The sequence below is a fragment of the Micromonospora sp. GCM10011542 genome (assembly GCF_042650685.1).
Taxonomy (GTDB): domain Bacteria; phylum Actinomycetota; class Actinomycetes; order Mycobacteriales; family Micromonosporaceae; genus Micromonospora.
On record NZ_JBHSBO010000020.1, the window covers coordinates 57,672 to 113,741 of the forward strand.

Annotated in this window: 53 protein-coding genes and 2 pseudogenes (2 of these 55 running past the window's edge); 21 read left to right on the forward strand and 34 right to left on the reverse strand. The window is 71.5% G+C overall.

Annotated elements, in window-relative coordinates:
• Positions 1-531 carry the final stretch of an anthranilate synthase family protein gene (locus tag ACFOW4_RS06320; RefSeq protein ID WP_377525346.1) on the forward strand. Its footprint begins 1,389 nt before the window's first position, so only the last 531 of its 1,920 coding nucleotides appear in the window; the start codon falls outside the window, past its left edge; it ends in the stop codon at positions 529-531.
• A gap of 81 nt (positions 532-612) precedes the next feature.
• Here the strand turns inward: ACFOW4_RS06320 and wrbA are convergent, their stop codons facing one another.
• From wrbA to ACFOW4_RS06340, 4 genes are all read right to left on the reverse strand, one after another.
• Positions 613-1,233, reverse strand: a complete 621-nt coding sequence (gene wrbA / locus ACFOW4_RS06325) for an NAD(P)H:quinone oxidoreductase (protein ID WP_377525348.1) — start codon at positions 1,231-1,233, stop codon at positions 613-615.
• A 365-nt stretch (positions 1,234-1,598) separates the two neighbouring features.
• Positions 1,599-1,967, reverse strand: coding sequence for a DUF3037 domain-containing protein (locus ACFOW4_RS06330; RefSeq protein WP_377525350.1), 369 nt, complete (start codon positions 1,965-1,967; stop codon positions 1,599-1,601).
• Positions 1,964-2,722, reverse strand: coding sequence for a HipA family kinase (locus ACFOW4_RS06335; protein WP_377525353.1), 759 nt, complete (start codon positions 2,720-2,722; stop codon positions 1,964-1,966). The genes ACFOW4_RS06330 and ACFOW4_RS06335 overlap by 4 nt, the downstream gene beginning before the upstream one ends.
• Before the next feature lie 389 nt (positions 2,723-3,111).
• Positions 3,112-3,507: a hypothetical protein gene (locus ACFOW4_RS06340; RefSeq protein ID WP_377525355.1), complete on the reverse strand. Its 396-nt coding sequence runs from the start codon at positions 3,505-3,507 to the stop codon at positions 3,112-3,114.
• Between the two features lie 381 nt (positions 3,508-3,888).
• On the opposite strand from ACFOW4_RS06340, the gene ACFOW4_RS06345 reads away from it, so the two are divergent.
• A complete protein-coding gene (locus ACFOW4_RS06345; RefSeq protein WP_377525358.1) occupies positions 3,889-4,998 on the forward strand; it encodes a winged helix DNA-binding domain-containing protein in 1,110 nt (369 codons plus the stop codon).
• On the opposite strand, the gene tnpB is transcribed toward ACFOW4_RS06345, so the two are convergent.
• The 8 genes and pseudogenes from tnpB to ACFOW4_RS06385 all read right to left on the reverse strand — a co-directional run bounded on the left by tnpB (position 4,975) and on the right by ACFOW4_RS06385 (position 14,521).
• Positions 4,975-6,402: an IS607 family element RNA-guided endonuclease TnpB gene (gene tnpB / locus ACFOW4_RS06350; protein WP_377525360.1), complete on the reverse strand. Its 1,428-nt coding sequence runs from the start codon at positions 6,400-6,402 to the stop codon at positions 4,975-4,977. The two genes, ACFOW4_RS06345 and tnpB, sit on opposite strands and share 24 nt — an antisense overlap.
• Positions 6,399-6,975 (reverse strand): annotated as a pseudogene (locus ACFOW4_RS06355) (IS607 family transposase). Before ACFOW4_RS06355 ends, tnpB begins: the two are co-directional and overlap by 4 nt.
• A gap of 98 nt (positions 6,976-7,073) precedes the next feature.
• A complete protein-coding gene (locus tag ACFOW4_RS06360; RefSeq protein WP_377525362.1) occupies positions 7,074-8,006 on the reverse strand; it encodes a phytanoyl-CoA dioxygenase family protein in 933 nt (310 codons plus the stop codon).
• 90 nt (positions 8,007-8,096) lie between these two features.
• A complete protein-coding gene (gene malQ / locus ACFOW4_RS06365; protein ID WP_377525363.1) occupies positions 8,097-10,076 on the reverse strand; it encodes a 4-alpha-glucanotransferase in 1,980 nt (659 codons plus the stop codon).
• Between the two features lie 113 nt (positions 10,077-10,189).
• Positions 10,190-11,398 (reverse strand): ABC transporter ATP-binding protein, encoded by a 1,209-nt coding sequence (locus ACFOW4_RS06370; RefSeq protein ID WP_377525364.1) that lies wholly within the window; start codon positions 11,396-11,398, stop codon positions 10,190-10,192.
• Positions 11,399-11,407: 9 nt separating this feature from the next.
• The gene (locus ACFOW4_RS06375) at positions 11,408-12,244 is read right to left on the reverse strand and encodes a carbohydrate ABC transporter permease (protein ID WP_377525366.1); all 837 of its coding nucleotides are present in this window, start codon (positions 12,242-12,244) and stop codon (positions 11,408-11,410) included.
• 1 nt (position 12,245) lies between these two features.
• Positions 12,246-13,241, reverse strand: coding sequence for a carbohydrate ABC transporter permease (locus tag ACFOW4_RS06380; RefSeq protein WP_377525368.1), 996 nt, complete (start codon positions 13,239-13,241; stop codon positions 12,246-12,248).
• Positions 13,238-14,521 carry an ABC transporter substrate-binding protein gene (locus ACFOW4_RS06385; protein ID WP_377525371.1) on the reverse strand — a complete coding sequence of 428 codons (1,284 nt, stop codon included), beginning with the start codon at positions 14,519-14,521 and terminating at the stop codon, positions 13,238-13,240. The genes ACFOW4_RS06380 and ACFOW4_RS06385 overlap by 4 nt, the downstream gene beginning before the upstream one ends.
• Positions 14,522-14,943: 422 nt before the next feature.
• On the opposite strand from ACFOW4_RS06385, the gene ACFOW4_RS06390 reads away from it, so the two are divergent.
• Positions 14,944-15,375, forward strand: coding sequence for a hypothetical protein (locus ACFOW4_RS06390; RefSeq protein WP_377525373.1), 432 nt, complete (start codon positions 14,944-14,946; stop codon positions 15,373-15,375).
• 47 nt (positions 15,376-15,422) lie between these two features.
• Positions 15,423-15,698 (forward strand): hypothetical protein, encoded by a 276-nt coding sequence (locus ACFOW4_RS06395; RefSeq protein WP_377525376.1) that lies wholly within the window; start codon positions 15,423-15,425, stop codon positions 15,696-15,698.
• A gap of 70 nt (positions 15,699-15,768) precedes the next feature.
• Here the strand turns inward: ACFOW4_RS06395 and ACFOW4_RS06400 are convergent, their stop codons facing one another.
• Both ACFOW4_RS06400 and ACFOW4_RS06405 read right to left on the reverse strand, forming a co-directional pair.
• Positions 15,769-16,545 (reverse strand): L,D-transpeptidase, encoded by a 777-nt coding sequence (locus ACFOW4_RS06400; protein WP_377525377.1) that lies wholly within the window; start codon positions 16,543-16,545, stop codon positions 15,769-15,771.
• A gap of 453 nt (positions 16,546-16,998) precedes the next feature.
• On the reverse strand, positions 16,999-17,709 hold the full coding sequence (locus tag ACFOW4_RS06405; RefSeq protein ID WP_377525379.1) for an HAD family hydrolase: 711 nt from the start codon (positions 17,707-17,709) through the stop codon (positions 16,999-17,001).
• Positions 17,710-17,925: 216 nt separating this feature from the next.
• Between ACFOW4_RS06405 and ACFOW4_RS06410 the strand changes: the two genes are divergently transcribed.
• Complete coding sequence (locus ACFOW4_RS06410) at positions 17,926-18,099, forward strand: hypothetical protein (protein ID WP_377525380.1); 174 nt, start codon at positions 17,926-17,928, stop codon at positions 18,097-18,099.
• 120 nt (positions 18,100-18,219) lie between these two features.
• Here the strand turns inward: ACFOW4_RS06410 and ACFOW4_RS06415 are convergent, their stop codons facing one another.
• On the reverse strand, positions 18,220-20,928 hold the full coding sequence (locus tag ACFOW4_RS06415) for a glucosidase (RefSeq protein WP_377525382.1): 2,709 nt from the start codon (positions 20,926-20,928) through the stop codon (positions 18,220-18,222).
• A 42-nt stretch (positions 20,929-20,970) separates the two neighbouring features.
• On the opposite strand from ACFOW4_RS06415, the gene ACFOW4_RS06420 reads away from it, so the two are divergent.
• The 11 genes from ACFOW4_RS06420 to ACFOW4_RS06470 all read left to right on the forward strand — a co-directional run bounded on the left by ACFOW4_RS06420 (position 20,971) and on the right by ACFOW4_RS06470 (position 36,335).
• Positions 20,971-22,914, forward strand: coding sequence for an amylo-alpha-1,6-glucosidase (locus ACFOW4_RS06420; protein WP_377525383.1), 1,944 nt, complete (start codon positions 20,971-20,973; stop codon positions 22,912-22,914).
• A 139-nt stretch (positions 22,915-23,053) separates the two neighbouring features.
• On the forward strand, positions 23,054-24,391 hold the full coding sequence (locus tag ACFOW4_RS06425) for a glycosyltransferase family 4 protein (RefSeq protein WP_377525384.1): 1,338 nt from the start codon (positions 23,054-23,056) through the stop codon (positions 24,389-24,391).
• Positions 24,392-24,533: 142 nt separating this feature from the next.
• The gene (locus ACFOW4_RS06430; protein ID WP_377525386.1) at positions 24,534-26,195 is read left to right on the forward strand and encodes a serine/threonine-protein kinase; all 1,662 of its coding nucleotides are present in this window, start codon (positions 24,534-24,536) and stop codon (positions 26,193-26,195) included.
• A gap of 101 nt (positions 26,196-26,296) precedes the next feature.
• Positions 26,297-27,106 carry a metal-dependent hydrolase gene (locus ACFOW4_RS06435; protein WP_377525387.1) on the forward strand — a complete coding sequence of 270 codons (810 nt, stop codon included), beginning with the start codon at positions 26,297-26,299 and terminating at the stop codon, positions 27,104-27,106.
• Positions 27,103-28,002: an amidohydrolase family protein gene (locus ACFOW4_RS06440; RefSeq protein WP_377525389.1), complete on the forward strand. Its 900-nt coding sequence runs from the start codon at positions 27,103-27,105 to the stop codon at positions 28,000-28,002. Before ACFOW4_RS06435 ends, ACFOW4_RS06440 begins: the two co-directional genes overlap by 4 nt.
• A 334-nt stretch (positions 28,003-28,336) precedes the next feature.
• Positions 28,337-29,386, forward strand: coding sequence for a LacI family DNA-binding transcriptional regulator (locus ACFOW4_RS06445; RefSeq protein WP_377525502.1), 1,050 nt, complete (start codon positions 28,337-28,339; stop codon positions 29,384-29,386).
• An 85-nt stretch (positions 29,387-29,471) separates the two neighbouring features.
• Complete coding sequence (locus ACFOW4_RS06450) at positions 29,472-30,776, forward strand: ABC transporter substrate-binding protein (protein ID WP_377525390.1); 1,305 nt, start codon at positions 29,472-29,474, stop codon at positions 30,774-30,776.
• Positions 30,777-30,846: 70 nt separating this feature from the next.
• On the forward strand, positions 30,847-31,818 hold the full coding sequence (locus ACFOW4_RS06455; protein ID WP_377525392.1) for a carbohydrate ABC transporter permease: 972 nt from the start codon (positions 30,847-30,849) through the stop codon (positions 31,816-31,818).
• 1 nt (position 31,819) lies between these two features.
• Positions 31,820-32,701, forward strand: a complete 882-nt coding sequence (locus ACFOW4_RS06460) for a carbohydrate ABC transporter permease (RefSeq protein WP_377525393.1) — start codon at positions 31,820-31,822, stop codon at positions 32,699-32,701.
• Positions 32,698-34,929 carry an alpha-xylosidase gene (yicI, locus tag ACFOW4_RS06465; RefSeq protein WP_377525395.1) on the forward strand — a complete coding sequence of 744 codons (2,232 nt, stop codon included), beginning with the start codon at positions 32,698-32,700 and terminating at the stop codon, positions 34,927-34,929. Before ACFOW4_RS06460 ends, yicI begins: the two co-directional genes overlap by 4 nt.
• Positions 34,926-36,335, forward strand: coding sequence for a GH1 family beta-glucosidase (locus ACFOW4_RS06470; RefSeq protein ID WP_377525396.1), 1,410 nt, complete (start codon positions 34,926-34,928; stop codon positions 36,333-36,335). Before yicI ends, ACFOW4_RS06470 begins: the two co-directional genes overlap by 4 nt.
• A 72-nt stretch (positions 36,336-36,407) precedes the next feature.
• Here the strand turns inward: ACFOW4_RS06470 and ACFOW4_RS06475 are convergent, their stop codons facing one another.
• Complete coding sequence (locus ACFOW4_RS06475) at positions 36,408-37,424, reverse strand: ornithine cyclodeaminase family protein (RefSeq protein ID WP_377525398.1); 1,017 nt, start codon at positions 37,422-37,424, stop codon at positions 36,408-36,410.
• 180 nt (positions 37,425-37,604) lie between these two features.
• Here ACFOW4_RS06475 and ACFOW4_RS06480 point away from each other — a divergent pair, with 180 nt between their 5' ends.
• Positions 37,605-38,591: a hypothetical protein gene (locus tag ACFOW4_RS06480; protein WP_377525399.1), complete on the forward strand. Its 987-nt coding sequence runs from the start codon at positions 37,605-37,607 to the stop codon at positions 38,589-38,591.
• 26 nt (positions 38,592-38,617) lie between these two features.
• On the opposite strand, the gene ACFOW4_RS06485 is transcribed toward ACFOW4_RS06480, so the two are convergent.
• Positions 38,618-39,358: a hypothetical protein gene (locus tag ACFOW4_RS06485; RefSeq protein WP_377525401.1), complete on the reverse strand. Its 741-nt coding sequence runs from the start codon at positions 39,356-39,358 to the stop codon at positions 38,618-38,620.
• 96 nt (positions 39,359-39,454) lie between these two features.
• On the opposite strand from ACFOW4_RS06485, the gene ACFOW4_RS06490 reads away from it, so the two are divergent.
• Together ACFOW4_RS06490 and ACFOW4_RS06495 are read left to right on the forward strand one after the other, a co-directional pair.
• Positions 39,455-40,141 carry a DUF4291 domain-containing protein gene (locus ACFOW4_RS06490; RefSeq protein WP_377525403.1) on the forward strand — a complete coding sequence of 229 codons (687 nt, stop codon included), beginning with the start codon at positions 39,455-39,457 and terminating at the stop codon, positions 40,139-40,141.
• A 260-nt stretch (positions 40,142-40,401) separates the two neighbouring features.
• Positions 40,402-40,923 (forward strand): hypothetical protein, encoded by a 522-nt coding sequence (locus ACFOW4_RS06495; RefSeq protein ID WP_377525405.1) that lies wholly within the window; start codon positions 40,402-40,404, stop codon positions 40,921-40,923.
• Positions 40,924-40,930: 7 nt separating this feature from the next.
• Here the strand turns inward: ACFOW4_RS06495 and ACFOW4_RS06500 are convergent, their stop codons facing one another.
• The 5 genes from ACFOW4_RS06500 to ACFOW4_RS06520 form a co-directional block, all read right to left on the reverse strand.
• Complete coding sequence (locus ACFOW4_RS06500; RefSeq protein WP_377525406.1) at positions 40,931-41,263, reverse strand: TfoX/Sxy family protein; 333 nt, start codon at positions 41,261-41,263, stop codon at positions 40,931-40,933.
• Positions 41,264-41,353: 90 nt separating this feature from the next.
• Entirely contained in the window at positions 41,354-42,115 is a 762-nt protein-coding gene (locus ACFOW4_RS06505) for a hypothetical protein (RefSeq protein ID WP_377525407.1), read from the reverse strand.
• A 57-nt stretch (positions 42,116-42,172) separates the two neighbouring features.
• Complete coding sequence (locus tag ACFOW4_RS06510; RefSeq protein WP_377525409.1) at positions 42,173-42,766, reverse strand: NTP transferase domain-containing protein; 594 nt, start codon at positions 42,764-42,766, stop codon at positions 42,173-42,175.
• 142 nt (positions 42,767-42,908) lie between these two features.
• Complete coding sequence (locus tag ACFOW4_RS06515) at positions 42,909-43,100, reverse strand: hypothetical protein (RefSeq protein WP_377525515.1); 192 nt, start codon at positions 43,098-43,100, stop codon at positions 42,909-42,911.
• 122 nt (positions 43,101-43,222) lie between these two features.
• Positions 43,223-43,861 carry an HD domain-containing protein gene (locus ACFOW4_RS06520; RefSeq protein ID WP_377525410.1) on the reverse strand — a complete coding sequence of 213 codons (639 nt, stop codon included), beginning with the start codon at positions 43,859-43,861 and terminating at the stop codon, positions 43,223-43,225.
• Between the two features lie 364 nt (positions 43,862-44,225).
• Here ACFOW4_RS06520 and trpC point away from each other — a divergent pair, with 364 nt between their 5' ends.
• Positions 44,226-45,011 (forward strand): indole-3-glycerol phosphate synthase TrpC, encoded by a 786-nt coding sequence (gene trpC / locus ACFOW4_RS06525; RefSeq protein ID WP_377525412.1) that lies wholly within the window; start codon positions 44,226-44,228, stop codon positions 45,009-45,011.
• Positions 45,012-45,025: 14 nt separating this feature from the next.
• On the opposite strand, the pseudogene ACFOW4_RS06530 reads toward trpC, so the two are convergent.
• From ACFOW4_RS06530 to ACFOW4_RS06565, 8 genes and pseudogenes are all read right to left on the reverse strand, one after another.
• Positions 45,026-45,297, reverse strand: a pseudogene (locus ACFOW4_RS06530) (NTP transferase domain-containing protein); the annotation flags it as partial.
• A gap of 70 nt (positions 45,298-45,367) precedes the next feature.
• Entirely contained in the window at positions 45,368-46,219 is an 852-nt protein-coding gene (locus ACFOW4_RS06535; protein ID WP_377525413.1) for a GNAT family N-acetyltransferase, read from the reverse strand.
• A gap of 82 nt (positions 46,220-46,301) precedes the next feature.
• Positions 46,302-47,978 carry a bifunctional 3'-5' exonuclease/DNA polymerase gene (locus tag ACFOW4_RS06540; protein WP_377525416.1) on the reverse strand — a complete coding sequence of 559 codons (1,677 nt, stop codon included), beginning with the start codon at positions 47,976-47,978 and terminating at the stop codon, positions 46,302-46,304.
• A gap of 181 nt (positions 47,979-48,159) precedes the next feature.
• The gene (locus ACFOW4_RS06545) at positions 48,160-49,086 is read right to left on the reverse strand and encodes a carbohydrate ABC transporter permease (RefSeq protein ID WP_377525417.1); all 927 of its coding nucleotides are present in this window, start codon (positions 49,084-49,086) and stop codon (positions 48,160-48,162) included.
• Entirely contained in the window at positions 49,086-49,994 is a 909-nt protein-coding gene (locus ACFOW4_RS06550; RefSeq protein WP_377525419.1) for a carbohydrate ABC transporter permease, read from the reverse strand. Before ACFOW4_RS06550 ends, ACFOW4_RS06545 begins: the two co-directional genes overlap by 1 nt.
• Positions 49,995-50,014: 20 nt before the next feature.
• The gene (ngcE, locus tag ACFOW4_RS06555) at positions 50,015-51,448 is read right to left on the reverse strand and encodes an N-acetylglucosamine/diacetylchitobiose ABC transporter substrate-binding protein (protein WP_377525420.1); all 1,434 of its coding nucleotides are present in this window, start codon (positions 51,446-51,448) and stop codon (positions 50,015-50,017) included.
• A gap of 24 nt (positions 51,449-51,472) precedes the next feature.
• Entirely contained in the window at positions 51,473-52,222 is a 750-nt protein-coding gene (locus ACFOW4_RS06560; RefSeq protein WP_377525422.1) for a sugar isomerase domain-containing protein, read from the reverse strand.
• On the reverse strand, positions 52,219-53,181 hold the full coding sequence (locus ACFOW4_RS06565) for a MurR/RpiR family transcriptional regulator (protein ID WP_377525423.1): 963 nt from the start codon (positions 53,179-53,181) through the stop codon (positions 52,219-52,221). The genes ACFOW4_RS06560 and ACFOW4_RS06565 overlap by 4 nt, the downstream gene beginning before the upstream one ends.
• Before the next feature lie 206 nt (positions 53,182-53,387).
• Between ACFOW4_RS06565 and ACFOW4_RS06570 the strand changes: the two genes are divergently transcribed.
• On the forward strand, positions 53,388-54,374 hold the full coding sequence (locus tag ACFOW4_RS06570) for an N-acetylglucosamine kinase (RefSeq protein ID WP_377525425.1): 987 nt from the start codon (positions 53,388-53,390) through the stop codon (positions 54,372-54,374).
• A gap of 127 nt (positions 54,375-54,501) precedes the next feature.
• Here ACFOW4_RS06570 and ACFOW4_RS06575 read toward each other — a convergent pair whose 3' ends face one another.
• The 4 genes from ACFOW4_RS06575 to ACFOW4_RS06590 all read right to left on the reverse strand — a co-directional run.
• On the reverse strand, positions 54,502-54,936 hold the full coding sequence (locus ACFOW4_RS06575; RefSeq protein WP_377525426.1) for an SRPBCC domain-containing protein: 435 nt from the start codon (positions 54,934-54,936) through the stop codon (positions 54,502-54,504).
• A complete protein-coding gene (locus tag ACFOW4_RS06580) occupies positions 54,929-55,249 on the reverse strand; it encodes an ArsR/SmtB family transcription factor (protein ID WP_377525428.1) in 321 nt (106 codons plus the stop codon). Before ACFOW4_RS06580 ends, ACFOW4_RS06575 begins: the two co-directional genes overlap by 8 nt.
• On the reverse strand, positions 55,242-55,619 hold the full coding sequence (locus ACFOW4_RS06585; protein WP_377525429.1) for a glyoxalase superfamily protein: 378 nt from the start codon (positions 55,617-55,619) through the stop codon (positions 55,242-55,244). Before ACFOW4_RS06585 ends, ACFOW4_RS06580 begins: the two co-directional genes overlap by 8 nt.
• Positions 55,620-55,716: 97 nt before the next feature.
• Positions 55,717-56,070 carry the final stretch of a carbohydrate ABC transporter permease gene (locus ACFOW4_RS06590; protein ID WP_377525431.1) on the reverse strand. 564 nt of this gene lie beyond the right edge of the window, so the window shows 354 of its 918 coding nt (coding positions 565-918); the start codon falls outside the window, past its right edge; its stop codon occupies positions 55,717-55,719.

The following is a 56,070-nucleotide window of genomic DNA, read 5'->3' on the forward strand; positions in this document are numbered from 1 at the left end:
GCCGTCACCCTGCGGCCGTGGCACGCGGTGGGACCGGTCGAGGCGTACGACCTGGTGGTGGTCGGCCCCGGGCCGGGCGACCCGGGCGGGACCGCGCCGAAGATGGTGGCCCTGCGGGAGCTGCTGGCCGGGCTGTTGACGACCGGCCGACCGACCCTCGCGGTCTGCCTCGGCCACCAGGTGCTCGCCGGGCTGCTCGGGTTGCCGCTGCACCGCCGGGAGGCGCCCTACCAGGGGTTGCAGCGGCAGGTGCGGCTCTTCGGCCAGCCACGCCGCGTCGGCTTCTACTCCACGTTCACCGCCCGCGCACCACAGGACCGGCTGGACAGCGGGTACGGGCCGGTGGCGCTGGCCCGGGACACCGTGGACGGCGCGGTGCACGCGCTGCGCGGCCCACGTTTCGCCGGGGTGCAGTTCCACCCGGAGTCGGTGCTCAGCCCGGACGGGCTCGCCGTGCTGGCCGAACTGCTGGACGACCTGCTGCCGGCGCCCCGATCCGGGCAGCTCTCGGCCACGGCCGAACGCGCATAGCCACCCGTCACCCGGGTAGGGGTGAAGCTGGACCGGTGGCCGGACGGGTCGAGAGCCCCCGCCCGGCCGCCGGTCGCCGGCTCAACCGGCTCCCAGGCCCATCTTGAGCGCGGCGCCGATGTGCACCGCGCGGCGCGCGGTCAGGGCGGCGGCGCCCAGCGCCACGCTGTCCGGGGCGGTCTCGCCGTTGTTGCTGGTGTGCGAGGCGCCGTACGGGTTACCGGCGACGAACTGGCTGTTCTCGGTGTATCCGGGCGCGACCACGATCGCACCCCAGTGGTAGAAGACATTGAACAGCGAGGTGAGGGTGGTCTCCTGCCCGCCGTGGACGGTCGCCGACGACGTGAAGGCGGCGCAGACCTTGTTCACCAGTGCGCCCTGCGCCCAGAGCGGCCCGGTGGTGTCGATGAACTGCTTCAGCTGGGCGGCGATCATGCCGTACCGGGTCGGCGCCCCCAAGATCGCCACGTCGGCCCAGGCCAGGTCGTCGATCATGGCCTCGGGCACGTCCTGGGTCTCCAGGTGGTGCGCCTGCCATCCGGAGTTGGAGCGGATCGCCTCGTCCGGCGCCAGCTCACGCACCTTGCGAAGGCGCACGTCGGCGCCGGCATCACCGGCGGCCTCGCACACGGCCTGCGCCAACTGATACGTGATGCCGGTGGCGCTGTAGTAGATCACCGCTACCTTGGTCTGGGCAGCCATCAGATGTCCCCTTCTCGTCTGGGTCAGCGCGGGCGACTACCCGTTGCTTGCACCGTCAAACGGCAGCCCAGGTCGGGTTGCGGGCCCCGCGCTCGCCGGGCGGCTCAAGATTTCCGCAAGTTCCGCCCGGTTCCGGTCACCGGACCGTCGCGGACCGGAATCCTGGTCGCACCGGCGCCGGCGGAGAACTGCCGCCGCCCCGCGTCGGGCGTCTGAACGGGGGATCGCGCTCCGCCCGCAGCGTCGCTGGCGTAGCGCGATCAGGGGAGCCCGGTCGCCGCCGTGGCGCGATCAGGGCAGCCCGGTCGCCGCCGTGGCGCGATCAGGGCAGTCCGGTCGCTCGCCGAGCGACGATCACGGGTCGGTCAGCGGACCAGGGCGTCCATCAGCCGGTCCAGCTCCGCCGCCGGGTCGGCGGTGAGCCCGGTGTGCACGGGCCCGGTCTGGATCATCGTGCTGCGCGGTGCGGCCAGCCAGTGGAACCGCTCGCCGAGCCGCATCCTGGTCGCCGGGCCGTCGCCGGCGCAGGTCCGGTCCCAGGCGTCGAGCACCGCGGCCACCGCCGGCAGGTCGATCTCGGGTGCCAGCGCGCGGACCCGGTCGGCGTCCAGGTGGGTCCGCGCGGCCAGGAAGTCGCGCTGCTGGCAGTAGAGCAGCACGCCGACGTTGATCTGCTCGCCGCGCTCGATGCGGGGCACCAGCCGGATGAGCGCGTACTCGAAGGGCTGCCTCACGACGCGCTCCCCTGCGGCAGCCAGTCGGCGGTCCGGGCGACCCGCCGGGACAGGTGCGCCACGTACGCCGCCCGGGCGGCGCCGGCCGAGTCGAAGTCCGCCCCAGCCAGCCATTCCTCCGGCACCAGCGCCAGCACCTCGGTGAGCAGCTCCGGGGTGACCCGCGGCGCCAGCTCGGCGTCGGCCTCGGCCAGCCGGTTGGCGTACGGCGCGAGCACGTGGTCCTCGCCGCGGTAGGCCCGATACACGTTGGCCTCGGCCCGCGGCCAGTTGTGGTGGAAGTACAGCGACGCCCCGTGGTCGATGAGCCACAGCTCGCGGTGCCAGACCAGCAGGTTCGGGTTGCGCCAGCTGCGGTCGACGTTCTCCACGTACGCGTCGAACCACAGCACCCGGGAGGCCAACGCCGGGTCGACGGGGTGCGCCATCGGGTCGAAGCCCAGCGCCCCGGGCAGGAAGTCCATCCCCAGGTTCGCACCGCCGCTGTTGCGCAGCAGCTCCTGCACCTCCTGGTCCGGCTCGGCCCGCCCGATGACCGGGTCGATGTCGAGCACCACCAGCGGCGGCACCCGCAGGTCGAGCCGGCGGGCCAGCTCGCCGCAGATCACCTCGGCGACCAGTGCCTTGGGGCCCTGGCCGGCGCCGCGGAACTTCGCCACGTACGTGCCGAGGTCGTCGGCCTCGACCACGCCGGGCAGCGAGCCGCCCTCGCGCAGCGGGGTGACGTAGCGAATGGCGGTGACCTGGCGGAGCACGCCGATCACCCTACTGGGCGACCCGGCCGGTACGCCGGCTGCATCTCCCCGGTCCCACGACGGTGCGGCCGCCACAAGCCATGGGCGCGTGCCATCGGTGCCGCCCGCCCCGCCGCGACACCGCGGTCATGACACCGCCGTCGTGACACCGCGTCATGTGCCGGCGGCCCGCCCGACCCCGTGCCGCCCCTCTGCTCTGCTTCACCCCACGCAACACCACCGTTGAGCAGCGGCCGTCTCGTACCGCTGGTCCGGAGCGCCAGGCGCGCTAGTGACGCTGGGCAGCTGTTGCCTGCGGTGAAGCAGAGCAAAGGGCGCGGACCACGGGGTCGCGACCGTACTCCTCTTCACAAAGCGTGAGCCGCCGAGAGAGGGCGGCGAAGCAGGATCTAGTCGTTGAGCTTGTCGCGCAGGTTGTCGACCTGGTTCTGGAGGCGGTCCACCGCGCCCTCGTTGTTGATGAAGGTGCTGATGCCCGCGGCCAGGCCCAACCCGATCAGCACCGCCAGGATGCTGAGCACCAGACCGCCGATCGCGACCCCCCGGCCGGTGACGCCAGGGCGGCGCGCCATCTTGAGCCCGACGATGCCCAGGATGATCCCGATGATGCCGAGGATCAGCCCGAGCCAGGCGAGGATCGCGGTCAGGACGCTGATCAGGCCAGACACCCCGAACACCAGGGCGAAGGTGGCGGCCGCGCTGGTCTTGGCGCCGGTGCCGGACCGGTCGGCCCGGGACCGCGCCGGTTCGCCGGCACCCCGGACCGGTTCGCTTGCGGCAGTCATGACTCTCCCTTCCGCACGCGCGGCGCGCGCACTTCCGGTCGGCCGCTTCCCCATCGCGCCGGCGGTTATGCCCCCACCGTCCGGGATCCTTTCCCGCCAGCCGCCCGGTCGGGCTGCACGCCACCACCGGCGGAATCGGTCAGGGCCCGTCGTCGGCAGCACGCTCGGAGGCATACCCGGCGAAACGCTGGGCAGCCGGAGCGCCGTGGCGATCGGAGCAGCCGGGATGGTGGCGTCGATGATCCCGATGCTGGGGCGCCGATCCGCCACCTCCGTACGCCCAGCGACGCCAAGGAGGGCCCCTGCCTGCCGAACAGCGGTGGTCGCAATGTGGTCGGGGGTGCTCCTAGTCTGGTGTTCCTCCTCCGGAAGGGCCGCCGAATGCCTGTCGACCTCACCGCGACCGACGCGCTCGCGCTGCGGATGACCAGTTTGCTGCTGCGTCCACACCCGAGCCTCCGACCCGGCACCGTCGCCGACGTGGTCGAGTGGTTCGGCGCGATGCAGGCGCAGGACCTGGCCAGCGGGTTATGGTCACTGGGCAGCCGACTGCCCGGGCACCGTCTGACCGACGTGCAGGCCGCGCTGGAGCGGCGGGAGGCGCTGCGTACCTGGCCGATGCGCGGCACCGTGCACCTCGTCCCACCGGCCGACGCGCGCTGGATGCTGGAGCTGACCGGCGTCCGCGCGCTGTCCGCCGCGGCGACCCGCCGCACGCAGCTCGGGCTGACCGAGGCCGACGTCGACCGGGCTGCCGACGTGCTCGGCGCCGCGCTCGCCGGTGGGGGCCGGCTCACCCGGGCGCAGTGCCTGGCCACCCTGCGCGCGGCCGGCTTCGACACCGACGGCCAGCGCGGCTACCACCTGCTGTGGTACGCCAGCGTGCGCGGGGTGACGTGCCTGGCGCCGAACGTCGGCACCGAGCAGACGTTCGCCCGGCTCGACGAGTGGGCACCAGCGCCGCGCCGGCTCGACCGGGAGGAGGCGCTGGCCGTGCTGGCCCAGCGCTACGTGCGCGGGCACGGGCCGGTCACCGCGCGGGAGTTCGCCGGCTGGACCGGCCTGACGCTGACCGACGCACGGCGCGGCCTGGCCGCCGCCGGCGACGCGCTGGCGATCGTGCGGGTGGACGGCGAGGACATGCACGTCGACGCGGCGCTGCCGGACGCGGCGCGCGCACCGGTCGACGACGTGCTCGCGCTGGCCGGGTTCGACGAGTACCTGCTCGGCTATCGGGACCGGTCGCTGATGCTCGACCCCGCCCACCGCGACGCCGTGGTCCCCGGCAACAACGGGATCTTCCAGGCCACGGTGGTGCGCGCCGGCCGGGTGGTCGGCGTGTGGAAGCGCAGCGTCGCCCGGACCGCCGTCACCGTGACGGTGCGCCCGCTGGTGCCAATGACCGCCCGCGAACGGGCCCGGGTGGAGCAGACCCTCAGCGGGTACGCGGACTTCCTCGGGCTACCGTTACCTTTCAGTGAGCAAACGTGACTCCTGATTGGCAGTCGTCCGTTGCCGGGCGACGTTGACCGGATGAACCGGTCTAGACGCTTCACGGCCCGCAGCCCCGCCTGCGTATGCAGGTCTTACGGGTCTTACGTAGGCTCCACGTCCTGTTTTTGCGTCGCCCGGCAACTCCAGGTCGACGTGCCGCACGAGCGCGGCAAGATTACGTGCGGCGTTGACGTCGCGGTCCAGGGACAGGCTGCACGCGGTGCAGTGGAACGTACGCTCGGCCAGCGACAGCTTGGGTTTCACCGTGCTGCAGGCGGAGCACGTCTTGGAGCTGGGGTACCACCGGTCGGCGACGTGCAGCGTGCTGCCGTACCAGTCGGTCTTGTAGCCGAGGTGCCGGCGCAGCGTCGCCGGGGCGGCGTCGGTCAGGGACCGGGCCAGCTTGCGGTTACGCACCATCCCAGCCACGTGGAGGTCCTCCACGACGACCGTGGTGAACTGCTGCGCCAGGCGGGTGGTGAGCTGGTGCCACGAGTCGGCGCGGACGGCCGCGACCGTGGCGTGCAGTCGAGCCACCGCGTCCTGTGCCCGTTGCCACCGGTTCGACGCGGTCCGCTTGCGCCTGGCCTGCGGGTCGTAGGGGCCGATCCGCCGGGCAGCACGGCGCTGCGCCTTGCCGAGTTTCTTCAACGCGGCCTTGAACGGCGCCGGGTTCGGCACCATCTCGCCGGTAGAGAACACGGCCAGGTGCTTGATCCCGGCGTCCACCCCGACCACCCGGCCGGCCTTCGGCGCGTGCGCCGGCCGTGCGACCGTGCGCCGCACGGCGACCTGGAACGAGCAGAACCACCGTCCGGCGGTCTCAGTGACCGTGGCGGACAGGATCGTCGCGGTGCCGGCCTTCACCCGGCGGGCCAGCTTACGGGTGGACTCGTGGGTGCGGATGCGGCCCAGCCGGGGCAGCACCACGTGCCGGTAGCCGGGGTCGACCCGGATCGCGCCGGTGGTGAACCGGGCCGACCTGCGACCGTGCTTCCTTCTGGTCCGGGGCCAGCCCATCCGGCGGCCCTTGCGGGCACCGGAACGCGAGACGTGCCAGTTACCCAGCGCCGCGGACAGGTTCGCCAGCCCGGTGTTGAACGCCTCCTTGGAGCACTGCGCCCACCACGGCGCCACCCACTGCTTGATCTCGTTCCAGGTCCGCCGCAGCTCCGGCAGGGACCAGCCCTGCCACGGCGTCAGGTCGACCTCGGCCACCCCGTAGCTGGCCTCGGCAGCCCGTTGCGTCTTCACCGCGCTGACCCGGCGCAGCATGTGGTTGTAGGCGAACCGGGCCGCACCGGTGTTACGGCGCAGACCGAGAACCTGGGCGTCACTCGGGTGCAGGACGAACCGGTACGCCTGCACGGTCCAGCCGGCCGGCGGCTCGTACCGCTTCACGACTCGTCCTCGGCGGTGGCCGCGGCCACCGCGCGGCTGGCGCGCTTCGCCGCGGCCCGGCGGCCGTACAGCCGGGCGCACAGGCTGGTCAGGATCTCCGTCACGTCCCGCACCAGGTCGTCGTCCACCTCGACCGGGTCGGCGACCAACAGCCGGCGGCCCTGGGCGGCCAACGCCGCCTCAACGTACTCGGCGCCGAACCGAGCGAACCGGTCCCGATGCTTGACCACGATCGTCCTCACGGACGGGTCGCGCAGCAGCCCGAGGAACTTCTTACCTCGGCCGTTCAAGGCGGAGCCGACCTCGGTCACCACGCCGGAGACGACCATGTTCTGCCCGGTGACCCAACCGGCCACCCGGGCGACCTGCCGGTCAAGGTCGGCTCGCTGATCGACCGACGACACCCGGGCGTAGACAACCACCTGGCCCCGGGGTGTCGTCACTGACAACATCCACCATGATCGTTCCCGACGGAAGACGCCGAGCGGGTACCGGCATGGTTCCCTCGCGGAACCATCGGTACGCGGTCTGCGGGTGCACCCCGTTACGGCGCGCCCACTCGGCAAGCTTCATGAGACCGACACTAATACTCACGTATTCGTATGTCTGCTCACAGAAGCGAGAACTGCTGACAACCCTGCGCGTCGCCTGGCCCAGCTGACCGGCCGGCTCTACGTGTCGCCCTCGCCGGCATCGGCCGCCCGCCAGGGTACGAGGTCGAGCGTCGGGTAGCGCAGCGCCATGCCGGCGAGCGTCTCCGGCGTCCAGTACCGGTGACCGGGCGGCGGGAAGCCGAGCGCCCGAAGCTGACGAGGGCTGGCCCGGCCGACCAGGTCGACCCACTCGGGCGTCCAACTGCGCACCGCCCAGCCGACGCGCTGCCCCCACTGCACCGCCGCCGGTCGGAAGCACACCTGCATGCTGTACCGGGCGCCACGCGGTGCGGTGAGGCCGGTCCCGCGGTGGAAGGTTCCGGGGTCGAAGGCGATGACCGTTCCGGCGGGGCCGGCGCCGGACACCTCCGCCTCGTACAGGTCCGCACGACCGTCGCAGTCGACGAAGCGGCCCGCGCCCGCCCGATCGACGCGCGGCAGCCAGTTGGGCACCGCGGGCAGGTCGGCGGTGCGCGTACGGGAGACCAGGTGCGGCGGCCCGAGTTCCTCCGGGACGTCATTGAGGAAGACGAACATTTCCACCTGCTGGCAGCCGGGGGTGGTGCTGGGCACCAGGATGGTGTGGTTGAGGTAGTCGCGGTGCAACTCCTGGTCGTAGTCGCAGGCGCCGGTGTACTTGGCCCAGGACTCCGCTCCGTAGAGGTGGATGTCGTCGTCGCCCAGTAGCGCCCGCGCGAGCGCCAGGATGCGGTCGTGCACCGCCAGGAGGCTGATCTCCGTGCTGGCGAACGGGAAGGTGTCGATGCCGGCGAACTCGTCGCCGAGGAAGCGCTCACGGCGTGGGTCGGTGCCGTCGTGGAACCCCTCGGCCGAGGGGAACAGCAGCTCCAGCTCCCGCACCGCCGACGCCAACTCGTCCGTGGACAGGAATCCGGGAAGAATGACGAAGCCGTCGGTCTGCCAGGCCCGCACCGTGTCGGCGAAATCCATCGGCACAGCATCGAGGCTTCCTGATCTTCGAGCAACCGCTTTTCGCGCCGGCCGGGCCTCGCGGCGCGAAGTGACCGGCCGCGGGCGGAACTACCCGGTGGACGGGCCGGCAGGTGACGGGCGGGCCGGTCGTGCGCGGGCCGCCGTGAGCAGCTCGGCGATCCGGGCCACCCGCGGGTCCGCACGGATCTGCGCCACGGTGGCTGGCAACGGCAGCCGCCAGTTCGGATACTCGTCCACTGTGCCCGGCATGTTGGGCTGGCGCAGCTCGCCCAGCACGTCGTAGAGGGAGACGCCGAGCAGGCGGGTCGGGCTCGCGGCGAGCGCGGCGTGCATGGCCACCACCACCTCGTCGTCGTCCGGCTCGTCGGTGTGGGGCAGCAACCCCTCGGCACGCAGCATGGCCAGCAGCTCGTTCCGGTCGGCCTGGGCCCGGTCCCGTTCCACGGCCACGTCGGTGCTGAGCAGTTTCAGCTCGGCGCGTACCCGCACGTGCTCACCGGAGAGGAAGCCCGGCGCGGTCGGCAGGTCGTGGGTGGAGACGGTGGCCAGCGCGTTGCGCGGCCACCGGGCCGGCGGCACGAACCCGCCCGCCTCGTCCCGGGCGAACCAGAGCACCGTCGAGCCGAGCATGTTGCGCCGGCGCAGCCCCCTGGTCACCGCCGGCTGCACGGTGCCCAGGTCCTCACCGACCACCACCGCGCCGGCTCGCTGCGCCTCCAGGGCCAGGATGCCGAGCATCGCCTCGGCGTCGTAGCGGACGTAGGTGCCCTCGGCGGCTCCCGCGCCGGGCGGCACCCACCACAGCCGCCACAGCCCGGCCACGTGGTCGACCCGCAGGCCGCCGGCGTGGCGCAGGGTCCGTCGCAGCATGTCGCGGTAGGCCGCGTAGCCGGCGGCGGCGAGCCGGTCCGGCCGCCACGCGGCCAGCCCCCAGTCCTGGCCGAGCTGGTTGAAGTCGTCCGGTGGAGCGCCGACCCGTACCCCCTGGGCCAGCACGTCGGCGAGCTGCCACCCGTCCGCACCGCCGGGGTCGATGCCGACGGCCAGGTCGTGCACCACGCCGACCGGCATCCCGGCCGCCCGGGCCGCCGCGGTGACGGCGTCGAGCTGCTCGTCGCAGAGCTGTTGCAGCCAGGCGTGGAAGGCCACCCGGTCGGCCAGCCCGCGGCGCTGCTCGGCGACCGCCGGGCTGTCCGGGTCGTGCAGCTCCGCGGGCCAGGCCCGCCAGTCGTTGCCGTGCCGCTCGGCGAGCGCGCACCAGGTGGCGAAGGCGGTCAGGGCCGGGTCCGCCGCCAGGTCGACCGGCCCGGCGTACGGGTGCAGCAGCTCCAGGGCGTGCCGTTTGGCGGTCCACACCGCGTCGTAGTCGATCAGGTCACCGCGGTCCGGGCGCAGCGCGTCCACCACCGCCCGGGTCGCCGGATCCGCCGCCCGGTACGCGGCGGTGTCGGTGACCCGCAGGTAGAGGGGGTTGACGAAACGGCGGCTGGCCGGCGAGTACGGCGAGGCGGCCACCGGGTGCGCCGGCCCGACCGCGTGCAGCGGGTTGAGCAGCACCAGCCCCGCGCCGGTGGCACCGGCCCAGTCGGTGAACTCGGCCAGGTCGCCCAGGTCGCCCATGCCCCAGGACCGCTCGGAGGTGAGCGCGTAGAGCTGGAGCATCCAGCCCCAGGTGCGCGGCGGCACCGGCAGTCGGCGCGGCACCACGACCAGCGTCACCTCCCGGTTGGCGCAGGCCAGCCGGTGCCAGCCCAGCGGCAGGTCCGCCGGCAGCTCGCCGTCGACCGGCCGACGGCCACCGTCCTCCAGCGTCACGACGCCGGGGCCGGGCAGGACCCGGGTGGCGCCCTCGGTCAGCACCACCGTGTCGGGCAGGGCCTCGGGGTCGACGGGCCGGGCGGCGGCGAGCGCGTCCGCCACGGCCGCCGGGGTGGTGGCGTCCACCCCGAGCAGGCCGAGCACGCCGACGACGGTCTCCGGGGCGATCTCGACGCGGCGGTGCCGCCAGTCCTCGTACCAGGTGGACACGCCGTGCGCCTTGGCCAGCGCGGCCAGTCGTCGGTTCATCCGCACCCCGCTTCACGACGCGACCTGCGACCACCTTGCCACGGCCGGCCGCCCGCCGCAGGACACGACGGGGCCGGCGGGTGATCCCGCCGGCCCCGTCACGGTGGACGCCGTCAGTCGGCGAGCGCGCCGGCCGCCCGACCCTCGTGCAGGGTGAGGTTGCGCCCGTTGGCCGGGTCGAACAGGTGGATCTTCTCCAGGTTGAACCAGACCCGGCGGGACTGCCCCTCGGCCACCGGCGACTCGGCGGACAGCCGGGTGACCAGGTTGTCGCCCGCCCCGGTGAAGTCCGCCGCGCCCGCGTCGGCGGCCAGTTCCTCCAACTCGGCGGCGCTGGCCCGCTCCCCCTCGACGGAGAAGTAGACGTACTTGTCCGAGCCCATCGACTCGACAATCTCCACCGGCGCCTCGAACTCCATGCCGCGGCGGCGGGTGTCCTCGTCGACCAGCTCGGCGTCCTCGAAGTGTTCGGGTCGGATGCCGAGGATCAGCTCGCGGGGTGCGTCGCCCGCCTCCAGCTGCCGACGGATCCGGTCGCCGATCGGCACGTCGCCGAGCGCGGTACGCAGCCGGCCGTCCTGCACCGCGGCGTGCAGGAAGTTCATCGACGGCGAGCCGATGAAGCCGGCCACGAAGAGGTTGCGCGGGTGGTCGTACAGCTCTTGCGGCGGGCCGACCTGCTGCACCGCTCCCCCGCGCATGATCACCACCCGGTCGCCCAGGGTCATCGCCTCGGTCTGGTCGTGGGTGACGTAGACGGTCGTGGTGCCGAGCTGCTTCTGCAGCCGGGACACCACCGTGCGCATCTGCACCCGCAGCTTGGCGTCCAGGTTCGACAGCGGCTCGTCCATCAGGAACGCCTTGGGCTGCCGGACGATCGCGCGGCCCATCGCCACCCGCTGGCGCTGCCCGCCGGAGAGGTTGGCCGGCTTGCGGTCCAGCAGCGCGGTCAGCTCCAGCACCTTGGCCGCGTCGTCGACCTTCTGGTTGATGGTCTCCTTGTCCAGCTTCGCCAGCCGCAGCGGGAAGGCCATGTTCTCCCGCACGGTCATGTTCGGGTACAGCGCGTACGACTGGAACACCATCGCGATGTCCCGGTCCCGGGGGGCCTTGTCGTTGACCCGCTGACCGCCGATGCGCAGCTCACCGGAGCTGATGTCCTCCAGGCCCGCGATCATGTTGAGGGTGGTGGACTTCCCGCATCCGGACGGGCCGACCAGGATCACGAACTCGCCGTCGGCGATCTCCAGGTCCACGTCCTGCACCGCGACGGTCCCGTCCGGGAAGCTCTTGCTCACCTTGTCGAGCACGATGTCAGCCACGACTATCACCTATCCCTTGACTGCGCCGGAGGTCAGGCCGGACACGATGCGGCGCTGGAAGAAGAGGACGAACAGGATGATCGGAATGGTGATCACCACGGCGGCGGCGCAGATCGCCCCGGTGGGGTCCTCGAACTGCGACTCGCCGGTGAAGAACGACAGCGCGACCGGCACCGTGCGGGCTCGCTCGGTGGAGGTCAGCGTGATGGCGAAGAGGAAGTCGTTCCAGCAGAAGATGAAGACCAGGATCGCGGTGGTGAACAACCCCGGCGCCGCGAGCGGCGCGATCACCCGCCGGAACGCCTGGCCCTGGGTGGCGCCGTCCATCTTCGCGGCCTTCTCCAGGTCCCACGGGATCTGCTTGAAGAACGCGGACAACGTGTAGATCGCCAGCGGCAGCGCGAAGGTGATGTACGGCAGGATCAGCCCGGGCCACGTGTCGAAGAGGCCGAGCTGCCGCTCGATCTCGAACAGCGGCGACACCAGCGACACCTGCGGGAACATCGCGATCAGCAGTGACACCCCGACCAGCAGGCCCTTGCCGGGGAAGTCCAGCCGGCTGATCGCGTACGCCGCCATCGCGCCGAGCACCACCGCGATGAGCGTGGCGATCAGTGCGATGCCGATCGAGTTGACCAGCGCCCGGACGAATTGGTCGGTGTCGAAGATCGTGCGGTAGTTGTCCAGCGTCCACTCGCGGGGGATGAACTTCCCGTCGGTGAGGGTGGCCGGCGTCTTGAACGACAGCGATGCGATCCACAGCACCGGGATCAGCGCGAAGACGACCACGATGACGTCCAGCAGGCCCCAGCGCACTCGGGCTCGGGTGGTGGTCTCGGTGGCCATCTCAGCGCCTCTCCCCGTCGTCGCTGCCGGGAGCAGCGGTACCGAACAGCTTCACGAAGACGAAGGCGATGATCGCCACGGTGATGAAGATCAGCACCGACATCGTCGACCCGATGCCGAGGTTGAGGCCCCGGATCAGGTTGTTGTAGGCGAGCATCGACACCGACGAGGTCTCGTTGCCGCCCGCGGTCAGCACGAAGATGTTGTCGAACACCCGGAACGCGTCCAGCGTGCGGAACAGCAGCGCCACCAGGATCGCCGGTTTCATCACCGGCAGCATCACCTTGGTGAAGCGCTGCCAGGCGGTGGCGCCGTCGGTGGAGGCGGCCTTGAGCAGGTCCTCCGGCACCAGGGCCAGCCCGGCCATCAGCAGCAGTGCCATGAACGGGGTGGTCTTCCAGATCTCCGCCAGCATGATGATCGCCAGGGAGCTGGCGCGCTCGGTGAGCGGGGCGCCGTCGCTGAACACGTTCGCCAGGTAGCCGGTGCCCGGCGTCCAGGCGTACCGCCAGGAGAAGGCGGCGACCACGGTGACGATCCCGTAGGGAATCAGCGCGGAGGTCCGGACCAGACCCCGCCCGATCAGGGTCCGGTGCATGATCAGCGCCAGCCCCATGCCGAGCACCAGCTCGACGGCCACCGTCACGACCGTGATCAGCATGGTGACGCCGAACGCGGTCCACCAGAAGTCGTTGCTCAGCACGGTGGCGTAGTTCTCCAGGCCGATGAACTCACGCTGGTCCGGGAAGCGCAGGTCGAAGCGCTGCAGCGACAGCCACACCGAGTAGATGATCGGGTACGCGGTGACCGCGACCATGACCAGCGCGGCGGGCGCGCAGAGCAGCCAACCGAGCTTGCGTTCGGCCTTCTTGTTCTCGCTCAGCCGCGCCTTGCCGCGGCCGGCCCGCTGGGTCGGCACGGCGGCGTGCCGGCCGCTGGTGCGGGTGGTCTCCTCGGCGGTCAGGTCCGCCCCGGTCGGCGTGGCCGGCAGACTCATGGGAGTACCCCCTTGGATTGCAGGGCGTCGGCGATGGCGCCGCGCAGCTCGTCGGCGGTCTCCTGTGGGCGGATCGCCGACGGCGGCGACAGGATCGCCGACATCACGGTGGAGATGCTCTGGTAGGCCGGGGTGAGCGGCCGGGTCGCCGGCTCCTTGAGCTCCTCCAGGATGGTGTCCTTCATCGGGTACGCCTCGGCCATCTCCGGTTCGTCGTAGACCCGCTCGATGGTCGGCGGCACCCCGTCGTTGATCGCGGAGAACTTCTGGTGCTCGGCGTCGCGGATGCACCGGGCCGCCTCGAAGGACAACTCCGGGTGCTTCGAGTACGCGCTGACCGCCATGTTCACCCCGCCGATGGTCACCTTGCTCGGGGTGTTCTCGTCGATGCCGGGCATCCGCGCCCAGGTGACCTGCTTGGCCAGCTCCGGGTTCGCCTCCTGCAGCGCCGGGTAGACGAACGGCCAGTTCACCTGGAACGCCCCGCCGCCGGACTGGAACTCCAGCCGGACCGGGTCCTCGGTGGCGTTGCTGAACGACGGCGAGGTCACCCCGGAGGTGGCGAAGCGTTGCAACTGCTCCAGCGCCCGCACGGTGCCGGCGTCCATGACGGCCTGCTTGCCGTCGTCGCTGAGGATCTTCCCGCCGGCGCTCTCGGCGAGGGTGTTGTAGAGGACGACGAGGCCCTCGTACTGGGCGCCCATGGTGAGCACCTGGTACGGCTTGCCCTGCTCCTTGAGCTGCTGGGCCGCCGCGATCATCTGGTCCCAGGTCTTCGGCGGCTGCGACACCAGGTCCTTGCGATACCAGAGCAGCTGGACGTTGGTGTTCTTCGGCGCGGCGTAGAGCTTGTCCTGGTAGCGGGCCGTCTCGAGCGGACCGGCCAGGGTGCCCTGTTCGACTTCGGCCTTGTCCTGCCCGGTCCACTCGCGGATCCAGTCGGCGCTGGCGAACTCCTGGGTCCAGGTGACGTCCAGACCGAGCACGTCCATCCCGGTGTCCTCGGCGGCCAGCCGGCGCACCATCTGCACCCGCTGGTCGTCGGCCTGTCGGGGCAGCACCCGGTAGGCGATCTCGTACCGCCCCTGGGCCTTGGCGTTGCAGTCGTCGACCACCTTCTGCAGGTTCTGCTCCGGTGGGTAGTACAGGTTGATCGTCGGTGTGCCACCGTCGTCACCGGAACCGCAGGCGGCCATGGGCGCCACCAGCGTCAACGCGGCGGCGGCAGCCAGCGCGCGTACCCGTGGTCGGCGTCGACGTCGGGCCTCGTCAGGGCTCATTCGCCCTCCCCTCTTGTCGGCCAGCAGCCGGGGGAAGGCACCGTGCCCCGGCGCACGGCGAGACAACCGGGGCATCGCGGTTGCGGCGCGGCGGCCCCGGACGTTTCGTGGCCTCCACACTGCCCGAGCTGCGAAGTCGCGAAACCTGACGCTGGCGGGAAGTCGTCGACCCGGCCCGGTGTGGTCAAGATCACTGATGGCGAGTTCTGCGCCTTCCCGCCCCGTCCCACCGGGTGAACGACCGACTACCCGACGCGCTCGTCGTGGTCTAGCGTTTGCCTAGCTCCGCAGCCACGCGTACGCCGTCGACGTCGATACGCCTCCGGCCGACCCCAGCCCGTCCGATCGGTTGGTAATCGCGGGAACATCCCACTGCCGGTCCAGCGGTTGGGCAGGATCGTCCCCAACGAGGAGGTGCCGCCGTGCAGGACACCCGCGCTCTCGCCCTGACGTTCGAGGTGAGCGGCCTGCCACCGGTCAAGACCGAGGCGCTGTCCATCTTCGCCGCCGGGCACCGGCAGGCGACGAGGGTCCGCGCACTGCTCCAGGCCGCCTGCACGGCGGCCCAGCGCACCGGCTGGACGCCGTTGCCCGGGCCGATCGAGGTGGACCTGGTGCTGCGCTGCCCGCCCGGGCACCGCACGTCCGACGCCAGCACCCTGCTCGGCGGCGTGTGCGCGGTGCTACAGGACAAGAAGCGCGTGGCCTCCATCGGACTGGCACACCTCGGCGTGCTGGTGGACGTCGCCCTCTACGACGACGACCGGCAGATCCGCCGGCTGTCGTACCACGAGGAGCCGGCCGAGGACTTCTCGTACCAGGTGCGGGTCGCCGCCGTACCGACCGGGGTTTGACCGACGTCCGCGGTGGGGTACCGCGGTCGCCGACGAAGGGAGCACCGATGCCGGAGCCACATGTCACGCTCGACCCGCGGGGGCTCGATCCCGTGCAGGAAAAGCTGCGCATCCCGCTGGAGGAACAGCTGACGTCGGCGCTCCAGGCAGCCACCGACCGGGTCCGCGCCAGCTACGCCGGCGAGCCGGTCGAGCAGGTCTGCCAGCGGCTGCTGGACGAGACCCGCTCGGGCCTGCACCCCGACATCGCCGCCGGCTTCAACCCGGACATGGACGAGTTCTGCCGGGTGGCCGTGGCGGTCGTCCGGGGCGAGGGCACCTGACGGCTGGTCGTCCCGCGCGTGATCCGAGAGGTACGACGCGCTGGGTGACCGCGCCCCGACGGGCCCGCCCTCAGTACCGGCTCAGGTTCTGGGTCGGGCAGATCACGATGCGCGGGTTGGCGGCCGGGTTCAGCCAGGCCAGCACGCCGACCAGGTGGGCGTGGGAGAGGCTGACGCAGCCCGCGGTGGGGTTGCCGGCCGTGGTGCTGAACTCGTGCAGGAAGATCCCGCTGCCGGCGTTCGGCACGGGCTTCGCCACGTTCGGCGCCATGTTGTAGGTGATCACCGCGAAGTGCGTGTACGCGGGGGTCTCCTGCCAGAGCGCCTCGCTGTATCCACCCGGGTTCGTCGTGCTGTGCTGGAAGCTGTTGTACGCCGCCGAGTTCGGGTTCTCGTTCCACCAGTCGTTGGTCACCACCCGGTGGTACGGGTAGCGCACGCCCGGGTCCGCGGCGATGCCGTAGATCGTCGGGCCGAACGAGTAGACGCCCGTGGGAGTCGTGGCCACGCCCTCGACGTGGTTGTCGCTGAAGCCCTTCGAACCGATCCGGGCCGGCAGCGGCGCCGACACCGGGACCCACCTGCCACCGGCCTGCCGGAAGGTCTCCAGGGTGGCGTACGTGGTGGCGTAGCCGTTGCCGGTGACGAGGACGACCTGCCTGGTGTCCCGGGGCAGGGTGGTCAGCAGGTCGGCACGGTTCTTGACGTGCTTGGGGGGACGGGCCGCGCCGGGCGTGGCGCCGGTGTCAGGGTCGGTGACCACGGCCGCGGCCGGAGTGGCGCCGGTTGCCACGACGGGTGCGACCGCGCCCACCGCCGCCCCGAGGACGAGTGTTCTGCGCTTCATTCCCAAGATCCTGACACCTGACGCTTCCCCGCGCTGCCCCGAAAACGGGGTTCTTTTCCGATATGTCAGGCCGGGCGGCGGCCGGACCGCCCGCGCCGAATCAAGCCCCGGGGTACGGGTCAGGACCGGGTCCGCAACTCCCCGGTCCTGACCCCCAGCCGTCCGGCGTGGTAGCGGGCATCGCCCTGTTGAGCAGTGCGCGGGCGTGGCACGCCGCCCACGCCGGGCTCAGCACGGCGAGCCGGCCCGCATGCACTCAGCTCCACGGTGCCCAACTACCGGACTTCGGTACGCCCCCGGACACACCCCGAAGTGCCGCGAGCGCCGGCTCAGGTTAGGCGGGTCCGCGCAGGCCGGACAAGCATCCGGAGCCTCGTGGGAACGTGACTCATCTCAAGGGCGAAAACCGGCATGTCCGCGTAACGCGACCATGATCACGGACGCTGTTCGGGGTCAGAAGTGGGACAGCAAATCGGGGAAGGCGGCCAGCCGCAGCACGCCCCGGTCGGTCGGGTCCAGCTCGTCGTGCTCCAGCACCCAGGTGTTCTCGTTCGGGATGAACACGGCGTTCATGCCGGCCGCCCGGGCCGGCAGGATGTCGGACTTCGGGGAGTTGCCGATCATCCACGCGCCGGCGGGGTCGAAGCCGTGTTCCCGGGCCAGCCACCGGTACGTGTCGACGTCCTTCTCCCTGACGATGTGGGCGGCCTGGAAGTGGTGCAGCAGGCCGCACGCGTCCAGCTTGCGCTGCTGCTCCTCCTGCTCCCCCTTGGTCAGCAGCAGCAACGTGTGGCGGCCGGCCAGTTCGTCGAGCGCCTCGGCCACCCCCGGCATCAGCTCGACCCGGTGCTCGACCAACGCCACCGCCAACCGGTCGATCTGCAGGCGCTCCGCCTCGGTGGCCGGCCGTTCGCGCAGCCGCTCCAGGCAGTCCCCCAGGCTGCGCAGGAACACCTTGCTGCCGTAGCCGTGTGCCACCGCGTTGGCCCGCTCGATGTCGTCGAGGATCGCCCGGATCTCGACCCGGTCCAGGGTGGGGTGGTCCAGCCAGGCCAGGAAGTCGTCGATCACCCGCTCGAAGACGACGTTGTTCTCCCAGAGTGTGTCGTCCGCGTCGAAGACCAGCACCTGCCCGTGCCGCCGCGCCAACCCGTCCACCGTCATGCCGCCCCCTCGCGCTCGTCACCCGGAACGGTCCGGAACTCTAGGACACCCGGCGCTTCCTCGCCGCTCTGCTCGTGCTGACCGGGCTCGGGCTGCGGGTCGAGGCGGCAATCGTCGAGCGCGGGACATAGCGCCGACCCGCCGGCGTACGCGCCCGCCGGCGCCTCACCCACCCGGGGCGCCGGCGCTCCGGAGGACGAGAACGGAGCCGACACCATGATCACTCTGGCCACGACTCTCCGGTTCCTGGCCGTGTTCGCCCTGACCCTGCCGGTCCTGCTGGGCGTCCTGCGCGACGAGGGCACCAGCGCCTGGCCCCTGGCGCTCACGATCGCCGTCGTCCTCGGCGTGGCCTTCGCATCGATCGGCGGCCGGAAGGCGGACCGTTGATGGCTGGACCTCCACGCCTCCTGGCCGCGTGCTCGACCGACTCGGGTTCATGGACGTCCTGGCATCGGACCGAGGCGGACACCCCGACTTTCAGGAACACGAGTCGATCATTCCCACGGGTCAGCGGCGCAGGGTGAGGATGAGGTCGGCGATCAGTGCCGTCCAGCCGGTCTGGTGCCACGCGCCCAGCCCGGCGCCGTTGTCGCCGTGGAAGTACTCGGGGAAGGCGATCAGGTCCCGCCAGTCCGGGTGGGTCTGGAACAGTCGCGCCGCCCCGTAGATCGGGCGCCGACCCCAGTCGTCCTGGGTGAACAGCGCGATCAGCCGGGCCGACAGGTCGTCGGCGATCTCGTCGAGAGTCTTCTTCACCCCGGAACGGGTCGGGTACTCGACCTGGAGGTCGTCGCCGAAGAACGCCGCGTAGTCGCGCAGCGCGCTGATCAGCAGGAAGTTCGTCGGCATCCAGATCGGACCCCGCCAGTTGGAGTTGCCGCCGAACAGGCCGCTGGTCGACTCGGCCGGTTCGTAGCCGACGCAGAACTCCTGCCCGCCGAGGGTCACCGAGAACGGCTTGTCCAGGTGCGCGCGCGACAGTGTGCGCAGGCCGAAGTCGGACAGGAACTCGTCGGGGTCCAGCATCCGGGCCAGCAGCCGGACCACCTGCTCCGGGCCGACCATGGACAGCAGCCGCTGCTGGCGACCGTCCGGGCCGAGCCGGCGGGCACCGATCACGTCGGCGTACTCCGGGCGGTTGGTGAGGAACCAGCGCAGCCGGGCGCCCAGTTCCGGCAGGTGGTGCAGGGTGCGGGCGGTCAGCCGGGTGGTGGCGGCCAGCGGCAGCAGCCCGACCACCGAGCGCACCTTCAGCGGCACCTTCGTGCCGTCGGCGAGGCGGAGCACGTCGTAGAAGAAGGCGTCCTCCTCGTCCCAGAGCCCCTGCTCGTACGCGGCCGCGGCGATGTACGCGAAGTGCTCGAAGAACTTGGTGGCGGTGTCCACCCAGGTGCGGTCGTGCTCGGCCAGCACGATCGCCATGTCCAGCATGTTGAGCGCGTACATGGCCATCCAGCCGGTGCCGTCGGACTGCTCCAGCACCCCGGCCACCGGCAGCGCCGCGGACCGGTCGAACGGCCCGACGTTGTCCAGCCCGAGGAAGCCGCCCTCGAAGACGTTGTTGCCGCCGGTGTCCTTGCGGTTGACCCACCAGGTGAAGTTGAGCAGCAGCTTGTGCATCACCCGGGCCAGGAAGTCGTGGTCCCGGCCGCCGTCGATCTCGAACACCTTGAGCGCCGCCCAGGCGTGCACCGGCGGGTTCACGTCGCCGAAGGCCCACTCGTACGCCGGGATCTGCCCGTTGGGGTGCAGGTACCACTCGCGCAGCAGGAGCAGCAGTTGCTCCTTGGCGAACCCGGGGTCGACCCGGGCGATGCTGACGCAGTGGAAGGCCAGGTCCCAGGCCGCGTACCAGGGGTACTCCCACGGGTCCGGCATGGAGATGACGTCGAAGCTGGTCATGTGCCACCAGGCGCTGTTGCGCCCGTGCCGGCGCCCGGCCGGCGGCGGCGCCGAGCCCGGGTCGCCCTCCAGCCAGCGCTTGACGTCGAAGTGGTAGAACTGCTTGCCCCACATCAGCCCGGCGATGGCCTGCCGGGCCACCAGCGCCTCGTCGGGGCTGGCCGCCTCGGGGATCACTCCGGCGAAGAACCGGTTCGCCTCGGCCCGGCGGGCCCACACCACCGCGTCGAAGCCGTCGCCCAGATCCGCCGGCGGTGGGGTGCCGCCACCGGGCGGCGGGGCGGTGCGGGTCAGCCGCAGCCGGATCTGGCGTTGCCCCCCGGCCGGCACGTCGAGCACGTAGTGCAGGGCCCCCTTGGTGCCCTCCCCCGCCGGGTTGACCGTGGCGGCGCCGTCGACCACGTGGTCGTTGATGCCGTCCTTCGGGTAGCGCGACCGGCCGGGCAGCCCCCAGAGCCGCTCGGCGTTAGTGTCGTTGTCGCAGAGCAGCGGCACCGGGTCGCCGTCGCCCTCCAGCAGCAACTGGCCCAGCACCCGGTGTTCACCGACCAGCCGGTTGTCCTCGCCGACCAGCCGGGGCACCCGGTCGGCGCCGGGCAGCCCCCAGGCCCAGGTGTTGCGGAACCACAGGCTGGGCAGCACGTGCAGGGTCTCCGCGCGGTCGCCGCGGTTGGCCACGGTGACCACCATGCAGAGGTCGGTCGGGGACGCCTTGGCGTAGTCGACGGTCACCGCCCAGTACCGGTCGTCGTCGAAGATCCCCGTGTCGACCAGTTCGTACTCGGTGTCGTCCCGCCCGCGCAGCGCGTTCACCGCGACCAGTTCGTCGTACGGGAAGGCGGCCTGCGGGTAGTGGTAGCGCCAACGCATCCAGGAGTGGGTGGGGGTGGAGTCCTCGTACCACCAGTACTCCTTGACGTCCTCGCCGTGGTTGCCGCCGTCGCCGCCGAGGCCGAACATCCGCTCCTTGAGGATCGGGTCCCGACCGTTCCACAGCGCCAAGGCGAAGGCGAAGGTCTGCCGGTCGTCGCAGACGCCCGCCATTCCGTCCTCGTTCCACCGGTAGGCTCGGGACCGCGCGTGGTCGTGCGGGAAGTAGTCCCAGGCCGTACCGTGCTCGCTGTAGTCCTCCCGTACCGTCCCCCACGCCCGTTCGGACAGATAGGGACCCCATGCGCGCCAGTCCTGCTCCCCCGAGTCGGCCTGCGCGAGCCGGAGCCGCTCGGCGTCGGGGGGCGGGGCGTCGGAGGGCGAACGGTCAGTGATCACGTGCACATCTTTGACGCCCCCGGGGTACTTGACCACAGCGGCCATTCTCGTCGTGGCGCGTTACACCCCGCCGCCGGTGGAGGAAAGTTGATCGACATTCACTTCGGCCCGCAGGTCTGCGGCGATCTGACCAGCGCGGCCAGCCGGGAGTGGTTGGTTCCCGACGGCGTCGGCGGGTACGCGATGGGCACCGTCGGCGGGCTGCGGACGCGCCGCTACCACGGGCTGCTGGTGACGGCCGGTGAGACGCCAGCGTCCCGCCGCGTGGGACTGGTCAGCCTCGACCCGGCGGTCACCCTGCCCTCGGGCGGACGGGTCCGCTTGGGCGCGCACGAGTGGGCCTCCGGTGACGTCGACCCGCGCGGCTTCGAGCTGCTGGAGCGCTTCGACCTGGTCGACGGGCTGCCCCGGTGGCGGTGGCGGATCGGCGCCGTGGTGATCGAACGGGAGCTGGCCATGCTGCCCGGCCGCTCCTGCGTGGCCGTGGTGCACCGGTTGGTCTCGGGCGGGCCGGTGCGCCTGGAGCTGGCCGCCGCCTGCACCTGGCGGGACGCGCACGGCGAGCGCCGGGCCGACGGGCCGGTGCCGCGGATGGAGCCGGTGGCCGACGGCGCGGTCGTCGAGGGCGCGTACCGGCTCTCCGGCCCGGGCTGGGCGCCGGAGGGGCAGTGGTGGCTGGGTGTGCACCACCGCGAGGAGGCCGCGCGGGGTCTGCACCCGGACGAGGACGTCTGGTACGCGGGGCGCTTCGTCGGCGAGCTGGAACGCCCGGGTGACACGGTCTCGGTGCGCGCGTGGGCCGGTCAGCTCGATGACGAGCCGCCCCCGGCGGCCGAGATCGTCGCGACGGCCCGGCGGCGCAACCGTCAGGTGGTGGCGGCGGTGAAGCCGGCCGACGACGTCCAGGCCACCCTCACGCTGGCCGCCGACGCCTTCGTGGTGCGCACGAACGACTCGGCGGTCGACGTGGTGGCCGGCTACCCGTGGTTCGGGGCCTGGTCGCGGGACACGATGATCTCGTACGAGGGGCTGTTCCTCTGCACCAACCGGGCCGCGGAGGGCCGCGAGCTGCTACGCGCGTACGCGGCCACGCTGTCCGAGGGGATGCTGGCCAACACCGCCGACACCGGGCGGGTGGAGTACAACACCGTCGACGCCACGCTGTGGTTCCTGCACGCGGTGAGCCGGCACGTCACCGTCACGGGCGACACCGACCTCGGCGACGAGCTGCTGCCGGCCCTGCGCGGGGTCGTCGACGCCCACCTGGCCGGCACCCGGTACGGCATCGCCGTCGACCCGGCCGACGGGCTGGTCACCCAGGGCGCCCCGGGTACGGCACTGACCTGGATGGACGCCCGGGTGTACGGGGTGCCGGTCACCCCGCGTACCGGGAAGCCCGTCGAGGTCAACGCCCTGTGGATCAATGGGCTGGCGGGGCTCGCGGAGCTGACCGAGCTGGCCGGGCAGGACGCCGGGGAGCTGTGGCGCCTGCACGAGCGGGCCGTCGGCTCCTTCCGGGCCCGCTACCCGGCCCCCACCGGCTGGCTGCACGACGTGCTGGACGCGCCCGCGCCCGCGTACCCCCTGGGCGGCGCGGCCCAGCACGACGACGACTCGCTGCGCCCCAACCAGTTACTGGCCTGGTCGCTGCCGTACGCCCCGCTGGAGCCGGACGAGGCCACGCTGCGCCGGGTCGCCTCCGGGCTGCTCACTCCGCTCGGCCCGCGCAGCCTCGCCCCGGATTCGCCGGAGTTCGTCGGCCGGCACCGGGGCGGCCCGGCCGAGCGCGACGGCGGCTACCACCAGGGCACGGTCTGGCCGTGGCTGATCGGTCCGTACGTGGATGCCTGCCGCCGAGCGAAGATGTCAGTCGACGACGCATTCGTCGGTATTGACGCACATCTGACCGAATTCGGGCTAGGCTCGGTGAGCGAGACGGCCGACGGTCTTCCGCCGCACGTCGCGACCGGCTGCCCGTTCCAGGCATGGTCGGTGGCCGAGCTGCTGCGGGCGCGCCGCACCGGCCGGTAGCGCTTTACACGACCGCAACGGCGGTGTCTCCGTTGGTTATCCCGGCCCGGGCAGGATGGGCTCGGATCCAGACGCGACGGCGGGCGCCGGCACCGGTGCCGGTCGGCGCGCGCCCGGGGACGACTCGAAGGGGGCCCGCATGTCGCCCGACGCCCACGTGATCGACATCCATTCCGCCCGGCAGCAGCAGCGGGTGCTCATGCTCTCCTGGGAGTACCCGCCGGTGCTGGTCGGCGGGCTGGGCCGACATGTGCACGCGCTGTCGGTGGCACTGGCCGCCGCCGGTCACGAGGTCACCGTCGTCACCCGGCACGCCGAGGGCGCGCCCCTGGAGGAGTACGCCGACGGCGTACGGATCCTGCGCGCGGCCGAGGACCCGGTGGCCTTTCCACTGGCCACCGGCAGCCTGCTGGCCTGGACCATGGCGTTCAACCACACCCTCACCCGCACGGCGCTGCGGGCCACCGAGGCCGGCTCGTACGACGTCGTCCACGCCCACGACTGGCTGGTCGCGCACACCGCCATCACCCTCGCCGAGCACCTGGACCTGCCGCTGGTCACCACCATCCACGCCACCGAGGCGGGCCGGCACCAGGGCTGGCTGCCCGAGGAGATGAACCGCACCATCCACGGCGTCGAGCACTGGCTCAGCAGCTCCTCGGCCCGGGTGATCACCTGCTCCGGGTACATGCGCGACCAGGTGACCGCCCTGTTCGACGTGCCGGCCGGGCAGGTCGACGTGGTGCCCAACGGCGTCGACGACCGCGCCTGGCGGGCCCGGCCCCGTGCGGTCGCGTCGGCCCGGGCCCGGTTCGCCGCCGACGGCCCGCTGGTCGGGTACGCCGGGCGGCTGGTCTACGAGAAGGGCGTGCAGCACCTGGTGCACGCCGTGCCGCGGCTGCGCGCCCGGCACCCCGGGCTACGCGTGGTGATCGCCGGCGACGGCCCCTTCCGACCGGAACTGGAGGAGGAGACGCGACGGCTCGCGCTCGCCTCGACCGTCCGGTTCACCGGCTTCCTCGACGCCGGTCAACTGCCGGCGGTGCTCGGCGCCACCGACGCCACGGTGGTGCCCAGCCTCTACGAGCCGTTCGGCATGGTGGCGCTGGAGGCGGCGGCCGCCGGCGCTCCCCTGGCCGTGGCCCGCACCGGCGGGCTCGCCGAGATCGTCGAGCCCGGCGTCACCGGGGTGACCTTCCCGCACAGCGACCCGGACGCCCTGGCCGGTGCCGTCGACCAGCTGCTCGGCGACGAGGTCTTCGCCCGGCGGGTGGCGCGGCGGGCCCGCACGATGGTCGGCGAACGCTACGGCTGGGCCACCATCGCGGCCCGCACCGCCGCCAGCTACGCCACCGCACGCCGGGAGCACGGGCCGCTCCAGGCCCGGCGGGCCGCCGCCCAACTGGCCGGCGGGCGTACCCGGATCGCCATTCCCGAGGGCAACCTGCTCGCCGCCGCCGACCACGCCGCCTGCTGACGCAGGGCCCACCCGTACGGTCCCGAACCCGACGGGCCACCGGCCCCGACCGCCAGCTCCCATCGATCGAGGCTGGTCAGCGGATGAGAAATCGGGCATCGGTGGTTATCGTGTAACCCGGGGTGATCGAGGGGGCGCGACCGTGCGGCAGCTGCTGATCGCGGGACGGTACCGGCTGCTCGACCTGGTCGGCACCGGCGGGATGGGCCGGGTGTGGCTGGCCCGCGACGAGATGCTGCACCGTGACGTCGCGGTGAAGGAGGTCGTCCCGCCGTCCTGGCTGGCCGAGCCCGAGCGCGACGAGCTGCGGCTGCGTACGCTGCGCGAGGCGCGCACCGCCGCCCGGCTCAACCACCCCAACGTGGTGCGCATCTACGACGTGGTGCACGACCGGGGGAGCCCCTGGATCGTGATGGAGTACGTACCGTCCCGCTCGGTGCAGCAGATCATCGGCGCCGAGGGTCCGCTGAGCCCGCAGCGGACCGCCCGGATCGGGCTGGCCGTGCTCGCCGCGTTGCGCGCCGCGCACGCCGCCGGTGTGCTGCACCGCGACGTGAAACCGCACAACGTGCTGGTCGCCGACGACGGGCGGGTGGTGCTCACCGACTTCGGGCTGGCCACCTTCGACGGCGGCGAGGGCGTGATGACCGGGCCGGGCAGCGTGCTCGGGTCGCCGCAGTTCGTCGCACCGGAACGGGCCCGGGAGGGCATCTCCAGTCCGCGTACCGACCTGTGGTCGCTGGGCGCCACGCTCTACGCGACGGTGGAGGGAAAATCGCCGTACGCCCGCTCCAGCGCCATGGCGACGCTGAGTGCGCTGGCCACCGAACCGCCGGACCCGATGCGCCGGGCCGGGCCACTGCGCCCGGTCCTCACCGGCCTGCTGCAGCGTGACCCCTGGCGGCGGCTGACCGCCGCCGAGGCGGAACCGCTGCTACGCGCCGTCGCCGCAGACCCTGGCCCGAGCGCCGACAACGACGCGAGCGCCGAGCCGACACGCGCGCGGTCCGCCGCCGTGGCCGCGATCCGCGGCGCGGCTCGGACGGCCGTACCGCCGCATCCCGCGCCCGCCGCGGACCGGCCGGACGCCCCCGGCGAGCCCCCCGCACCGGCGCCCGGACGACCACCCGCCCGGCGGCGCCGACGTCTGTTCGCGATCGGCGGCGCGCTCGCCGCCACCGCCCTGCTCGTCGCGGCGGGCGCTGCGCTGGCACTGAGCAACCGCGACGATGGCCGCCCTCCGCCCTCCGGCTCGGGCGGCGGCGCGACGTCGGCCCGCCCGGCCGCGTTCGCCTGCGCGGCGCCGCCGTCGGCGGCCACCCCGGTGCCGTCGGTGCCCCCGCCGGCCGGCGCCCGGTACCGGCTGCGTAGCGGCTGGACCTGGCACGACGATCCGACCGGCTTCCGGATCGCCGCCCCGATCGGCTGGCTGCGCTGGACGGAGGACGCCGTCACCTGCTTCCGGGAGCCCGGCGCGTCCCGGGTGCTCAGCGTGGAGAGCGGTCCGGCACGCCCCGACCCGGTCGCGCACTGGCGGAGCGAGGAGGCCCGGCTCACCGAGGGCGGGGCACTGGCCGGCTACCGCAAGGTGGACATCTCGGCGCTGAACATCTTCGAGGGCGGGGCGGTCTGGGAGTGCGGTTGGCAGACCGCCGCCGGTAAGCGGGTGCACACCGCACGGCTGCTGGCGAACACCTCGGCGCGCACCGCCTACACCGTCTCGTGGTTGACAGAAGAGTTCGACTGGCAGGTCAACGCGACATACTTCTTGATGATCCGGCAGAGCTTCACACCCGCCCCCTGACACCGTCCGTTGTGGACTGTCCGGATGATGCCCCTGCGGCACCGGCGATGACTACAGTGGCGTAGTTTTGGCGCTCAAGATCCCTGGGGAGGGTGAGCCGAATGATGGGACCGTCGCACGCGCTGTCCGGCGCGGCGGTGTGGCTGGCCGGCTCGTGGGCACTGGACCAGTTCGCCGACTACCACCAGTCGCCGCTCGCGCTGGCGGTGGGCACCGCGGTCTGCGCCGGCGGTGCGCTCTTTCCCGACCTGGACCTCTCCGGCAAGGTGACCCGCAACCAGGGCGGCGCCACCGTGGCACGCACCTTCGGGGTCTTCTCGCTCTTCGTCGCCGAGGTGATGGAGAAGATCTCGCTCGGCGTCTACTACGCGACGAAGCTCAGCAAGGACCCGCGCCGCAACAACGGGCACCGGACGCTCACCCACACGATCCCGTTCACCCTGCTGGTCGGCTGGGGCACCACCGCGCTCTGCGCCGCGTACGGCAAGTGGGCCGTGATCACCATCCTGTTCTTCATGTTCGGGCTGGCCCTGCGCGGCCTGTTCGACGAGTGGGCCGAGCGGGCCGGCTGGGTGATCGTGACCCTCGCGTCGGCCGGCGCGGCCTGGTTCACCTTCGTCAACCTGCCCGGCGGTCGGGGCTATCCGCTGCTCGGCACCGCCGTCGGGGTGGGCTGCTTCGTGCACATCCTCGGCGACATGATCACCCGGGCCGGCGTACCGATCCTCTGGCCGATCCCGATCAAGCGCCGAATGTGGACGATGGTCGGCCTGCCCAACAGCATCGCGCTGCGCACCGGCAGCAAGACCGAGGTGGTCGTGCTGCGCACCGCGCTGACCGTGATCTCGGCGCTGGCCGCCGCCGGCCTGGTCGCACCGTCGGTGTTGCAGCGGTTCAACATCGACATATGACCGAGCCCGACCCGCCGGCCGCCGACGCGGAGGTGCCCGCATTCTGGCGTGGGCTGGGGCTGCCCGGGCTGGCCGACGTGCACGTGCACTTCCTGCCGCCCCGGCTGCTGCGCAAGGTGTGGGCGTACTTCGACGCGGCGGGTCCGCTGGTCGGCACCGAGTGGCCGATCCGCTACCGGTGGAGCGACGCCGACCGGGTCGCCCACCTGGGGCGGCTGGGCGTACGGGCGTTCAGCGCGCTGGCGTACCCGCACCGCCCCGGGATGGCGGTGGAGCTGAACCGCTGGACGCTGGAGTTCGCCCGGGCCACCCCGGGCTGCCTGCCCTCGGCCACCTTCTTTCCGGAGCCGGAGGCACCCAGGTACGTCGAGGCGGCGCTGACCGCGGGCGCCCGGCTGTTCAAGGTGCACGTGCAGGTTGGCGGGTTCGCGCCGACCGACCCCGCGCTGGACCGCGTGTGGGGGATGCTGGCCGACGCCGGCGTGCCGGTGGTGGTGCACGCCGGGCACGCCCCGGTCGGCACCACGTACACCGGCCCGGACCCGTTCGCCGCCCTGCTCGCCCGCCACCCGCGCCTGACCGCCGTCGTGGCGCACCTCGGCGCCCCGGACTACCGGGCCTTCCTCGACCTGGCCGAGGCGTACGAGCAGGTGCGGCTGGACACCACCATGGCGTTCACGCCGTTCTTCGACCGGTTCGTGCCCTTCCCCGCCGACGAACTGCCCCGGCTGCGTGAGCTGGGGCTGGCCGGCAAGGTGCTGCTGGGCAGCGACTTCCCGAACATCCCCTACCCGTACGCCGACCAACTGACCGGCCTGGCCCGTCTCGACCTGGGCGACGACTGGCTGCGCGCGGTCTGCTGGGACAGCGCCGCCGCGCTCTTCGACCTGGCCTGACACTCTCTCGGCAGCCGCCGGGGCAGCGGATCCCCTCCCTGTCTTTGCTCTGCTTCACCCCTACGCATCACCGGCCGTCCGCTGTCCGGGCAGGCGGTGTTGCGGTCGTTGAAGCAGAGCAAAGGGGGCGGACACATACCGGCCGACGTCGGGAGGTGGGCGCAGGGTGGCCGGGCCAGGCCACACCCGGACCGGCCGGAATTCTTCTTGACACCGGCTATTGACGTCGCCGTAACACCTGCCCTAGCGTCTGTCGAAACGCTTCGTCGAAACGCTTCGACGATCATCCGGGAGCGATCCCACCCCTGGCCGGAGGAGGTACGCGGTGCCCACCATGCACGACGTCGCCCGCCTCGCCCGGGTGTCGGTCAGCACCGTCTCGTACGTGCTCACCGGCACTCGACCGATCTCCCAGGCCACCCGGGACAAGGTGCTCGCGGCGATGGCCGAGCTCGACTACCAGCCCAACGCGATGGCCCGCGGCCTGGCCAGCCGGCGCAGTCGGATCCTCGGTCTGCTGATGCCGATCGACGAGCGCGGCCTCGGTGCGACGGAGACGGCCTTCGTAACCGGCGCCGCCGCGGCGGCCAGTGCGGCGGGCTACCACCTGGTGCTCTCACCGGTCGGCGGCGGTGACCTCGACGACCTGCGCCGGCTGGCCAGCCAGCGGATGCTCGACGGCGCGGTGCTGATGGAGGTGCAGCTGGCCGACGAGCGGGTCACCGTGCTCCAGGAGGCCGGCGTCCCGCTGGTGCTGATCGGGCGCACCGGTGACACCGACGGGCTCTCCTACGTCGACATCGACTTCGAGCAGACCGTGCGGGAGGCCGTCGCCCACCTGGTCGGCCTCGGCCACCGGCGCATCGTCTACGTCAACCACTCGGCCGCCACCCTGGCCAGTGGCTACGGCCCGGCCCTGCGTACCCGGGACGCTTTCGTGGCGGCCATGGCCGGCCACGGCCTGGAGCCGCTGATGATCGCGGCCGAGGACAGCGCGGCCGGCGGGCGGGCGGCCCTGGCCACCGCGTTCGCGCGGGCTCCGGAGCTGACCGCCGTGCTCGCCATGAACGAGAACGCGATCTTCGGCATCCTCGGCGGGCTGACCTCCCGAGGGCTGGCGGTGCCCGACGACTTCTCGGTCGTCTCGATGGTCACCTCGCCCCAGGTCGCCGAGCTGGCCACCCCGGCGCTGACCGCCATGACGTCGCCCGGCTCCGCCCTGGGCCGGATCGCGATCGAGGCGCTGCTGCGCCAACTGGACGGGGCGGGCGAAGAGCAGCACCAGCAACTGCTGCCCTGCGCGCTGGAGATCCGAGGTTCGACCGCCGCGCCACGACGACCGGCACCGGGCGCACCCGAGCCGCCGCCGGCCGACGGGGGCTGACCAGCGAAAACGGCCCGCCGCCGCGCTGCAACGCGACGACGGGCCCAGTGCAGTACCGGCTAGATACTCAACGAGGAGGATAGCAATGCAGCGATTCCGCCGGATCGTCGCCGCGATCGCCCTGGCGGCGACCGCGACGACCACCGTGGCCGCGTGCGGCGGCGGCGACAGCGGGGACGACAGCGGGGCCAAGACCCTCAAGCTCTGGCACTACGAGAGCGCCAACAGTGCCATGGGGGTCGCCTGGGACCGGGCGATCGAGATCTTCAAGAGCGAGCACCCGGGTGTCGAGGTGCGCTTCGAGCGCAAGGCGTTCGAGCAGATCCAGCAGAACGCTGGCATGATCATCAACTCGTCCGAGGGTCCGGACATCATGGAGTACAACAAGGGCAACGCCACGGCCGGGCTGCTCTCCTCGCAGGGGCTGCTCACCGACCTCAGCGGTGAGGCCGACAAGCGCGGCTGGGCCGGCAAGCTCAGCCCCAGCCTGCAGACCACCGCCCGCTACAGCGACAAGGGCGTGATGGGCTCGGGCAACTGGTTCGGGGTGCCGAACTACGGCGAGTACGTGACGGTCTACTACAACAAGGACCTCTTCGCCAAGTACGGCGTCCAGGTGCCGACCACGATGGCCGAGATGACCGCCGCGATGGACACCTTCGTGGGCAAGGGCGTCACCCCGCTGGGCATGGCCGGCGCCGAGTACCCGGCCGGCCAGCTCTTCTACCAGCTCGCGCTGGCGAAGGGGAACCGGCAGTTCGTCAACGACTACCAGCTCTACCAGAACCCGGTGGACTTCCACGCCGACCCGCTGAAGTACGGGGCGCAGACCTTCGCCGAGTGGGTGGCCAAGGGCTACGTCGGCAAGAACTCGGCCAGCCTCAAGGCCGAGGACATGGGCACCGCGTTCATCGCCGGCAAGACCCCGATGATCGTGTCGGGTAGCTGGTGGTTCGGCCGGTTCAAGGCCGAGATGAAGGCCAACTGGGACACCTTCCTCTTCCCCGGCAACAGCCTGCAGGCCGGCTCGTCCGGCAACCTCTGGGTGGTTCCGGCGAGCAGCAAGGCCAAGAACCTGGCGTACGACTTCGTCGACATCACCCTGCGCCCGGAGATCCAGAACCTGATCGGCACCAACGGCGGCGTCCCGGTCGCCGGTGATCCGTCGAAGATCAGCGACCCCCGGGACCGCAAGCTGATCGAGAACTTCAACACGGTCAGCGGTCAGGACGGGCTCGCCTTCTACCCGGACTGGCCGGTCCCCGGCTACTACGACGTGCTGGTCTCCGGCTTCCAGGGCCTGCTCAACCGGTCCAAGTCGCCGGACGCGGTACTCGACTCGATCGCCAAGCCGTACCAGGACGGCGTCAAGGAGATCACCGGCAAGTGAGGGTGGCGAGCGGGCGGGGGCGCCCTCCCCGTGAGGACGCGCCCGCCCGCTCCGCCGGGAAGGACCTCCCATGGCACTGTCCGACGCCGTGGCCGCCCCGGAGCGGGCGACCACCTCAGCACCCGCCCCGCCCGCGGGGCGCAGGAAGCGCCGCGGCGACGCCGCGTACTGGCTGTACCTGCTCCCGGGGGCGCTGCTCTTCCTGCTCGTCATCGGCACGCCGCTGGTGGCCACCGGCTACCTGTCGCTGACCAAGTGGTCCGGGATCGGCGACCCGACCTTCATCGGCCTCGACAACTACCGCAACCTCCTGCACGACGAGGTGTTCTGGACGTCGTTCCGCAACACCCTGGCGATGATCGTGGCGATGGTGGTGGTGCCCACCCTGGTCGGGCTGGTGCTCGCCGCGGTGCTCTTCGACACCATCGGCCGCAAGTTCCGTCCGCGTACCGCCGCGGCGCTGCGGGCCGCCTTCTACCTGCCGCAGGTGCTGCCGGTCGTGGTGGCCGGCATCGTCTGGGGCTGGATCCTGCGGCCCGACGGGGCGTTCAACGGGCTACTCCAAGCGGTCGGGCTCTCCTCGCTGCGCCACGACTGGCTCGGCGACCCGGACACCGCGCTGCCCGCCGTGATGGCGGTGATGATCTGGGTGCAGATCGGCTACCCGGTGGTGGTCTTCATGTCCGCGCTGCAACGCGTCGACCCGGAGTTGTACGAGGCGGCCGAGGTCGACGGCGCCGGCTGGTGGCACCGGTTCCGGGCCATCACCATGGCCCAGATCCGGCCGGAGACCTTCGTGGTCGCCCTGACCTGCACCATCGCCGCGATGAAGGTGTTCGGCCCGATCTACGCGCTGACCCGGGGGGGCCCGGAGAACGCGACAAACGTGCCCTCCTACTTCGCCTACTACACGTTCTTCAAGAAGCTGCAGGTCGGCTACGGCTCCGCGATCTCGACGGTGCTCACTCTGATCATCATCGCGGTGAGCGTGCTGTTCATCCGGATGCAGCACCGCAGCGAGCGCCGGGACCGGGGGTTCTGACATGGCCGTGACGACCGTTCCGACCGGCGCGCCGGCCCGCCGGGTGGCCCGCGACCGGCACCACCGTGGCGCGAGCCGCTGGATCGTGCTCGCCGGGGTCACCCTCGGCGCGCTGGTCATGCTGGTGCCGTTCGCGTTCATGCTGCTCAACGCGTTCAAGTCACCCGGCGAGTACTCGTCGAACGGCCCGCTGAGCTGGCCGTCCGAGTTGTACACGCAGGGCCTGCGGACCTACTGGACCCAGGTCGACTTCCCGGTGAAACTGTGGAACTCCGCGCTCATCGCCGGCTCGGTGGCGGTGCTAGGTGTCGCCGTCTCGCTGCTCAACGCGTACGCGCTGGGCATCGGCCGGGTCCGCGGCCGACTCTGGATCGTCGGGCTCTTCCTGCTGGCCAACATGCTGCCGCAGGAGTCGCTGATCTACCCGCTGTACTACATGGCCAAGCAGGTCGGCCTCTACAACACCCAGCTCTCGGTGATCATCATCTTCACCGTCATCCAGAGCGCGTTCGGCACGTACCTGCTCGCCTCGGTGCTCGGCACCTTCCCGCGCTCGCTGCTGGAGGCGGCGGCGCTGGACGGCGCCGGGAAGTGGACCATCCTGTGGCGGGTGGTCTTCCCCAACCTGCGTCCCAGCCTCGCGGTTCTGCTGATCTTCTTCTTCATCTGGACCTGGAACGAGTTCCTCATCCCGCTGGTCATGCTGATCGACAACCGGACGCAGACCATCCCGGTGGCGCTCGCGTCGTTGCAGGGCGACCGGCTGATGGACGCCCCGACCACCAACGCCGGCGCGCTAATCAGCCTGGTGCCGGCCATCGTCTTCTTCCTCATCTTCCAGCGCACCCTGGCGCGCGGCATCACGGCAGGAGCCGAGAAGTGAAGTTCACCGACGGGTACTGGCAACTGCGCCCGGGGGTCAGCGTGCTGCGCCCCGGCACCGTCGAATCGGTCGAGCCGGACGAGCGCGGCTTCACCGTCTTCGCCCCGACAGGGCGGATCACCGGTCGGGGCGACACCCTCAACCGACCGGTGGTCACGGTCCGGTTCTTCTCCCCCGCCCCCGATGTGGTCGGCGTGACCATCGGCCACCACAGTGGCGGGCTGCCGCGGCGGCCGAACTTCGAGTTGAGCGTCGACGACCGGCACCCGGTCACGGTCGACGTCACCGGGATCAGCGCGTCGCTGACCACCGGTGACCTGACCGCCCGGGTCTCCCTGGTCGACGGGTGGCGGGTCGACTTCGCGCACGGCGACCGGGTGGTCACCTCGTCCACCGGGCGCAGCATCGGCGTCGTCACCGACGCCGACGGTCGCACCTACGTGCACGAGCGGCTGGCCCTCGGCGTCGGCGAGACGGTGTACGGGCTCGGCGAGCGGTTCGGCCCGTTCGTGAAGAACGGCCAGACGGTCGACATCTGGAACGCCGACGGCGGTACCGCCAGCGAGCAGGCGTACAAGAACGTGCCGTTCTACCTGAGCAGCGCCGGCTACGGGGTCTTCGTGGACCACCCGGAGCACGTGTCGTTCGAGGTCGGCTCGGAAGTCGTCTCGCAGACCCAGTTCAGCGTCGAGGGGCAGTCCCTGACCTACTACCTCATCGACGGGCCGACCCCGAAGGACGTGCTGCGCCGTTACACCGCGCTCACCGGACGGCCGGCCCGGGTACCCGCCTGGTCGTACGGGCTGTGGCTGTCCACCTCGTTCACCACCTCGTACGACGAGAAGACGGTGACCGAGTTCATCGACGGGATGGCCGAGCGGGACCTGCCACTGTCGGTGTTCCACTTCGACTGCTTCTGGATGCGGCAGTTCCACTGGGTCGACTTCGTCTGGGATCCGGCGACCTTCCCCGACCCGGAGGGGATGCTGCGTCGGCTGCACGAGCGCGGCCTCAAGGTGTGCGTATGGATCAACCCGTACATCGCCCAGCGCTCGTACCTGTTCGAGGAGGGCCGGCAGGCCGGCTACCTGGTCCGCAACCCCGACGGGTCGGTCTGGCAGTGGGACAAGTGGCAGGCCGGCATGGCGCTGGTCGACTTCACCAACCCGGACGCGGTCCGCTGGTTCTCGTCGAAGCTCAAGGCGCTGCTCGACATGGGCGTGGACTGCTTCAAGACCGACTTCGGTGAGCGCATCCCGACCGACGTGGTGTGGCACGACGGCTCGGACCCGCAGCGGATGCACAACTACTACTCCTACCTCTACAACCGGGCGGTCTTCGAGCTGCTGGAGGCCGAGCGCGGCGAGGGTGAGGCGGTGCTCTTCGCCCGCTCTGCCACCGCCGGCGGGCAGCAGTTCCCGGTGCACTGGGGTGGCGACTGCGAGTCGACGTTCGTGGCGATGGCCGAGTCGCTGCGCGGCGGGTTGTCCCTGGCCGCGTCCGGCTTCGGCTACTGGAGCCACGACATCGGCGGCTTCGAGGGCACCCCGGATGCGGCGGTGTTCAAGCGGTGGATCGCCTTCGGGCTGCTCTCGTCGCACTCCCGGCTGCACGGCTCCAGCTCGTACCGGGTGCCGTGGGCGTACGACGACGAGGCGGTGGAGGTGCTGCGGCACTTCACCCGGCTCAAGCTCAGCCTGATGCCGTACCTGGCGGCGGCGGCGCAGGAGGCGCACCGCGACGGCGTGCCGGTGATGCGGCCGATGATCCTGGAGTTCCCCAACGACCCGACCGCCGCGCAGCTCGACCGGCAGTACATGCTCGGCCCGGACGTGCTGGTCGCACCGGTGATGAGCGCCGACGGGCAGGTGACGTACTACGTACCGGCCGGCACGTGGACCCACCTGGTGACCGGTGAGCAGCTCACCGGGCCGGCCTGGGTGACCGAGAAGCACGGCTTCGACAGCGTGCCGGTGCTGGCCCGGCCGGGCGCGGTGATCCCGTTCGGCGCCCGCACCGACCGGCCGGACTACGAGTGGGCCGACGACGTGCGGCTGCGGCTCTACACACCGGTCCAGGGGCAGCGGACCCGGGTCCGCGTCCCGTCGCCCGGGGAGGGCCCCGGCGCCGAGTTCGACGTGCGCTACGAGGATGGGACGGCCAGCGTCGCGCTGGTCGCCGGCGCCTCGTCGGCGTACACCTGTGAGGTCAAGGAGGCACGGCGATGACGGCACACACCTTCCCGGAGAGCTTCGTCTGGGGATCGGCCACGGCGTCGTACCAGATCGAGGGCGCGGCCACCGAGGACGGCCGGGGGCCGTCCATCTGGGACACCTACAGCCACACCCCCGGCCGGACGCTGAACGGCGACACCGGTGACGTGGCCGCCGACCACTATCACCGCTGGCCGGAGGACCTCGGGCACATCGCAGAGCTGGGCCTCGACGCGTACCGGTTCTCCATCGCCTGGCCGCGGGTGCAGCCGGGCGGCTCGGGCGCGTTCAACCGGGCCGGGCTGGACTTCTACTCGCGGCTGGTGGACGGGCTGCTGGAGCGAGGGATCCGCCCGGTGGCCACCATGTACCACTGGGACCTGCCGCAGGAACTGGAGGACGCGGGCGGCTGGCCGGCCCGAGACACCGCGCTGCGCTTCCAGGAGTACGCGGCCGGCATCGTCGGTGCGCTGGGCGACCGGGTGCACACCTGGACGACGCTGAACGAGCCGTGGTGCTCGGCGTACCTGGGCTACGCCTCCGGCGTGCACGCGCCCGGTCGCACCGAGCCCGCGGCAGCCCTGGCCGCGGTGCACCACCTCAACCTGGCGCACGGCCTGGCCGGTCGGGTGGTCCGGGAGCTGGCCCCCGCGGCCGAGCTGTCGGTGACGCTGAACCTGCACGTGATCCGGCCGGCGTCGGACTCGGCGGCGGACACCGACGCGGTACGCCGGATCGACGCGCTGGCCAACCGGGCGTTCCTCGGCCCGATGCTGGACGGGGCGTACCCGGCCGATCTGCTGGCCGACACCGCACCGGTCACCGACTGGTCCTTCGTGCAGGACGGCGACGAGAAGCTGATCGCGGTGCCGCTGGACATGCTCGGCGTGAACTACTACTCCAGCACCCTGGTCCGGGCCTGGGACGGGGTGTCACCCCGCTCCGACGCGGACGGGCACGGCGCCTCGGCGTCCACGCCGTGGGTGGCCGCCGGCGACGTCGACTTCCTGCCCCAGCCCGGCCCGCACACGGCGATGGGTTGGAACATCGACCCGCCGGCGCTAACCGAGCTGCTGCTCCGCCTGCACCGCGAGTACCCGCACCAGCCGATGATGATCACCGAGAACGGCGCGGCCTTCGACGACGTGGTCTCGGCCGACGGCCGCGTCCACGACGACCGACGGATCGACTACCTGCGCCGGCACATCGCCGCCGTGGCGGACGCCCGCGCGCAGGGCGCGGACGTGCGGGGCTACTTCGTCTGGTCGCTGCTGGACAACTTCGAGTGGGGCTACGGCTACGACCGCCGGTTCGGCATCATCCGCGTCGACTACGACACCCAGGTACGCACCTGGAAGGACAGCGCGCACTGGTACCGCCGGCTCGCCGCCACCGGTCGCCTCGACCAGCCGTCGGGCTGACCGACAGACGCCCGCCGAACCGGGGCTGTCGTCGCACGCCGACGACAGCCCACGGTGGGGCACTGTCCAACGTCAGCCGCTGGGGTCGCTGCCGGCGGGCCCGGTCGAGGATCGGCCCGCGAGATGGGTGCGGTAGATCTCGACGCCGACGACGAGGTCCTGCCACGGCATGCCGGTCCCCTTGAACAGCCGTGGTCCACCGGCGGGCAGCCGCGCGCGACCGGTCACCACATCACGCAGCGGACACAGGTCCTCCTCGCGCAGCACACCGGCGGCCAGCGGAATGACGATGTCACCCGCCTCCCGCAGGGTGCTGGCGAGGGACTCGACCACGACCTGCGAGCGGGCCACCAGCCGGTCGTCGACCTCACGGGTGTGCGGAGAGTGCGAGCCGATCGCGGCGACGACGGCATCGTCCCTGACCAGGGCGCCGTCGAAGAGCGGCGTCGGGGCACTGGTGCAGCAGCAGATGACGTCCGCCCGCGCCACGGCGTCGGTGCACGAGCCGGGATCGCACAGCCGTACCGGAACGCCCGCACGGTGCAGCCGCGCGGCAAGCCGGTCCCGCCGTGGGCTGTCCCGCCCCACGAGAGCGACCTCGCCGATCTCGTGCAGCGCGAGCATCGCCTCGACATGGACGCGCGCCTGAGGGCCGGTGCCGAATACCGTGAGTCGCAGCGGATCGCCGGCCGGGCGGGGTAGCAGGTACCGCACCGCGAGCGCGGACACCGCGGGGGTGCGCAGGTTCGTCAGGGCGGTGCCGTCGACGAGGGCCGCCGGGCGTTGCTCCGGGCCCTCGAAGAGGACGAACGCCCCCTGGATGAGCGGCAGGTCGCGGTGCATGTTGTCGGGGGTGCTGGTGAGCAGCTTGCAGGCCGAATAGCCGTCGCGGGTAGCGGGCATGATCAGCAGTTCGCCGGTCGGCGTGGCCATCCGCGAACGGGGCGTTTGCCGCTCCGGGTCGAGTCCGTCGCGAAGGGCGGCCTCCAGCGCGTCCACCGCGACCCGGATCGGCGTTGCCGCCACGTCATCCGCCGAAATCAGCCGCATCCCGGCGAAGGACGGAGCCCGAGCGGTCGGATCGGTCATGGCTGCCCCCGGCGACGTGCGGATGACGGCGAAAGGTCAATCCAGTAACGCCGGGCGGGTCCGGCTGACATGTGCAATCAACTCCGGCACGCGACGACGATACTCGACACAGCAATTACGGACATCGGCGCGTTATTGCAGGTTCGATGACGTGGCCCGACCATCGTAGACTCCGCGCTCATGGAAGATCCACTTGTGCTCGGCGAGATCACCTGTCCGTCCGGCGAGCTCGTCCTCATGGACGGCGGCTACCTCGGGCTCTGGTCCGGCGACCGTTCTCCTGAGGAGGTTCGCGGAGCCGACGCCGACGCGGCCGTTGACTTCGAAATCATCGGCCGCGACGCGGAGGCCGCCGCCAGGTCGTTCGACCGCCAATCAGGCCTTCACCTCTACGACATCCCGCAGCATGGGGCGGGACAGATCACCGCCATGTTCGGTGAGCACTGCAGGGAACGAGCCCTCGATGCCTCCCTGCGGCCCTACAGCCGCCAGGTCCCGCATCGTGACCGTGTCCGAAGGGCGGTGACTGCCGGTGAATCCGACTTCCTCATCACCGGCGTTCCGGTGATTCCCGTCGGTAACGTGCCGTCCAATCGCCAGCTGCTGGTCACGGCATTCCCAGGAGAGTGGGGCTGGCGGCAGATTCGTATCGGGCTCGGCGAGGCCACAGTCTCGGGATCCCGCCGGCTAGGAAGCATCCACGTGGATCACGCCCGGTTCGTGTTTGCGGACGCGGACGCGCTTTCGTCCTGGATCCACGACGATTCCATCGACGGTCTCGCCGACGTGGCCTTCTGGGGCAGGGACGAGGAGCTGATCGCCGCCGAGTTCGGTGCGTCACGCACAGATACACCCGGAGACGATCATTATGGCTGGCTCGACCTGCCGATCCGGCAGGCATACCAACGGGCTGTCGCGCTGAGAGAACGGCGAGGTGCCGAGCCGCGCGCGATGTTCGCCTTCGACTTCCGTCCCCATTCCCACCACTGGCAGGTGATGGCAGGCGTGCGTGCCTCCGAGCACGAGGCGGCCACCGTCACGGTGGGCGGCGCCGAAGTCATGATGGTCATGACTTCGGTTGGCGACGGCGTTTTCCCGGTACACCTGGATCTGGACGCCGCAGGGAGCCCGATCGCCATCCGCATCACTGTGGAGGGCATCGACTGACACCGGCGGGGCGCCGACTTCCACGATCAAGGGTGCGATCCGGTCGCCACCGTGGTCGCGGCGGCGGCCAGCAGGCTCCTGAGCCGGGTGTGCGGGAAGTGCTCACCAGTCTCCGCCGGCGGTGCCACCCGTGTGCTGTAGAAGTCGGCGTCGTGGTCGGCGTCCTGTTCGGCCCACAAGTTGCCGGCCTCGTCGCGGTGCCACACCACCTTCTGGCTGCGGAAGTCGGCACGTTCGAGCCAGTCGGAGCCAATGGGCCAGTAGCCGTCCCAACCCTGGGGCCGCAGCGCCGCGTAAGCCGCGTCGACACAGGCAACGGCACCGTCCACGTCGTCGTCGTCGAAGACCGCGGCGAACCGACACAGCAAGGCCATCGGCGCCCCGGGGTGCGACAGCTGTGGGTCACGCATGGCGATCGCCCGACAGATCAGGTCGAGCTCCGACCAGCGCAGGGCGTACGGATGCCAGTGGGCCAGATCGTCCCAACCCAGCTCGGCAGGCTCGGCGGAGTCAGGCCCGGTAATGCCGAGCTCGTAAGCGCCGAGCCGGGTGTCGACGCCGAGCAGAACGCGTTCGCCGCCGCCGACGTCGAAGGCGACATCGAGCCGCGTCTCCTGCTCATCATCATCGTCACCGTCATCCTCGTCGAGCAAGTCTTCGAGCGCGCCCAGCCGATCGGCGCCCGGGCCATCCTCGGTAGCGAAGGTGTACCGCGCCCAGAAAGCCGGATCGTGCAGAGACTCGCGCAGGGAGACCGGAATGTTCACCACCAGATCATCGGCCGGCGGTACGACAACCGTCCGGCCGGGGTGGTCGCCGAATCTCGGTGGAACAGGCGACGCTCGATCGGTGAGGATCGGGTGGTGTCCGTTCCCGCCCGTCAGATCCGTGCCCGCCACTCGGCCGACACGATCACCGTGTACCAGGCGTATCCCCCGCAGATTGCCCTGCCGGCGGTCGCGGCCGGCCGTTTCGTGGCTCCCTTCAAGCGGGACCGGATGACGTGGATCAAGCCGTCCTTCCTCTGGATGATGTACCGCTGCGGCTGGGCCACAGAGCCAGGGCAGGAGCGCGTGCTGTCCATCGAGATCACGCGGGAGGGCTTCGAGTGGGCGCTGGCGCGAGCCTGCCTGAGCCAATATGACCGGGACGTGCACAGCGACAAGGCGACGTGGTCGCGGCAACTGAAGACCAGCCCGGTACGAGTGCAGTGGGATCCGGAACGGACACCGCATCTGAAGGCGCTGCCATACCGGTCGCTGCAGGTGGGGTTGTCCGGCGAGGCTGTCGACCGGTACGTCGATGACTGGATGGTCACAGTCAGAGACCTCACTCCCACCGTGCACCGCATCCGGGAACTGCTGCGCGTCGGCGACGAACAAGCGGCAGCAGCTCACCTTCCCGTCGAACGTGTCTACCCGCTGCCGGCTCAGATCGGCGCCCGCATCGACGCCAGCCAGGACGCACACTCGGACAGCGGCACGGACACTGACGAACGCCGCCAGCCGGCGTGCAAGTTGGGCCGGGCTCCGGGGAGCACGCTCATCTGAGCGTGCCCACCCCGAGCCCGACAGGCGGCGCTGGAGCGGCGGATCGGCGAGCGGCTCTTCGACCGGGACACCACCGGGGCGCGACCGACACCGGCCGGCCGGGCGCTGGCCGCCGAGGCCGTGCACGTGCTCGGCCACCTGGAGGCGATCTTCGACCGGACCCGGTCGGCGGCGCGCGGCGAGGTGCTGAGCATCGGCACCTTTCCGAGCCTGGCCGCGTGGGTGTTCCCCGCCCTGGTGGACCTGCTACCGCCCACGACGTGCACCAGGTCACCGACCACGGTGACCGTCTGGTGGAGTGGGTCGGCGAAGGTTCGCTCGACGCCGCATTCGTCACCGTCGCCAACCAGATGCGGCTGCCGGTCACTGCCGTCGCGTCACCCGTGGCCGTCGACCGGCTGGCCCTGCTCACCCCACCCGGGGTACGGCTCGCGCCCGGGCGCCGCCCGTTCGCCGACCTCGACGTGGTGGCGCACAGCTACGACACGTCGGCGGACGCCCTGCACCGGCGGCTCTCCGCGCTGGGCGCCCGGCCCCGGCCGGCGGCCACGGGCGAGACGGCCGTCCGGATGGGCCGGCTCCTCGGTTGCCCGGTCGTCCTACCGCGCGGGCTCGCGCTCGCCTACGCGGCCCCGGACGAACAGGTCGCACCGGCGCCGGTGCCGGGTCGCTTCACCCTCTTTCTGGTCACCCGGCGACCGGTGCCGGCGGCGCTGGCAGCGGTCGTGGATGAACTCGCCGACCGGCTCGGTCTCCAGCGGCCGTCCGGCGGCTGGCCCTAGGCGGGGTCTACTTGGCCGGCAGGGTCCCCGCGAAGCGGACGCCGCGATCGACCCACCGGGCCAGATCGGCGTCACCCGCGCAGGCCGAGGGATCCACCGTGATCCAGCCCCGCATCGGCCGCCCCCGCATCACCGTCGCCTGCGCGCCGGGCTCCGCCTCCAGCCGTTCGGACTCCGCCGGGTCGACGCGGACCATGAGGCCGCCGGCGCCGCGGACGACCACCGCCATGTTGCCCTTCACCATCATCGCCAGGCCGCCGAACATGCGCTTCTCGGCGAGCCCGGGCTCCCGCCCGAGCAGTTCCCGTACCCGGTTCGCGAGGTCCTCGTCATACGGCATTCCCGCATCCTGACACCCGGCAGAGCCCCGGTGGACCACCCGGACGGACAGATCGGGGCGAAGCTCCACCGGCCCACCGGCTCCGGCCGGTCACGGCCGGGACAGGTCGGCGCAGAGCTTTCTCGGAAAGGCCGGCTGGGCGGCGCGGACACGTCCGCAGCCGGCCTCCGTGGAGCTGGCGATAGTGGCCCAGCCGCGCGGGCCGGCCCAGCGCAGGAAGTAGCGGCGCACGTTGACCGACGGGTCACAGCCTCGCCTCGCCTCGGCACCGCACGGCACCGGATCGAACGGCACCGTCATGACCAGCCAGCTGCCGTCGCAGCCCTCGATCGATCCCGTCGAGTGCCGGGACACGTCCATGCCGCGGACCGCGACGCTGATCCACGCCGGGTCACAGTGGTCGGTCGGCATCGGATCGCAACCGAACGTCGGGTCGCAGCGGCGGTACTGGGCACCGTCGAGTTTCCACGGCTCCTGGTTGAGCACGACGGTCCGGCCGGCGATCGACCCCGGCGCCGTCAACGTCACCTCGCCGGGCGTGTGGGTGGGGCAGGCCCCGACCGTCCCGGACAGGCGCGAATCCTGCACCACGTTGGCGTGGATGCGGTTGTTCTCCTCCACGAAGTAGGTGATTCGCGGATCTCGGGAGCAACCGTCGGCGTCACCCAGCAGCGCCACGGTCAGCACGAGCGAGCGCGGGTCGGCGCTGACCCGAACGGCGGTGACGTCCGCCTGATAGGTGACCCAGCCGGTGTCCTCCCCGGAGGGGCCGTCCTGCGCAGGCGCGGCGCCTGGTTGTGCGCAGCTCACGAGCGCGGCCAGGCACAGCAGAGCGGTGGCGAGTCGACGCATGGCAACGAGTATCGCCGCTCGACGACCCGGCACATCCGTACGGATACTCAGCCCACCTCAGACGCCGACCCGCTGCTCGGGGATGCTCAGGCCGTAGAGGGCCATCAGTTCGGGGCTGTCGACCCGGCTGCCGTCGGCCACCGAGTCACAGGCGATGTCGACGATCTGATCCTTGTGCGCCAGCAGGTACGGCCGGGCGCCGACGTCGGCGCTGGCCAGCGTGGCGATGCCGGACCAGTGCCGGCGCCCGAACAGCATCGGGTATCCGCGCAGCCCGTCGTAGGTGGCGCAGACCAGCACGTCCGGGTACGGCAGCGCGGTCACCCGGCGCACCGCGGCGGGGGTCAGGCCCGGCATGTCGACCGGCACCACCACCACCGCCTCGATCCCCTCGTCGTCGAGCGCGGCCAGCCCGGCCCGGATGGACGAGCCGACCCCGGTGCCCCAGGCCTTGTTGATCACCACGGTGGCCCGGGTCAGGTCGGCGGTCTCCCGAACCTGGTCGGCCGCGGCACCCAGCACCACCACGATCTGCTCACAGCCCGCGTCGGTCATCGTGTCGATCATCTGGTTGACCAGGGGCTTCTTCCCCTGGTGCAGCAGCGCCTCGGGACCGCCTATCCGGCGTCCCCCGCCCGCGGCGATGATCATTCCTGCGATCCGGTTCAGCTGGGCCCCCTCAACCGTGGGTGCGGACCGGGCACGGCGGTGCCCGGTCCGCACCGTCCTACGGACACCGGATGCAACGAGCACAACCGGCCCGGGGTAGCGGGGCAAATAGGAAAATCGTGCGCTATGCCGCGTCGGCGTGACAGTCCACGATGGACAGATCCAGGGGGAATCGCACCGGAGTGGCGCCGAAGAGCAGGGCTGTGGCCCGCTCACCGGCGCGGTACACCGCCGCCGCCACGCTCTCGGCCTGATCGGCCGGACAGTGCACGATCACCTCGATGTGCTCTGCGGGTGGCCGGGCGGTAGGCCCCACGTCGAGGGACGAGGGGCCTACCGCGCACACCCGATCACGAGTGTGACCCGCCCTGTTCGTCGTCCGAGACGGCCTCCGCCGCCGAATTGACTCACATCAGTCACCGCATGGCCCGGTACGGGTCAGCTTTCCCAGGGCGAGTTGAGGACGCGCTCGACCATCGACGTGCGCTCGAAGCCCGGGATGAAGTGCTCGAGTATGTCGGAGTTCATGGTGCCCTCCGTGGTCTCCGGGCGATTCTTGAGTCCGTCGACGTGGGCTCGCAGGAACTCGTTCTTGAAGTCACCCCGTGGGTGGACGGCGAGGATCTCGTCCACCTGATCCTGTTCCAGCGCCTCCAGGCCGACCCCGACCACGTCCGTCGCGATGCCGAGCTGCGTCAATCCGATCTCCGGGGCCATCCGCTCCGGGATGCCCAGCGTGGTGTGCAGCGCGATCGCCGTCCAGACGGTCTCGGCGGCGGCAGCCGAGAAGCCCCGGTCCAGGAGAAACGTGCGTGCGTGGTCGGCGCCATCGACCTCGAAGCGCTGCTCGACGTCGGAGAAGGGGGTCAGGAGGCCGACGTCGTGGAACATGGTCGCCATGTAGAGCAGTTCCGGATCCAGTTCCACGCCGAGCCTGTGCGCGTGCATCTGGCTGAAGAGGAATGCTCGCCGGGAGTGGTGGAAGATGGGGGGCCTCGTCGTCTCCTGGATGAACCTGGTCGCTTCGGCGCCCGCCGCTGTTCCAGGAATCTCCAACCCCGCGATGATCTCTGGCATGACCTCTGACCTCCCGGGAAGTGTGTCGGCTGCGGACCATGTGCTTGACTTTCATGCTGCCTACCGGCCGGGGTGCGGCGCCGCCTTGGTCCGGCCAGGTGTCACTCATATCCGGACAGGGCGGGTCGCATCCGTACGCTCGACGGCGCCGCCCGTCGCGTGACCCGGACCGACCCGCGCGTACGCGTCGTCCGTCACAACCGGGTTCCGGGCGCTGCGATCGACCAGCGCCGGCCAGCGCGCTGGCGGTTGAGTCGCCCAGCCTCAAGAGACCGAATCGCGGCAGATCGCCGTTGGTCGAAGAGACCTGGCAGCGGTACGTTCCACAACATTATGCAGAATCCGTGTCAATTCGGGAGAAACGTTGAGCGTGCTGGATGGAATTCTTGAAGGTGTCCGCGCTGACCTGGCGACCCGGCAGAGTGCCGTCTCACTGGCGGAGCTGAGGGCGCGCGTCGGCGACACGCCCCCGGCGCTGCAGGTGCTGCCGCGTTTCTGCGCCCCCGGTGTCTCGATCATCGCGGAGGTCAAGCGCAGCAGCCCGAGCAAGGGCCCGCTCGCCGACATCCCGGACCCCGCGGCCCTCGCGACGGAGTATGCGGCGGGTGGCGCGGCAGCGATCAGCGTCCTGACCGAGCAGCGGCGGTTCGGCGGCTCGCTCGCCGACCTGGGGTCCGTCCGCCGGGCCGTGGACATCCCGATCCTCCGGAAGGACTTCATCGTCACGCCGTACCAGGTGTGGGAGACCCGGGCCCACGGCGCGGACCTGATCCTGCTGATGGTGGTCTCGCTCGACGGCGGACTGCTCGCCGACCTGCTCGGCCTGACCCGCGAACTCGGGCTGACCGCGCTGGTGGAGGCGCACACCGCCGACGAACTCGCCCGGGCCGTGGAGGTGGGCGCGGATCTGGTCGGCATCAACGCGCGTGATCTCACCACGCTGGACGTGGACCGCACGGTCTTCGAGCAACTGGCCCCCGCCATCCCAGCGGGGACGATCGCGGTGGCCGAGTCCGGCGTCTCCGGGCCCGAGGACGTCGCGGAGTACCGCCAGTGGGGTGCCGACGTCGTACTGGTGGGAGAAGCGCTGGTGCGCTCGGGCGATCCCCGCACCTCGGTCCGGAACTTCATCGCGGCGGCCGGCGACTGACGCCGACCGTCCCCAGCGCGGCACGTGTCCGAGGGCTCAGACGCCGACGCGCTGGGGCGGGACGAGCCGACACCCGTACCCCACGCCCGATTGACCACCACCGTGGCCCCGGTCAGGTCGGCCATCTTGCGTACCTGGTCCGCGGCAGCGCCGAGCACCACCACGAGCCGCTCGCAGCCCGCCTCGGTCATCGTGTCGATCATTCGGTTGACCAGGGGCTTCTCCCCCGGGTCCAGCAGGGCCTCCGGCCACCGATCCGACGGCCACCACCCGCGGCGATGATCAGCGGGCGGGGCGTCGTCGACTGCGCCGACGATCAGGGAATCCTCCCGCCCGGTGCGGGCAGCGGGAACCGGTCAGCCGACCGGGGTGAGATCGGTCTCGGCTCGCCAACGCCAGTTCTGCCGGACGTACCGGACCCGCAGGCCGGCGCGCTCCAGGTTGGCCAGGGACTGAGCCTTCGTGCCCGCCGCCGGCTGCCCAGTCTCCGCGATCAGCCACCGGCAGCCGGCCGCCCGCGCCGCCTCAGCGCGAGCCGCGATCAGGGCCGACTGCACCCCCAGGTTGCGATGGCTGGGCAGCGTCGCCCCGGAGTTGAGGGCGCCGACCGGGCCACGCACGAAAAGATTCGCGCCGCCGACCAGGTCGGTGCCGTCCCAGACACCGTACGGATGGAACTGGGGATGGCCGACACTCGCCGTCACCATCGCGGCAAGCCCCTCGGTCGGCATGCCGAAGCCCCGCAGGACCACCTCCGCCCACTCTGCGGCGTCGCTCTCGCCCACCGGGCCGACCCGCAGCCGGGTGCCGGCACCGGGCCGGATCTGCTCGATCGGGGCCGCCAGTTTCACCCAGGGCGTCGTCGGCTCGATCCCGTGGGCGCGGCGGATGTCGTCCCAGTCCGACGGCAGGACCGAGGGCGCGATCTGGATCACCGCCTCCAGGGCGTCCTGGGCGCGGTAGAACGCGACGATCCGGTCCACCAGCTCACCGGTGACGGGCTCGGCGAAGCCGAACCCGAGCGCCTTGCTCCAGTAGGAAACCGGGTCGTTGCGCATCGACAGGACCACGCCGCCACCGATCCGGCAAGTGGCGATCCCGAGCCGCTCCCGCTCGACCGGCGGCGTCCCCGTCTCGTACGCGTACATGAAGTCCGCCTCGGCCGCCTCGGCCATCGCGGTGGTCAACTCTGCATCCGTCGTGCTCACGCCCAAAGGATGCCCTAGTCGAACGCGGAGTTCGGCTGCCGTGGCGTGGCATTCGGTCACGCCGCCGTTCGGCCGGTGCCCGTCACACGGCGTCCGCGTAGCAGTCGACGACGGACAGATCCAGCGGAAATCGCACAAGAGTGTCGCCGAACAACAGCCTGGACGCCCGTTCGCCGCAGCGGGCGACGGCCTCGGCTACCGCGTCGGCCTGCTCGGCCGGAGTGTGCACGATCACCTCGTCGTGCTGGAAGAAGACCAGCTCGGCGTCGGTGCCGGCCAGCTCGGTGCGGAGCGTGGCCAGCAGGGTGGAGGCCCACTCCGCGGCCGTGGCCTGGATGACGAAGTTGCGGGTGAAGCGCCCACGCGACCGCGCGGCCCGGGCCCGCGGCCCCCGCGGATCGGCCGCGGCGGCCAGGTCGATCGCCTCGTCCGGGTCGCCGAAGCTGACCGCGCCGGGCGGACACGTCCGGCCCAGCCAGGAACGCACCAGGCCACCGGCCTCGCCGGTGCGGGCCGCCGCCTCGACGTAGCCGAAGGCGGTCGGGTAGCTGCGCTTGAGCACCGCCAGCGCCGGCACCGCCGCTCCACCGGTCTGCCCGTACATCGCGCCGAGCAGGGCCACCTTGGCCCGCGCCCGGTCGCCGCCGAAGGAGTCCCGGGCGAGGGCCGCGTAGAGGTCACCGGCCCCGCCCGCCGCCGCCAACCGGGCGTCCCCGGAGACCGCGGCCAGCACCCGGGGCTCGAGCTGACCGGCGTCGGCCACCACGAACCGCCAGCCCGGGTCGGCCACCACCGCCCGCCGGATCACCTTGGGGATCTGCAACGCGCCGCCACCCCGGGTGGCCCACCGGCCCGAGACCACCCCGCCGGGGACGTACTCGGCCTGGAACCGGCCGTCGCGGACCCACTGCTCACGCCAGGACCAGCCGTGCGCCGTCCAGATCCGGTAGAGCTCCTTGTATTCCAGGACCAGCGGCACCGCCGGATGGTCCACCCCGCGCAACACCCAGGCACGGGTGTTGGGCAGCTCCACGCCGGCCCGCGCGAACGCCTTCAGCAGCTCGGCCGGGGAGTCGGCGTGCACCTGCCGGACGCCGAACGCCTCGGCGATCCGGGCGGCCAGCTCGGCCAGCCGACGTGGCGGCCCACCCACCGGTGACGGCTCGCCGAGCAGCTCTGCGAGGATCGCGTCGTGCACCTCGGCCCGCCAGGGCAGCCCGGCCGTGCCCATCTCCACCGCGATCAGGGCGCCGGCCGACTCGGCGGCCACCAGCAGCCGGAACCGGCCGGGGTGCTCGGTGGCGGCGACGCGGGTGAGCTGGTCGGCGTACACCCGGGTCAGGGCGTCGATGCCCGGGCCCGGCGGGCCGGGCAGCGCGTCGAAGAGCGCACCCTGGCCCAGGCCGGGCGGCGCGGGCGGGCGGGGCGGCGGATCGGGTGGCACCGGCGCGCCGGTGAGCCGGGCCCAGGCCGCGGCGAACGATCGGGGCTCACCCCAGCGACCGGCGTGGCCCAGCAGCAGCGCCTCGGTCAGCTCCACGTCGTGGCAGCGCTCGACCCGGACGCCGGCGCGCAGCAGCGCCGGGTAGATCGTGGTGGCGGTCGGCCAGACCCAGCGGGGCCGTTCGGCGGCCTCCCGCTCGGCGACCGCGGCGGCCAGGTCGGGAACCGTCTCGGCCGGGCCGGTGGGGTGGCCGGCGGCGTCCAGCGGGCGCAGGACTCCCCCGCCCCGCTCGTCGGACACCACCGCCACCAGCACGGATGCGATTCTGCCTCGCCCCTACGACACCCGCCGCCGTTGTAAGGAAGGGCACCCTGTTAACGCCTCCGGTTGTACAAGGGTCCCTTCTTAACGCGCACGGCCGCCCCGAGGACGGAGGGCGTGCGCTGTTAAGAAGGGGCCCCTGCTCGACCACCAGGCGTTATTAAGGGGCCCTTCCTTACTTCACGGCGCCGGAGGTGAGGCCGGCCTGGATCTGCCGCTGGAAGACCGCGTACACGATGATCATCGGCAGGATCGCGATGGTGAGCGCGGCGAACAGCCCGGACCAGTCGGCCTCGTAGCCGGCGTTGACCGAGATGTCGGCGATGCCCTGGGTGAGCACCCACTTGTCCTTGGCGTTGGAGAGCAGCACCAACGGCAGCTGGTACTGCGCCCACTGGCCGATGATGTTGAAGATCGCCACGCTGATCAGGCCCGGCTTGGCCATCGGCAGCATCACCTGGAAGAACAGCCGGGTGTGCGAACAGCCGTCGATCATGCCCGCCTCGGCCACCGACGACGGCAGCGTCTTGAAGAACGCGGCCAGGAAGAAGATCGTGAACGGCAACGAGTACGCGATGTAGACCAGGACCACCCCGGTGTGGGTGTCCAGCAGGCCGAGGTTCTTGACCACGAAGAAGAGCGGCACCAGCGCCAGGAAGACCGGGAAGGCCAACCCGGAGACGAACAGGTAGTAGATCGCCCGGTTTCCCCAGAACTTGTACCGCGCCAGCACGTACGCCGCCATCGAGCCGAACAGCATCGTGCCGAAGGTGCTGAACCCGACCACGATCACGCTGTTCAGGAAGTACCGGCCGACGTTCGCCTTGGTCCAGGCCCGGGCGTAGTTCTCCCAGCGCAGTTCGGCGGGGAGCGTCCACGGGCTGCTGAAGATCTCGGTGGTGTTCTTGAACGAGGCCAGGAACGTCCAGAGGATCGGCACGATGACGATCACCGCCCAGACGGCGAGCGCCACGTGACCGAGACTCGCGAACACCCGTACCTCGGAACGTCCGCCCTTCGTCCGGCGCCCTCCGGCGTTCGGACCCCCGCTCTTGGGGGGAAGCGCCGCCGGTGTCGGCGGCAGCGTCGTCTGCGGGTTCATCAGTACTCCACGCTTTCCCGCTTGGTGAGCCGCAGCGTCAGCGCCGCGAACGTGATGGTGAGGAAGAAGAGCGCCACACCCATCGCCGAGGCGTAGCCGTACTTCGAGTAGACGAAGGCGTTGCGGTAGATCTCCATGGCCAGCACCGTGGTCGCGCCGTCCGGGCCGCCGCCGTCGACCGAGAGCACCGCGACGATGGCGAACGCGTCGAACGCAGCGATGCCGAGGTAGACCCAGGCGACCTGGAGGGTGTCCCAGAGCAGCGGCAGGGTGACCCGGAAAAACAGCGTCACCCGGGTCGCGCCGTCCATCTCGGCGGCCTCGTAGATCTCGCCCGGAATGGAGGCCATCCCCGCCGAGAAGAGTACGACGTAGAAGCCGACCGCCTGCCAGACCAGCACCGCGAGGATCGACCAGAGCGCCAGGTTCGGTTTGACGAGGAACAGGATCGGATCGAGTCCGATCTTCATCAGGACGCCGTTGATCAGGCCGGACTCGTTGGGCCGGTAGACCATCTGGAACAGCACCGCGATGATGGCCACCGCCAGGACCTGGGGGAAGAAGAACACCACCCGGTAGAACTTCGCCCCCCAGACCCCCTGGCGTTGCCCGCCGCTGCTCCGCCCGCCCACGTTGAGCAGGAAGGCGAAGAACAGCGCGATGGCGATCGTGATCAGCGGCAGGGCAAGCAGCAGTACGCCGTGGTGCTGGACCGCCTTCCAGAAGCTGCCGTCGTCGAGCAGTCTCCGGTAGTTGTCGAAGCCCACCCACTGGGGAGCGGACAGCCCCCGCCAGTTGGTCATCGAGATCTGGAACGCCTGTGCGTACGGCGCGATGACGAAGACCGCGTACAGCGTGACCGGGACGAACAGGAACCCGATCACGAATGGATACTTGCCGTGCCGCATGACCCCTACGCTCCGATCGATCAGCGCTTGAACTTGGCTACGGAGCTGTCCTTCTTGATCGCGTCGGCGCGCTTCTGGATCCGCTCCACGAAGGCGTCCGCCTTGATCCGGCCGAACATCAGCTCGTTGGTGGCGGTCCGCGCCTCCGTGTCGAGCTCCTTGTACCAGCCGTCGAAGTACAGGTTGAACACGTCCTGGCCGGCCGCCTTGAGCGCGGCCTGCGAGCTGGCCACACCCGGCGGGAAGGAGAAGCCCTCCGAGCCGGCGGTGACCACGGTCGGGGCCTTGACCACCTCGGTGAAGCCCTTCGCGCCCGCCTTGGACAGCATCTGGCGCATGTACTCCAGGCCGCCCTTGGGGTTCTTGCTCTTCGCCGAGACGAAGTAGCCCTCACCCGCGGTGGCCCGCAGCGCCGTGGCCGGCAGCTTGTCCGACGCGGTCAGGCTCGGCACCGGCATCAGCCGGTACTCGAAGCCGGCCGGGGTGTCCTTCTTCTGCTCGCCCTCCAGCCAGTCACCGCTGGGGTACAGGGCGACCTTGTACTGGTTCTGCCGCAGCTGCACGTCGGTGTGCTTGAGCCCCTCGAAGCTCTTGTCGATGAACTTCGCCCCGACCTCGGCCCACGCCTCGGCGGCCTGCTTGACCGCGTCCTGCTTCCAGGCGCCGTCCTCCAGGTTGTCGATGTTCTTCAGCACGTCGGTGCCGCCGATCTTCGCGGCCTGGGTGAGGATCACGTTCCACTGGTAGTAGGCCGCATTCGCCCCGGCGTAGCCGTACGGCGTGATGCCCTTGCCCTTGATGTTGTTGAGCAGGGTCATGAACTCGTCCCAGTTCTTCGCCGGTGCCCAGCCGTTGTCCTTGAACAGCTTGCCGGAGTACCAGATGCCGAAGACGGTGGAGACGTAGTACAGGACGTACGGCTTGCCGTTGAACGAGCCGGCCTCGACGGTGCCCGGCACCACGGTGTCGCGGACCTTCTTGGCCGGGTCGTCGACGGACGGGGCGTCCCACAGCTCGGTGAGGTCCTGCAGCTGGCCGTCGTTGACCAGCGCGCCGAAGTCCATCAGCTTCTCGCCCGAGTTGTTCACGAACTCCGGCGGGTTGCCGGACGCGAACCGCGGCTGGAGCACGGTGGACACCGCCTGGGTGGCCTGGTGCTTCACCTCGGCCTTGGGGAACGCCTTCTTGTACAGCGGCTCGTGCACGTCGGTGGCGTACTTCTCGCCGTAGCCGCCGTTGAAGATGACGACCTCGATCGGGGCGTCCTCCTTGACACCGAGCGGGTTCGTGGCGCTCTTGGTGCCGCCGGCGACCTGCTCGTTCTCCTTGTCGCCGCCGCTGGTCGCGCAGGCGCTGAGCAGGCCGGCGGCCGGGACGGCCAGGCCGACGGCGGCAGCGCGACGCAGCATGGTCCGGCGGGTGAGCTCGGCCGGGCTCTCGGGGGTAACGGACATCTCTGTCTCCTTGTGATGTTCGGGTCAGGCGGTGCGCCGGAGGCGCCCGGCGTACCGCGACTCGAGGGCGAGGTTGTGCTCGTCCCCGCCGGGGACGTTGGCGGAGAGGTAGATAGGGGGAACCTCTCCGGCCTGGTGGAACCGTCGTACGACCTCCGCGGTCAGCAGCTGCGCCAGCAGCGCGGTGGTGACCGAGGAGACCGCACAGACCGCGCCGCCGCCCTCGAGCGGCAGCAGTGCGTCGCCGTACGGCGCGCCGTTGTCCAGCACGACGTCGGCGAGGTCGGCGAGCCGCCGGCCGGACGGGTGCCGCGGGGCGACCCGTGCGGTGTGCTCGACCGAGGTGACCGCGATCAGCGGATGACCGCGCCCGGTGACCAGCGCCGCCAGCTCAACCACCGAGCCGTTGATGCCAGACTGGGACGCCACCACGAACACGTCCTGCGGCTGGGGGGCCGCGAGCGCGTAGATCTGGTGGGCGATGGAGGGGTCGCGCTCCAGCTTGGGGTCGGCGAGCACACCCCGGGGAGCGTCACCGTGCACCACCAGGTCGCGGACCGAGAGCCGGTTGGTCGGGACCAGGCCACCGGCCCGGGCGACCAGTTCGGCGGCGAACGCCTCGGAGTGCCCGGCGCCGAACGCCTGGAGCACCCCGCCGGCGCGCAGGCTGCCGGCGATCAGGTCGGCGGCCCGGGTGATCCCGTCGGCCTGCGAGTCGAGCAGGCGGTCCAGCACCGGGCGGACCGCGTCCGCGTACCCCTGGGCACTGATCATGAGAGGGCCCCCTTCGCGGCCTTGTGCCCGTCGACGGCCTGGGCGGTACGCCGGAAGGCCGCGTGGGCGCGGTCGTGCGTGCGCTGGGCGACGGCGATGTAGAGCAGGTCGAGCACCACGAGCTGCGGGTGCCGGGCGGAGAGCGCGTCCGGCCGGAAGGTCGTCGCCTGGCTGGCGGTGAGCAGCACGATGTCGGCCAGCTCGGCCAGCGGCGAGCGGGGGAAGCCGGTCAGCGCGACCGTGGTGGCGCCTCGGCTGCCCGCCTCGGCCAGCATCTCGATGGTCTCCCGGGTCTGGCCGGTGTGCGAAATGCCCAGCGCCACGTCGCCGGTGCGCAGCAGCGCGGCGCTGGCCAGTCCCTCGTGCACGTCGTTCCATGCCCAGGCGGCCACCCCGATGCGGTGCAGGCTGAACTGCATCTCCTCGCCGACCAGGGCGCTGCCGCTGGCACCGAAGATGTTCACCCGGCTGGCGCCCGCGATGGCCACCGCGGCCCGTTCCACCTCGGCGAGGTCGAGCAGCGCGGCGGTGTCGTGCATGGCGCGGGTGTCCGCGGCCATGATCTGGTCGAGCACCCGCGCGAGGGGGTCGCTGGGTTGGATCTCCCGGCCGATGTCGATGGTCCAGCCGGCCGAGCGGGCCCGACCGGTCTCGGAGGCGATGCCCAGCCGCAGGTCGGCGTAGCCCTCGAAGCCCATCGCCCGGCAGAACCGGGTGATCGTCGCCGGCGAGGTGCCGCTGCGCTCGGCCAGCTCGACGATGGTGGACCGGGCTGCGGCCTCCGGGTCGCTCAGCACGTGCTCGGCGACCCGGCGCAGCGCGCCGGTCAGCTCGTCGAGACCACTGCGGACCCGGGCCAGCACCCCGTCGGAGGCGACCCCGAGCGCGCCCCGCCGGTCGAACGCGTCGGCGTCGACCACCGCGGTCCCCGCGGAGGTGTCCACCTCGTGATCAACCATGCGACGCCTCGCCTTTCCGAAAAGACTGTTAACTGTTAGTGGTAAAAGTTCTTACTAAAGGGCCCTCCGTGTCAAGACTGTGGGCGAAGTTTTCAAACTGTTACCTGGCGCACAGCCCGCCGCGCCCGCCGGATCTTGCCCTGCGCGACCGGGCCGACCAGCATGAACGGGCCCGTCGTCGCGCACCGCAGGGAGGCTCCGTGCCGATGTCCGACACCGTCGTGGTCGGTCTCGACGTCGGCGGTACGTCCACCCGGGCGGCCGCCGTCACCCTCGCCGGGCAGCGGTTGGGCAGCGGCCGCGCCGGCGGCGGAAACCCCACCAGCCACGGCGCCGAGCGGGCCGCCACCGAACTGCGCACCGCGCTGCGCGAGGCGCTCGCCGGCGTCGACCCGGCCCGGGTGGCCGCCGGCACCATCGGGCTGGCCGGGGCCGCGCGACTGCTCGCCGACCCCGACGGTCGGGCCGCCTTCGACCGGGCCTGGCGCGACGCCGGCCTGCGCTGCCCGTACGCCGTGCACGGCGACGCGCTGGTCGCCTACGCCTCGGGCACCCCCGCCCCCGACGGCACGGTGCTCATCGCCGGCACCGGGGCCATCGCCGCACAGGTTCACGACCTACGGTTGGACCGGGTCGCCGACGGCCACGGCTGGCTGCTCGGCGACGCCGGGTCGGGCTTCTGGCTGGGCCGGGAAGCGGTCCGCCGCCTCCTCGCGGACCTGGACTCCGCCCGTCCGCCCGGTGCCCTGACCACGGCCGTGCTCGCCGAACTGATGGGCAGCGCGCGGATCGCCCCCCGCGCCCGGGACACCGTCGACGCGACCATCCAGGCGGTGACCCGTCGCCCGCCGGTCGAGCTGGCCCGGCTCGCGCCGCTGGTCGTCACCGCCGCCCTCGACGGCGAACCCGTCGCCACCACGCTGATCGCCGAGGCCGCCGCACATCTCGCCGAGAGCGTGGACCGGATCCGGCCCGCCGGGGCCCGCACGCCGGTCGTACTCGGCGGCGGGCTGCTCACCGGCGACACCCCGCTGGCCGCCGCGGTGCGCACCGAGGTCGGCCGCCGTTGGCCGGACGCACCGCTGCGCTCGGCCGGCGACGGCGCGGCGGCGGCCGCCTGGCTCGCCGCCCGGGAGCTGCCCGAACTGACCGACCCGGCCGCCCTGCACGCCCGCCTCTTCCCCACCCCCTGAGCGGACCCGCGCGCCGCCCGGCGGACTTGATCGACTCGACGTCCTGGAAATCGGGGTGTCATGGCGCCCTGGACGCCCCGATTTTCAGGAAACCGGTTGGATCAAGCCCGACGGGCCCGGGGCCGGGTCAGGTCGGGATGGCGTCGAGGGTCTGGGTCAGGCGGCGCCACACGTGGGAGCGCCAGCCGCCGCCGAGGAGAGCGGCGGTGCGTTGCTGGAGCGGGTCGTCCGGGTCGAAGCCGGCGTGTTCCAGGAAGAGGCGGGTGCCCCGCCCCTCGGCCACCAGGGTCCAGGTCACCACGGTGTCGAGCGGCCCGCCGCGCCAGGCCCAGCGCAGCAGGCGGTGCGGGTCGAGGTCGAGCACCTCGCAGTGCACGATCCCGTCGAAGCCCTGCGCGGGCCGCGGCTCGGTACGGAAGGTGAAGCGGTGCCCGACGACGGGCGCGAAGTCGGTGGGCATGAGCCAGCGACCGATCAGATCAGGATCGGTCAGCACCCGCCAGACCTTCGCCGGCGGATGCGGCAGGAACTGGTCCACCCGGATGGTGGTCTGCTCACTCATCGTCGACCTCGTCGAGCACGTCGCGCAGCGCGCCGAGCCGGCCGCGCCAGAACGCCTCGTACGGGCTGAGCCAGTCGGCGACCTCGCGCAGGGGTTCCGGGCGAAGCGCGTACAGCCGTTGCCGGCCGACCGGCCGCTCGACGACCAGCCCGGCGTCCTTGAGGACGCGCAGGTGCTCGGAGAGGCTCGGGCGGCGCATGTCGAAGTGGTCGGCGAGCCGCTGCACCGGCTGCTGCCCGCCGTCGCGCAGCAGCCGCAGCAGCTCCCGCCGGGTCGGGTTGGCCAGCGCCGCGAAGACGTCCGGCTCAGACACGGGTCGCCTGGAGGACGATGCCGTTGCCGTCGGGGTCGTCGAAGGTGGCGTACCGGCCCCAGGGCGCGGACTGGATGCCACCGTCGGCGAAGGTGACGCCCCGCTCCCGCAGCCGGGCGACGTCACCGTCGAGGTCGTCGGTCTCCAGCACCAGGCCCTTGAGCGAGCCCGCCGGCATGGTCGGGAACCAGGTGACCAGGGTCAGGGCGGTGGCGGCGCCCTTGGGCGCGACCTGCACCCAGCGCCCGCCGTCGGGGCCCATCGGGTTGTCCCAGACCAGGTCGAAGCCGAGGACGTCGACATAGAAGTCGCGGGCCCGGTCCTGGTCGGTGACGGGTACGGAGACGAGTTGCACGTGGGTCACTGTCATGCCACCAGAATAGGTAGGAGATTTCCTACCGGTCAACCCGCCCCACCGGCGGCCCGACGCGAGCCGGGCCGCCGGCGGTGGTCAGCAGGCTGCAGGCCTACTTGAGCTGGCCCGCGGTCAGCCCGGCCTGGACCTGACGCTGGAAGGCGACGTACACCGCCAGCACCGGCAGCACCGCGATGCTCAGCCCGGCGAAGAGCCGGGCGTAGTCGCCGGCGTAGCCCTGGCTGACCGAGAGGGCGAACAGGCCCTGGGCGAGCATCCACTTGGACTCGTCGCCCTGCATCAGCACCTGCGGTAGCAGGAACTGGTTCCAGTGGGTGAGGAAGTTGAAGATCGCCACACTGATCATTCCCGGACGCGCCATCGGCAGCATCACTCGGAAGAAGAGCCGGAAATGGCCGCAGCCGTCGACCAGCGCCGCCTCCGCCACCGAGCTCGGCAGGGTGCG

Coding starts and splice junctions, on each gene's coding strand:
- wrbA (WP_377525348.1), bottom strand. CDS start 1,233: ATGGCTGCCCAGACCAAGGTAGCGGTGATCTACTACAGCGCCACCGGC.
- ACFOW4_RS06340 (WP_377525355.1), bottom strand. CDS start 3,507: ATGACTGCCGCAAGCGAACCGGTCCGGGGTGCCGGCGAACCGGCGCGG.
- ACFOW4_RS06345 (WP_377525358.1), top strand. CDS start 3,889: ATGCCTGTCGACCTCACCGCGACCGACGCGCTCGCGCTGCGGATGACC.
- ACFOW4_RS06360 (WP_377525362.1), bottom strand. CDS start 8,006: ATGGATTTCGCCGACACGGTGCGGGCCTGGCAGACCGACGGCTTCGTC.
- malQ (WP_377525363.1), bottom strand. CDS start 10,076: ATGAACCGACGACTGGCCGCGCTGGCCAAGGCGCACGGCGTGTCCACC.
- ACFOW4_RS06375 (WP_377525366.1), bottom strand. CDS start 12,244: ATGGCCACCGAGACCACCACCCGAGCCCGAGTGCGCTGGGGCCTGCTG.
- ACFOW4_RS06380 (WP_377525368.1), bottom strand. CDS start 13,241: ATGAGTCTGCCGGCCACGCCGACCGGGGCGGACCTGACCGCCGAGGAG.
- ACFOW4_RS06385 (WP_377525371.1), bottom strand. CDS start 14,521: ATGAGCCCTGACGAGGCCCGACGTCGACGCCGACCACGGGTACGCGCG.
- ACFOW4_RS06395 (WP_377525376.1), top strand. CDS start 15,423: ATGCCGGAGCCACATGTCACGCTCGACCCGCGGGGGCTCGATCCCGTG.
- ACFOW4_RS06400 (WP_377525377.1), bottom strand. CDS start 16,545: ATGAAGCGCAGAACACTCGTCCTCGGGGCGGCGGTGGGCGCGGTCGCA.
- ACFOW4_RS06405 (WP_377525379.1), bottom strand. CDS start 17,709: ATGACGGTGGACGGGTTGGCGCGGCGGCACGGGCAGGTGCTGGTCTTC.
- ACFOW4_RS06410 (WP_377525380.1), top strand. CDS start 17,926: ATGATCACTCTGGCCACGACTCTCCGGTTCCTGGCCGTGTTCGCCCTG.
- ACFOW4_RS06415 (WP_377525382.1), bottom strand. CDS start 20,928: ATGGCCGCTGTGGTCAAGTACCCCGGGGGCGTCAAAGATGTGCACGTG.
- ACFOW4_RS06425 (WP_377525384.1), top strand. CDS start 23,054: ATGTCGCCCGACGCCCACGTGATCGACATCCATTCCGCCCGGCAGCAG.
- ACFOW4_RS06435 (WP_377525387.1), top strand. CDS start 26,297: ATGATGGGACCGTCGCACGCGCTGTCCGGCGCGGCGGTGTGGCTGGCC.
- ACFOW4_RS06440 (WP_377525389.1), top strand. CDS start 27,103: ATGACCGAGCCCGACCCGCCGGCCGCCGACGCGGAGGTGCCCGCATTC.
- ACFOW4_RS06445 (WP_377525502.1), top strand. CDS start 28,337: ATGCACGACGTCGCCCGCCTCGCCCGGGTGTCGGTCAGCACCGTCTCG.
- ACFOW4_RS06450 (WP_377525390.1), top strand. CDS start 29,472: ATGCAGCGATTCCGCCGGATCGTCGCCGCGATCGCCCTGGCGGCGACC.
- ACFOW4_RS06455 (WP_377525392.1), top strand. CDS start 30,847: ATGGCACTGTCCGACGCCGTGGCCGCCCCGGAGCGGGCGACCACCTCA.
- ACFOW4_RS06460 (WP_377525393.1), top strand. CDS start 31,820: ATGGCCGTGACGACCGTTCCGACCGGCGCGCCGGCCCGCCGGGTGGCC.
- ACFOW4_RS06470 (WP_377525396.1), top strand. CDS start 34,926: ATGACGGCACACACCTTCCCGGAGAGCTTCGTCTGGGGATCGGCCACG.
- ACFOW4_RS06475 (WP_377525398.1), bottom strand. CDS start 37,424: ATGACCGATCCGACCGCTCGGGCTCCGTCCTTCGCCGGGATGCGGCTG.
- ACFOW4_RS06480 (WP_377525399.1), top strand. CDS start 37,605: ATGGAAGATCCACTTGTGCTCGGCGAGATCACCTGTCCGTCCGGCGAG.
- ACFOW4_RS06500 (WP_377525406.1), bottom strand. CDS start 41,263: ATGCCGTATGACGAGGACCTCGCGAACCGGGTACGGGAACTGCTCGGG.
- ACFOW4_RS06505 (WP_377525407.1), bottom strand. CDS start 42,115: ATGCGTCGACTCGCCACCGCTCTGCTGTGCCTGGCCGCGCTCGTGAGC.
- ACFOW4_RS06510 (WP_377525409.1), bottom strand. CDS start 42,766: ATGATCATCGCCGCGGGCGGGGGACGCCGGATAGGCGGTCCCGAGGCG.
- ACFOW4_RS06520 (WP_377525410.1), bottom strand. CDS start 43,861: ATGCCAGAGATCATCGCGGGGTTGGAGATTCCTGGAACAGCGGCGGGC.
- ACFOW4_RS06545 (WP_377525417.1), bottom strand. CDS start 49,086: ATGAACCCGCAGACGACGCTGCCGCCGACACCGGCGGCGCTTCCCCCC.
- ACFOW4_RS06550 (WP_377525419.1), bottom strand. CDS start 49,994: ATGCGGCACGGCAAGTATCCATTCGTGATCGGGTTCCTGTTCGTCCCG.
- ngcE (WP_377525420.1), bottom strand. CDS start 51,448: ATGTCCGTTACCCCCGAGAGCCCGGCCGAGCTCACCCGCCGGACCATG.
- ACFOW4_RS06560 (WP_377525422.1), bottom strand. CDS start 52,222: ATGATCAGTGCCCAGGGGTACGCGGACGCGGTCCGCCCGGTGCTGGAC.
- ACFOW4_RS06565 (WP_377525423.1), bottom strand. CDS start 53,181: ATGGTTGATCACGAGGTGGACACCTCCGCGGGGACCGCGGTGGTCGAC.
- ACFOW4_RS06570 (WP_377525425.1), top strand. CDS start 53,388: ATGTCCGACACCGTCGTGGTCGGTCTCGACGTCGGCGGTACGTCCACC.
- ACFOW4_RS06575 (WP_377525426.1), bottom strand. CDS start 54,936: ATGAGTGAGCAGACCACCATCCGGGTGGACCAGTTCCTGCCGCATCCG.
- ACFOW4_RS06585 (WP_377525429.1), bottom strand. CDS start 55,619: ATGACAGTGACCCACGTGCAACTCGTCTCCGTACCCGTCACCGACCAG.